We start from the raw sequence: 56640 nt of genomic DNA, 5'->3' as shown, positions 1-56640 counted from the left end.
ACCGCCTCGATATTATGGCCATCCGGATCGAGCACGAAGGCTGCATAGTAGTTTGGATGGTAATGGGCGCGAATGCCCGGCGCGCCATTGTCGCGCGCACCGGCAGCCAATGCAGCGGCATGAAAGTCCTCGACGGCTTTCCTGCTTTTCGCGACAAAAGCAATGTGAAAGCTGCCTTCCCGGGCCTCGCCATCGCCGATCCAGAACTGGGGTCGCCCGTCCTCGCCATAGCCGCAATGGGCATTGCTGCCGGTCATCTCTCGTGTGACCTCCATTTGCACCGAATAGCCGAGCGGAGCGAGAACCAGATCGTAGAAGGCGCGGGAACGTCGATAGTCACGAACAGGAAAACCAAAATGATCGATCATCGCATTCTTCCCAAGCAGTGGCTGTGGTGATCGAGGGCTGGCGCCGCGCTATCGCCTAGACCGCAAGGTGCCGATCGTAGCGCGTACCCAGGCTGGTGAGTATCTCATAACCGATCGTGCCGGCACGTCGGGCCACCTCGTCGACGGGCAGATGCGGCCCGATCAATTCAACCCAATCACCCCGTTTGACCGTGCCGGACGGCAAATCCGTCACGTCAATCGCCGTCATGTCCATCGAGATCCGCCCGGCGATGAGGCAGTACTTGCCCGCGACGAAGGCCACCGCCGTGTCGAAATCGTCGGAGGAAGACCCCGAGCGCAGATAGCCATCGGCATATCCGATCGCCACCATGGCGATGCGCGCAGGCCGGCGGCTCGTCCAGGTCGCACCATATCCGACATATTCGCCCGGCAGCACTTCGCGGACCTGCAGGACCTGGGCCGCAAGAGTGATCACCGGCCGCATCGGATTGGGCCGGCCGGGCTGGGGATTGGAGCCATAGAGCGCCACGCCGGGCCGCAGCAGATCATAGCCTATATCAGCCGGCAGGAAGGTACCGTAAGAATTGCAGAGCGAGGCGGGGACATCCGGATAGAGCGATCTGACGCCGGCAAAAGCCTCGAACTGCCTCGCATTGAGCGGATGTTCGGGCGTGTCGGCGCAGGCGAGATGGCTCATCAGCAGGGAAGGCCTGAAGAGCTCTCCCTCCGCGGCCAGGGTCTGGGCTTCGTCGACGCGGAGCCCGAGCCGGGACATGCCGGTATCCACGTGCAAGGCGGCGCCTCCCTGCCAGCCGGTGGCGGCAACGAAGGCGGACCATTCCCGCAATTCCTCGAGCGAGCCCAAAGCGGGCCTCAGAGCGTTCGCCGCAAACCTGTCGCCATGGCCCGGCGCAAGGCCGCTCAGGACATAGATCGCCGCATGCGGAGCGAGTTTTCGGACGCGAATGCCTTCGTCGATCTGGGCCACGAAGAAGGTACGGCAACCCGCCTGGGTGAGGGCGGGTACGACATTATCGATGCCCAGGCCATAGCCATCGGCCTTGACCACGGCCGCGCATTCGGCCTTTGGCCGCTGCTGTCCGCAGCGCCGCCAATTGTCGGCAAGGGCATCGGTGTCGATGGTCAGGCGGGCATAAACGGGAGGCAGGGAATCGCTCATGCGCGGACCATAGGGCTGACTTGAAGCCGGCGGAAGGCGGAGCGGCAAATATTGCGCTCCGCCCCCCGCGGTCTATTCGCCGGTCTGTATCGGCAGGTGATCGGTACGGGCAAGATTGCCGAAACGGGTGACGTCGGCGTCGAACTGAACCTTGACGGTGCCGGTCGGACCGTGGCGCTGCTTGCCGATGATCACTTCGGCGACACCGGCCAGACTTTCCATCTCGGCCTGCCACTTGAAGAACTCCTCGGTGCCTTCCTTGGGCATCTTGTTCTTCACGTAATATTCCTCGCGGAACACGAACATCACCACGTCGGCGTCCTGTTCGATCGAGCCGGATTCACGCAAGTCCGACAGCTGTGGGCGCTTGTCGTCACGCGATTCCACCTGGCGCGAAAGCTGGGACAGGCCGATGAGCGGCACGTTCAGTTCCTTGGCCAGCGCCTTGAGACCCGTTGTGATCTCGGTGATTTCCTGCACGCGGTTTTCACTGCCCTTCTTGCCCGAGCCGGTGAGCAGCTGAATATAGTCGACGATCAGGAGATCGAGGCCGCGCTGGCGCTTCAGGCGGCGCGAGCGTGCGACCAGCTGGGCGATGGAGATGCCACCGCTGTCGTCGATATAGAGCGGCGTCGTCTGCATGTCCTGGCTGGCGGTGACGAGACGGCTGAACTCATCCTCCGAAAGGTCTCCGCGCCGGATCTTGTAGGAAGGCACGTTGGCCTGCTCGGCCACGACGCGCGTGGCGAGCTGTTCCGCCGACATTTCCAGGGAGAAGAAGCCGACCGAGCCGCCATCGATGGTCTTGCGCGAACCGTCGGGCTGGATCTCGAACTTGTAGTTCTTGGCGACATTGTAGGCGATATTGGTGGCAAGCGACGTCTTGCCCATGCCGGGACGTCCGGCGAGCACGATGAGATCGGAGGGCTGTAGCCCGCCCATCATCCGGTCAAGATCGTCGAGGCCAGTGGACAAGCCTGACAACTGCCCGTCGCGCTGATAGGCGGCGGACGCCATGTCGATGGCATCCTTCAGCGCATCCGAGAAGGTCGCGAACCCGCCTTCGTTGCGCCCGGTCTCGGCGAGAGCGAACAGCCGGCGCTCCGCCTCCTCGATCTGGTCCCCGGGTGTCATGTCGACAGGAGCGTCATAAGCGACGTTGACCAGCTCCTCCCCGACCTGGATCAGGGAGCGTCGGAGCGCGAGATCGTAGATGATCTGGCCATAGTCGGCCGCGTTGATGACCGTGGTGGCCTCGGTGGCAAGGCGAATGAGATACTGCTGAGTGGTGAGCCCGCCAATGTCCTGGTCCGGCCCGAGAAAGGTCTTCAGCGTGATCGGCGTCGCCATCTTGCCCGCACGCACCAGGCTCGAGGCGATTTCGAAGATCCTGCGATGGAAGGGATCGAAGAAATGCTCGGGCAGCAGGAAGTCGGAAACCCGGTAGAACGCCTCGTTATTGACCAGAATGGCACCGAGCAGGGCCTGTTCGGCCTCGACATTGCTGGGAGCCTGCCGGTAGGTCACGGCTTGCCCGGTCTCGAGCTTGTGTACGGTGGCTTCGACAGGTGTGGACATCAGGCTCTTGGAATCGTGATTCGTCGGGCGGCAAGCTTAGCACGCCGGCCGCCCCCCTTGGCCTTCGATCGGTAATTCACAGTGATTCACAACCCGGACAAAATAAAAGCCGGGCGACAAGCGCCCGGCCCTTGATCGTGTCGAATGGCCGAGAATCAGACCTCGGGCTGCTCGCCGGTACCGGGAACGCCGGGGATCTCGATGTCCTCGGGGTTCTCGAAGGTGTCTTCGTCGTCTTGCGGGGCCAGCACGTCCTCGCCGCGGATCTGACGCTCGGCTTCTTCGGGCGAGCGGGCGATATTGGCGGTGATGGTGACTTCCACCTCCGGGTGCAGGTGGACGAGCACCTTATGAAGGCCGATCGTCTTGATCGGGGTGTTCAGCACGAACTGCGAGCGGGCCACGGTGAAGCCGCCGGCGGTCGAGGTCTCAGCGAGATCGCGGGCTGTGACCGAGCCGTAGAGCTGGCCGGTCTCGCCGGCCTGGCGGATCAGCGTGAAGGTCTGGCCGTCAAGCTTGGCGGCAACGGCCTCGGCTTCTTTCTTGAGCTCGAGGTTGCGGGCTTCGAGCTGCACCCGCTCCTTCTCGAAGCGCTCCTTATTGGCCTTGGTGGCGCGCAGGGCCTTGTTGTTGGGCAGCAGGAAGTTACGGGCATAGCCGTCCTTCACCTTCACCGTCTCGCCCATCTGGCCGAGCTTGGAAACGCGCTCCAGCAGAATGACTTCCATGTTTGTCTCCTTTGTTCGTCTATCGGGGGGTACTGGGGGTATTGGAGCGGTCGCTGAAGCGGCCGCGCAGATTGAAGAGAGTTTCGATCAGGCCGAGCACGATCATCAGCGGCAGCGCGAGCCAGGACAGGACCACGCACAGCAGATAGGCCAGAGCCAGGATCAGGGGACGCATGGCGCCGCCGCGGGTAAGGAAATGCAACACGGCAAAACCCTGGATCAGGAAGGCGCCGAGCAATGCCGCCAGCAACAACTGCCCGGCAAAGCCGACCGTGCCGGAAAGCAGGGAAATCGCACAGGTGACCGCCACCAAGCCCAGCGACCAGGTCGGCAGGAGGAGTTCAGCCGCGATGTCGGGCCAGGGCCGCGGCAGCCGGCCGGAGATCAGGGCGATACGTGCCGACAGCCAAAGGCCGCCAAGATTGGATACTGTTGTGAACAGGGCCGCGAGCGGCAGCAGGATCACGCTGAAAACCTGCAGCAACGCCTCCGGATCCACGCCGTCCTTGGCGGGAATGGGTTGATCCTTCGATCCGCCCATCATGATGCGAACGGCCTGCATCAAGTCGGTACGCAGATTGGCCAATGCCTGTTCAGGAGTCGAGCCGAGTGCCAGAATACCAAAGAACGTCCCCGCCATGCCCAGCACGGCAGCGACGATCGCCAGAGTACCGAGCGGGAGAGGGGCGCGATCACCCGCCCTGTCGCCGAAGCCGGCGACCGCGAGATAAGCCAGGCCCCAGGCAGGCAAGGCGCGGGAAACGCCGAACTGCAGGGCAAGTCGGAACCGGGAGGCATCGGGGGATTGGGCGTCAAGGCCCGAGGTGACCAGGGCCAGCACCGCCATGGCGGCGATAGCGGCGGCGAGGCCGGCGCGGTATCCCCAGCACAACGTAGCCAGGGTGATCGGCAGCGCGGACAAGACCGATAGCAGGACGCCGAAACCAGAGCCGCTCGCGGGAGCGAGCGTCAGGATGGCTGCAGCAAGGCCGGCACCGAGGCCGATCGGAATATCGCGTTGCATCGTCGAGCTGTCCCGCTGTCGCGGTTAGAGGCCTTGCCGTGAAGACCCCAGCCATGGCCGAACTATCCGGCTGACTGTGTTGGAGAGGGGCGGCGAGGCACGTGAACGCCTCGCCGCAGAAGCATCAGCCGATCACGTAGGGCAGCAGGCCCAGGAAACGGGCGCGCTTGATGGCCTGAGCCAGCTCACGCTGTTTCTTGGCCGAAACCGCGGTGATACGGGAAGGAACGATCTTGCCGCGCTCGGAAATGTAGCGCTGCAGGAGCTTGACGTCCTTGTAGTCGATCTTCGGCGCATTCGGGCCCGAGAAGGGGCAGGTCTTGCGGCGGCGGAAGAAGGGACGGCGTCCAGGTGCGGTAGCCATGATCACTCTTCTCCCTGCTGCTCGTCCGAGGAGCCTTCGAAGCGGTCACGGCGCGGACCGCGGTCATTGCCGCCGGAACGGGGACCGCCGCGGCCGCCACCGAAGCCGAAGCCACGGTCGTCGTCGCGACGCTCGTCGCGATCGGACTTGCGCAGCATGGCCGACGGACCTTCCTCGAGTTCGTCGACGGAAAGGGTGAGGAAGCGCAGAATGTCTTCGGAGATCGACATCTGACGCTCGACTTCCGCCACGGCCGCATGCGGCGCGGTGATGTTCAGCAGCGTGAAGTGAGCCTTGCGGTTCTTCTTGATGCGATACTGCAGGGACTTGACGCCCCAATATTCGGTCTTGCCGACGGTGCCGCCATGCGCTTCGATGACACCCTTGAACTGGGCGGTCAGCGCTTCGACCTGCTGGGAGGTCACGTCTTGGCGAGCCAGGAAGACATGCTCGTAATTCGGCATGAGATGGCCTGTCCTTTGGTTACAACGCGTCGTGGTTGTCACGTTCGCCTGGCGCGAAGCCCCTCGTGACCCGGCAGGCCGTCGAGGAATGTCTTAAGAGGGCGAAGACACGGGATGCAGGAACCCTGGGGTTCCACTGCGCGAGCGCAGCCATCCGTTCAGCCTCCGGCCGAAGCGAAGCCGGGTGCATACAGAGTTTGCCGCATCAGCGCAAGGACTAAGTTGTCTATACCAGGTGCAGGCCACCGTCGCATGCGATCACGGTGCCGGTGACATAGCTGTTCTCGACCAGGAACTGAACCGCATGGGCGATCTCGTCAGCGTGACCGACCCGGCCGACCGGCAGTATCTCCCGCTGTTCGCGGAAAAGATCGTCCTTGAAGCTCGCGGGAAAACGATCCCACCAGGGGGTATCGACCACGCCAGGGGAAACGGCGTTTACCCGGCTCGGCTTCAATTCACGCGCGAGGCTTCCGATCATGGCTTCGATTGCCCCATTGATGGCGCCGAGGCCGGCGGTCCCGGGTCGGGCGATCCGGGCAGAGATCGCGGTGATGAAGGTGATGCTGCCTCCCGCCCGCAGATGGGCTGCTCCTGCCTGCGCCGCCTGGATCTGCGGCCAGAACTTCTCCTCGAAACCGGCTCTCAGGCTTTGAAGGTCGAGCTCGGCCAGGAGACCGGCTCCCTGGCCGCCACTCAGAGCCAGGATCAGGTGGTCGATGGGTCCCATCCGGTCGAAAAACTGCTCGAGTGCGCTGCGCTCTCGAGCATCGAAGGCCGCAATCTCAATGGCATGGCCGGCCGTCGCCGCCCGCAACTTGGCGAGATCGCGCCCAGTGGCGACAACCTCGGCCCCGGCAAGGCTCAGACGAAGTGCGGTGGCGAGGCCGATGCCCGACGAGCCGCCGATGACGATGATCTTTTGCCTGCTGCGTTCCATGGTTGCTCTCCGGTGCTGCAAGGCCCAGTCCGCCTTGCCTTGTTTCGGGCACAAGCCTAGGAATTGCTTGATTATCATTCAAATCGTTTGGATTTATAATGACTATCATCGATAGTGATTTAAGGAGGCTGGATCTCAACCTTCTCCTGGCCTTCCATGCCCTCATGAAAGAGCGTAACGTCACGCGCGCCGCCGAGAGGCTGTGCATCGGCCAGCCGGCGCTCAGCGGCGCACTCAAGAGACTGCGGTCGGCTTTCAACGATGAATTATTCATTCGTACGCGACAGGGCATGACGCCCACGCCTCGCGCCGTCGAACTCGCCGGCGCGATCGATCCCTTGCTCTTCTCTTTACAGCAGGCCCTTCACCGTAAACCCAGTTTCGATCCCGGTACGGCCGAACGGGTCTTTCGCATCGGGCTCAGCGACGCCCTCGAAGTGGCCTTGATGCCCAAGCTGGTCGAGCAATTCGCGCATAAGGCGCCGGGTATCAGGCTGATATCCTCCTTTACGGATCGAACGCGCGCTTCGTCCATGCTGGACGCGGGCGAAATCGACCTCGCGATCGGCGTCTTCGACGAGGCATCCGCCTGGCATCGACGCCATGCCTTGTTCGACTGGACCTTCGTCTGCGTCTTTGATCCCCGTCACATCGCCTTGCCCGGGGGTCGTCTGACATTGCAGGACTATCTGGCCTATCCGCACCTGCTGACCTCCTTTAGCGGCGAATTGCATGGCTTCATCGACGAAAAACTCGAAGGGCTGGGGCGTAGACGCAACGTGCTGTTCGCCAGCCGTAACTTTGCGACCAATCCCCTGATCGTCCGACAGATGGCCGCTTTCGCCACTGTGCCGTCCTTTGTCGCCGATGCCTGGACCGAAACCTTGCAGCTTTCAACCGCCAGCCTGCCTTTCGAAAGCCTGACCACGCAAGTCAGCCTGCTATGGACGGCCATCAGCGATGCTGACGCCGGCCTTGCCTGGCTGATCGCACAATTCGAGCACCTCTACGGACGCGGCGCCGCGCGATCCTATTGAGGCGATCAGGTTTTCGCGGATGTCAGGATCGAGGCGATGACAGCGGTCGTAAGCGCCGCGAAGGTGATGGCCATGGTCAGCACATTGTCGAACTCGCCAATGAGGCGTTCGTAGAAAATCACGACGCCGATAAAAACCAGCAGCGCCGCCAGCGCGACCTTCAGATAGCGAAATTTGGCGATGAGCGCGTCGATGACGAAATAGAGCGCCCGCAGGCCGAGAATGGCGAAGATGTTCGAGGTGTAGACGATGAAGGGGTCCTGCGTCTGGGACAGCACCGCCGGAACGCTGTCCACGGCGAAGACGATGTCCGCCACATTGATCACGGCGAAGGCGGCGAACAGGGGCGTCGCGTGCAGGACGGGGTTGCCGTCACCATCGGGCAAACGAACGAAGAAGCTCTCACCGGCAATCTTCGTCGTCATGCGCATATGGCGCATGAACCAGGCAACCGCCCGGTTGCGCTCGAGGTCCATCTGTTCGTCCCCGCTGCGAAGCATGCGCAACCCGGTCACGATCAGAAAGAGACCGAACAGATAGAGTACCCAGGCAAATCGCGCCACGATCGCCGCGCCCAAACCGACGAAGACGGCCCTGAGGATGACGGCGACGACGATGCCCCAAAAGAGAACCCGGTGCTGATATTGGCGAGGCACGCCGAAAAAGGCGAAGATCACCGACATCACGAAGACATTGTCGATCGAGAGCGACTGCTCGAGCGCATAGGCGGTGAAGAACAGCGATCCTTTCTCCGCCCCGAAATACAGCCACGCGCCGCTGCCGAACATGGCGGCCAGGCCGGCGTAGGCCATGGTCACGGCAATCGACTGGCCAAGCGACAGAACCGGAATGCGGCGATTGAGATAGCCCAGATCGAAGACGAGAATGCCGGCAATGGATGATGCGAAGATCGCCCAGAACCAGGGCGGCGCTCCCAGCATGTCGGTGGACGCCAGAGAAAGTTCCGACCATTCCATGGATCGCGCGCTCGTTTCTGATTCCGGCTCGGCGATGTGGGTGGTTCATCCAGTGTCGGTGCCGGGGAGGGGATGTGTCAATCGCCGAGTCGCCCCCCGCAGGCACGTGACGGCGGCCGTGCCGGCTCGGAGGTTCTTGTGGGCACTCCCGGCGGAGGGTGAAAATATTCTAGCGCCGACGTTGTGTGGCGATATGATGACGCTCCTTCAGTAGAGAATCCGAGCAGCGTTGGCCTCATCACCTCCAATACCTTCCGGCAATCCGATAACCCCGCAGCAGAAGCGGCTGGCTTTCGGTGTGCATCTGTTTACGGCCAGCGGCGTGCTGTGGGGGTTCCTTGCCCTGATAGCAGCTGTCCAGCACGATTGGCGTACGATGTTCGCCTGGCTGGCGCTTGCCCTGTTCGTGGACGGCATCGACGGCACGATTGCCCGCAAGATCAACATCACCGAAGCCTCGCCCCGCTGGTCCGGCGTCGCTCTGGATCTGATCATCGACTACCTGACCTATGTCATCGTTCCGGCCTATGCCCTCTACAGTTCAGGCATGCTCGGCGGTGCGAACAATGTGCTCAATCTCCTCGCCATGGCGGTGATTCTTCTCACCAGCGCGATGTATTTCGCCGACAACGAGATGAAGACGGAGGACGCATGGTTCAAGGGCTTCCCGGCGGTGTGGAACCTGATCGTGTTCTATTTCTTCCTGCTCAGCCCGGCCGAGCCGACGATCCTTTCCATGACGATCATCTTCCTGGTGGTGCTGGCACTCGGCCTGACGACGTTCGCTTCCTTCGTGTTCGTGCATCCGCTGCGGGTGGCCAAGCTGCGCATGCCCACGCTGGTCCTGCTGGTGGTATGGTCGGTGCTGGCGATCAAGGCGATCTGGGAGAATGTCGACCCGGCCCCTTGGGTCACCTGGGGGCTTTGCATCATTGGTATCTATTTCCTGATCCTCGGATATTTCCGCACGGCGCCGGTTCATGACCGCATGGCCGGATGATGAGGCCCGGCCCCGTTCACGCCACGTTCGGCGGCGCTGGACATCATCGCGAGTGTCGGTAACATCGTCGGGCGGCCAGTGCCGAGCCGTGATGCATGCCGCATGAAGGCACCCCTCCGTTTCATGTTTTGATTTCAACGACAGGTATTTGCCATGCCCGCAGCCATTCGCGTTCACCGGACCGGCGGCCCGGAGGTTCTGACCTATGAGGAGATCGCTACGCCACTGCCCGCCCCAGGCGAGGTCCTGCTTCGCCAGCATGCCTGCGGCGTGAACTATATCGATACCTATTACCGGTCCGGCCTCTACAAGGCGCCGTCCCTGCCTTTTATCCTCGGCGCGGAGGGGGCGGGGGAAGTGGTCGCAATCGGCGAGGGTGTGAGCGAATTCAAGCCTGGCGACCGTGTCGCCTATGCCGGCGCTATCGGCAGCTATGCCTCGGAGCGCACCTATCCGGCCAATCGGTTGGTGCCCCTGCCGGAAGCGATTTCCTATGAGCAGGCAGCCGGCATGATGCTCAAGGGCATGACGGCGCAATATCTGGTCCGGCGCACTTTCAAGGTATCAGCCGGGCAGACGGTGCTGGTGCATGCGGCCGCGGGCGGCGTCGGACTGATCCTGTGCCAATGGGCCAAGGCGCTCGGCGCGATGGTGATCGGCACGGTGGGCTCGGAAGAAAAGGCGGCCCTGGCGCGCTCCAACGGCGCCGACCACACCATTCTCTATCGCAGCGAGGACTGGGTGAAGCGCGTGGCCGACATTACTGACGGCCGCAAATGCGATGTGGTTTATGACGGAGTCGGCAAGGACACTTTCCCCGGCTCGCTCGACTGTCTGAAGCCGCTCGGCATGTGGGTTTCCTTTGGCAACGCCTCCGGCCCGGTCGAGCCGGTTCCCATGCTGCTCCTGTCCCAGAAGGGCTCGCTCTTCGCCACCCGCCCGACACTGGGAACCTATGTCGCCGAACGCGCCGATCTACTGGCGACAGCTGGCGACCTGTTCGAGACTGTCGCTTCCGGCAAGGTGAACATCCCGGTCAACCAGCGCTACCGGCTCGAGGACGCCCGCAAGGCGCATGAGGAGCTGGAAGGACGGGGCACGACGGGATCCTCGATCCTGTTGCCCTCGTCGTAAAGCTGCGATTTTCCCCTGGATGGATTTTGCAGTGTCGACGCCTTCGTCGCCGCTCGCCGCACGCATGCCATGTTTTCCGGCTCCAGAGCCTTCGGTAAGAGTCACGAATAACCCTTTGAAAGACAAATCGAAGAATGCTGTTGGCACCGGGAGCGCCAGGGTGGCACCGGGGGGCGGAATGGGCTAAAGCGTTTGGCGATTTAATGGAATCACTGAGAATCGCCAAAGCGTTTTGCGATTTGAATGGACGACTTCAGATCGCAAGGACGCGTCGAAACAAGGAGCTGGAGCAAATTGGCGTTCACGCTTGAAGGCCCTTTGCTTTAGGACGCGTCGAGAACGAAGAGCGTGAGCAAGAAGCGTTTGCCAAAACGTGACTTGGTCATGAGGACGCCGCAGAATCGGTTTGAGGCCGTGCATTGACTGACGAAAACGACAAGAGACCGGATGACGGGGAACCGTCCGACATCCGCTCGACTTCCATCACCGACGAGATGAGGCGCAGCTATCTCGATTACGCCATGAGCGTGATCGTGAGCCGCGCTCTGCCGGACGTGCGTGACGGCCTGAAGCCAGTCCATCGGCGCATCGTGCATTCCATGTACGAGAACAACCACACGCCCGACCGCAAATACGTCAAGTCGGCAAACATCGTCGGCGCCGTCATGGGTCAGTATCATCCCCATGGCGACCAATCGATCTATGACGCCCTGGTCCGCATGGCCCAGCCCTTCTCCATGCGCCTGATGCTGGTAGACGGGCAGGGCAATTTCGGCTCGGTGGACGGCGATCCTCCGGCGGCGATGCGCTATACAGAGTCGCGCATGTCGAAGGCCGCCGTGGCGATGATCGACGACATCGACAAGGACACCGTCGACTTCCAGGAAAACTATGACGGCACCAAGGAAGAGCCGACGGTTCTGCCGGCACGTTTTCCCAACCTGCTCGTCAACGGCGCCGGCGGCATCGCCGTGGGCATGGCCACCAATATTCCGCCCCACAATCTGGGCGAGGTGATCGACGGCTGTCTGGCCTATATCGACAATCCGGCCATCACCATCGACGATTTGATGGAACTGATACCGGGGCCCGATTTCCCGACCGCAGCCACCATCGTCGGCCGTTCCGGCATCCGCTCGGCCTACAACACCGGGCGCGGTTCGATCATCATGCGTGCAAGCGCCACGATCGAGGAAATTCGCAAGGATCGCGACGCCATCATCGTCACTGCCATTCCCTACCAGGTCAACAAGGCAACGCTGCAGGAACGCATCGCCGAACTGGTGCGCGAGAAGCGGATCGAGGGCATTGCCGAAGTGCGGGACGAGTCGGACCGCCAGGGCATGCGCCTGGTCATCGAGCTCAAGCGAGATGCGGTCGGCGAAGTGGTGCTCAACCAGCTCTACCGCTTCACCTCGCTGCAGACCAGCTTCGGCGCGAATATGGTGGCACTGAACGGCGGCCGCCCCGAACTGCTCAACCTCAAGGACATGATCTCGGCCTTCGTCGACTTCCGCGAGGAGGTGATCAGCCGCCGCACCAAATATCTGCTGAGCAAGGCGCGCGACCGCGCCCATATCCTGTGCGGCCTTGCCACCGCCGTCGCCAATATCGACGAAGTGATCCGCATCATCCGCACCAGCCCCGACCCGAACACGGCCCGCGAGGCCCTGATGGGCCGCGACTGGCCGACGGGCGACATCGCGCCGCTGATCCTCTTGGTCGACGATCCCAAGCACCCGATGAACGAGGACGGCACCTACCGCCTCTCGGATGCCCAGGCCCGCGCCATCCTGGAACTGCGCCTGGCTCGCCTCACGGCTCTCGGCCGCGACGAAATCGGCGACGAGTTGCAGACGCTGGCCGACCAGATCCGCGATTATCTGGATATTCTCCGCTCCCGCGCCCGCATCATGGCGATCGTCCGCACGGAGCTCGAGGAAATGAAGGCGCTGCATGCCACGCCGCGCCTGACCGAAATTCTCGATTCGGATGCCGATTTCGAGGACGAGGACCTGATCCAGCGCGAGGACATGGTGGTGACCGTGTCCCATGCCGGCTATGTCAAGCGTGTGCCGCTCTCCACCTATCGGGCGCAGCACCGCGGCGGCAAGGGCCGCTCCGGCATGCAGACCAAGGAAGAGGATTTCGTCACCTATCTGTTCGTGGCGAATACCCATACGCCGGTGCTGTTCTTCTCCTCCAAGGGGCGTGTCTATAAGGAGAAGGTCTGGCGTTTGCCTCTGGCGGCGCCGCAGGCCCGCGGCAAGGCCTTCATCAACCTGCTGCCGATCGAGGCGGACGAGCGTATCACCTCGATCATGCCGCTGCCCGAGGACGAGAACCAGTGGGCGACGCTGCACATCATGTTCGCAACATCGTCCGGCACGGTACGGCGCAACGACCTCAGTGACTTCGTCCAGGTCAACCGCGCCGGCAAGATCGCGATGAAGCTGGAAGAGGGCGAGCAGATCCGGGACGTCTCGATCTGCACCGCGGCCGACGACGTGCTGCTCACCACAGCGCTGGGCCAGTGCATCCGCTTTCCCGTGCCTGACGTGCGTGTGTTCAAGGGGCGTGACTCCATGGGCGTGCGCGGCATCAAGCTGGAGGGCGAGGACACCGTCATCGCCATGGACATCATCGCCCATCGCGAGATTTCTCCCGAGGAGCGGGCTGCCTATTTCAAGATGCGGCGCGCCGTGGCCGGCGAAATCGAGAACGGCGACAATGGCGTCGAGGAGGCGGAGGAGACGGGCGAAGCCTCGGTGGAAATCTCCACTGAGCGTTATGCACAACTCTCGGCCGAGGAGCAGTTCATCCTCACCATTTCCGAAAATGGTTATGGCAAGCGCTCTTCGTCCTACGAGTATCGCATCACCGGCCGCGGCGGCAAAGGCATCGTGGCCATGGCCGTCAACCAGCGCAACGGCAAGCTGGTTTCCTCCTATGCCGTCGAGCACAGCGATCAGATCATGCTGGTGACCGATGGCGGCCAGCTCATCCGCTGTCCCGTGGATGGTATCCGCATCGTCGGCCGCGGTTCGCAGGGCGTGATCGTCTTCAACACCGCCGAAGGGGAAAAGGTCGTCTCCGTCGAGCGCGTCAGCGATGAAGGTGACGAGGACGAGGAAGGCGGCGAGGAATAATCCCAGCAAAAAAAGCGGCACCCGCGAAGGGTGCCGTTTGTAAGTTCCGGAAGGGCTTTGCGATCAGCCGAACCGGCGGTCTTGGAGGGAGGAAGCCTTCGCATCACCACTGGTTGCGGGCGATGCGAGGGATAATGGGGATCACTGCGGCAGCTTGGTCTTGACCAGCGTGGTCTTGCCGGTTTCCTGGTAGACCTGGATCAGCGTCACCGGCGGCATCGCCTGCTTGGCAGCGGCGTCGCCTGCGCAGGCGGCAATGATTGAATTCTTGCTGCAATCGGCAGCGAGGGATGCAACGTTCAGCCTGTCGCCGCGGCTGGCGGCAACCTGCTGGGGCTGCATGCGGGCCACGTCGAGAAGAGAGGCGGCGGCGAGGGCGAAGAGGCTTGCACCGATTGCCAGGGCTGGGCGAAGGGTTGTCATAGCCATGCATCCTATCAGTTCAGGTATGTCTCAACCTTGTTTGATCACTTATGACCTATTAACCATGATGCGACCGTGACTCGCCGTGCGCTTTCGCACACGCTGTCCTCGCGGGGCCCGCTTTGCGCGGGAACGGCGGTGGAAACGAGAATAGCGAGGGCCATGTGCATCAACCGTTCTGGGGTCAGAATTATCCGTTGAACTGCAAATTCCGGGGCATTTCGCTTGAACTGTGTCGTGCCTCAGTCAATGCGGAGTCGGCCAGAAAGTTCCCTGGACGGGCGATCATGGCGGTGATTTTCAAGTTCCGGCAAGCCGGCCTCGCCACCGTGATCGGCAGCAAGTGTACCAAAACGAAACATTTCGGCTGCCTGGATATTCGGCTTAAGCCTTTACAATGAGAGAGCCATGATCTCAGCCCACACCACGCCCAGGACGGCCTTCTACGCCGGCTCCTTCGACCCCCTGACCAACGGCCATGTCGATGTCATCCGGCATGCCGCGGCCGTGGCCGATCGGCTGGTGGTCGCCATTGGCGTTCATCCGGGCAAAGCACCCTTGTTCACTGCCGAAGAACGTATGGACATGATCCGCGAGGATTGCGGCCCGTTGCTCGGTTCCGACCGGCTGGACGTGGTTACCTTTGCCGATCTTGCCGTCGATGCGGCACGGCGTGTGGGAGCAACCTTGCTGATCCGCGGCCTCAGGGACGGCACCGATCTCGATTATGAAATGCAGATGGCCGGCATGAATGCCGCCCTGGCACCCGGCGTGCAGACCGTCTTCCTGCCGTCGTCGCCGATCGTGCGCCCTATCACCGCCACGCTTGTGCGCCAGATCGCAGCCATGGGCGGCGACGTTTCCGGATTCGTGCCGGCGGGCGTGCTGCGGCGCCTGAAGGCGCGGTTCGCCAAATCGAAGCCCTAGGGGCAAAGCGCGTTTAGACGGAAACGCTCGTCTGCTCTAACTCTTTGGTTCGACGCGTCCTTGCGATTCCTGGCGTGACCGCCAAATCACAAAACGCCTTGGAGCAAAATCCCGCAATCCATTCCGTCTTCGAGGGAGACAATCCTTGCTTCGTTTTCTTTCCGCTTTGGCCGTGATGATCGGTCTCTTCGCCGTCACCCCTGCCCAGGCTGCTCAGGCCGATGCCAACACGGTCTATCTCGACACCCAGTACGGGCGCGCCACCATCAAGCTGCGTCCCGATCTCGCGCCCAAGCATGTCGAGCAGATCAAGGCGCTGGTGAAGCGCGGCTTCTACAACGGCGTCGTCTTCCATCGCGTCATCGAAGGCTTCATGGCGCAGACCGGTGATCCCACCGGCACCGGCACCGGCGGCTCGGACCTGCCCGACCTCAAGGCGGAGTTCACCAACAAGGCCAAGTTCGTGCGCGGCGTGGTCGGCATGGCCCGCTCTTCCGACCCGAATTCGGCGAACTCGCAGTTCTTCATCATGTATGCTCCGCAGGCCAGCCTCGATGGCCAATACACCATCGTCGGCGAAGTGGTGTCGGGCATGGAAGCCATCGACAAGATCAAGAAGGGTGATGCCAGCGACAACGGCATGGTCAGCAACCCTGACAAGATCATCAAGATGCAGTTGGCCAAGTAAGAACTGTTATCCCGTGCGCATTGCAGCATGAAATGGCGCAATGCAGACGCGGGACCGCGCTCCAAAATAATGCGCATCTTACGGTTCCGGATCTGGGCAGCGGCACTTCGCGCCGCGGCGCGCCCGGGATGACAATGAGAATTCGCCAATTGCAAGAAGGCCGGCCAGAGACTATCTAGCCGTCATTCCACTCCGCTTTCCGATAGAAAGGAGCGTGCCGATGGCCGCTGATCCCGAAAACACGATCGTCATGGAAACCACGCAGGGCCGTGTCGTCATCGAACTGCGCCCGGACCTCGCCCCTCAGCATGTCGAGCGCATCAAGCTGCTCGCCCGCGAGAAGTTCTATGACGGCATCGTCTTCCATCGCGTGATCGATGGCTTCATGGCGCAGGCCGGCTGCCCCGATGGCCGCGGCACCGGCGGCTCCAAGCATCCGAACCTGCCGGCCGAGTTCAACGACGAGTCGCATGTGCGCGGCATCTGTTCGATGGCCCGCTCCTCGATGCCGAACTCCGCCAACTCGCAGTTCTTCATCGTGTTCGACAACGCCAAGTTCCTCGATCGTCAGTACACGGTCTGGGGCAAGGTCGTGGAAGGCATGGAGAATGTCGACAAGATCAAGCGCGGCGAGCCGGTGGTGAACCCCGACAAGATCGTCTCCATGCGCGTTCAGGCCGATATCGCCTAAGCACGTTCTGAGGCAAGAGATCGGGCATCACCGGAGAAATCCGGTGGTGCCCATCATGTTTTCGACGTCATTGCGAGTGCAGCGAAGCAATCCAGGCTCGGCGCTTCACGATCTCCGGATTGCGTCGCTTCGCTCGCAATGATGTCCCACTGGCAAAGCAAGACCAGATTGTCTGCCCGAACGTTGACCATGCGCGTTTCCGATTTCGATTTTCATTTGCCGCCCGAAAATATCGCGCTTCGCCCCGCCGAGCCGCGCGATCGGGCGCGCCTGCTCGAAGTCGATCCTGCCGGCAACACGCTCGCCGATCGCATCGTATCCGACCTGCCGACGCTGCTGCGTCCGGGCGACATGCTCGTCTTCAACGACACCAGGGTCATCCCCGCCAGGCTCGATGGCCTGCGTCGCCGCCCGGGCGGGGCAGGGGCCGCCATAGAGGCGATGCTGCACCAACGCCTCGGCCCGGCCCGGTGGAAGGCTTTCGCCCGGCCCGGCAAGCGCCTGGCCGTGGGGGACACCATCGAGTTCGGCGAAAATCTGAGTGCCGATGTCGAGGAGAAGGGTGAAGGCGGCGAGGTCACGCTGCGCTTTTCGCTCGAAGGCGCTGCACTCGACATTGCGATCGCCATGGTCGGCCACATCCCGCTACCGCCCTATATCGCGTCCAAGCGCGCGGACGATGCGCGGGACCGCGAGGACTACCAGACCATCTATGCCAAGGCCGACGGCGCCGTCGCCGCCCCAACTGCCGGCTTGCATTTCACCCCCGACCTGTTCGCCAGGCTGGACGCAGCGGGAATAGCCCGGCATTTCGTCACGCTGCATGTCGGCGCCGGCACGTTTCTGCCGGTGAAGGGCGAGGATCTTTCCGAACACAGGATGCATGCCGAGTTCGGGATCGTGACCGCCGAAACGGCGCAGGCGCTCAATGCGGGCAGGGCGCGGGGAGGGCGCATCATCGCCGTTGGCACCACCTCGCTGCGACTGCTCGAAAGCGCCGCAGCGCCGGACGGCACGCTGGAGCCCTTCGCCGACGAGACCTCGATCTTCATCACGCCGGGCTATCGATTCCGCACGGCCGATGCCCTGATGACCAATTTCCATCTGCCGCGCTCGACGCTGATGATGCTGGTCTCGGCCTTCGCTGGCTACGACACCATGAAGGCGGCCTATGCCCACGCCATCGCCGATGGCTACCGCTTCTATTCCTATGGCGATGCCAGTCTGCTATGGCGGGCGCCATGCTGAAAACTCCTGAAACGACGACCGCCGGCGAGGTCTCCTTCGCCATCCATGCCACCGAGGGTACGGCTCGCACCGGCGCCCTGCATCTGGGGCGCGGCAGCGTGCGTACGCCGGCTTTCATGCCGGTCGGTACCGCCGGCACGGTCAAGGCGATGTATGTGGACCAGGTCAAGGATCTCGGTGCCGACATCATTCTCGGCAATACCTATCACCTCATGCTGCGCCCCGGGGCGGAGCGGGTGGCCGCCCTTGGCGGCCTGCATGAATTCTCGCGTTGGCAAGGCCCCATCCTCACGGATTCAGGCGGTTTCCAGGTGATGTCCCTGGCGGGACTACGCAAACTCGACAAGAACGGCGTCACCTTCAGGAGCCATATCGACGGTTCCCATCATCGTCTCACGCCGGAGCGCTCGGTCGAAATCCAGACCCTGCTCGATTCCGACATCATCATGCAGCTCGACGAATGCGTGCGCCTGCCCTCGACCCGCAAGGATATCGAGCGGGCCATGCGGCTGTCGCTCGATTGGGCCGAGCGCTCGAAGCGCGCCTTCGGCACCCAGCCCGGCAAGGCGATCTTCGGCATCGTGCAGGGCGGCGACATTCCCGATCTGCGTATCGCCTCGGCCGAGGCTCTCTCGAGCATGAATTTCCCCGGCTATGCCATCGGAGGCCTTGCCGTCGGCGAACCGCAGGCCGTGATGCTGGACATGATCGAGACCGTCGAGCCGCATCTGCCGCGTGAAAAGCCGCGTTATTTGATGGGCGTCGGCACGCCGGACGACCTGATCGAAAGCGTGTCGCGCGGCATCGACATGTTCGATTGCGTGATGCCGACGCGGGCAGGACGTCATGGCCTGGCCTATTCGCGCTTCGGCAAGGTCAATCTCAAGAATGCCCGCCATGCCGAGGATCCACGTCCCCTCGACGAGGCCTCGTCCTGCCCTGCCGCACGCGACTACAGCCGCGCCTATCTGCATCATCTCACCAAGGCCAACGAGATCCTCGGCATGATGCTGCTGACCTGGATCAACCTGGCCTACTACCAGGATCTGATGGCCGGCATGCGCGCCGCCATCGCCGAGGGGCGCTTTGCTGATTTCAAGGCCAAGACCAAGGAAAACTGGGCGCGGGGCGACATCGCCAAGCTGTAGAACCCCTTCCCGGGTGCGCGGACGTCACAGCGACATGCGTGCATGTCGCGCCGTCCGCCTCTTTCTTCTCCCTGGCGAGTCGCTTTCAAGAGCGGACGAGACTTCCCCGCGGCCGGGAAGAAATCATTGCCGTCGACCTTTGATCCATATACCCTACCCCCCTATGCTATAGAGGTTGTCATGAGCCATACGATCCAAGAAAAGGCCAAGCTGCTGGCGCGGGTTCGTCGCATCAGGGGGCAGGTGGAGGCCATCGAGCGGGCGCTCGAGAATGAACTGGGCTGCGATCCCATCATGCACATGCTGGCCGGGGTGAGGGGCTCGGTGGCCGGCATGATGGCGGAAGTCATCGAGGACCATGTCCGTGACCACATCATGGCGCCCGGACTCGACGAAGCGGGCCGCCGCGAAGCCGCCGAACATCTGATCGATGTCGTCAGGAGTTACCTGAAATGACCATGCCGACCGCCAATGCTCCCTTCGAGCACAGCCATGTCTTTCTCGGCGCCGACCATGATTCCAATGAACGCCGGACCTGGGCCGTCATCATCCTCTGCGTGGCGACCATGGGCGTGGAAATCGTGGGCGGCGCCATCTACGGCTCGATTGCCCTGATGGCGGATGGCCTGCATATGTCGACCCATGCCGGCGCCCTGCTCCTGACGGCTCTGGCCTATCGCTACGCACGCCGGCACGCTTTCGATCGGCGCTTCACCTTCGGCACCGGCAAGGTCGGCGACCTCGCCGGCTACACGAGCGCCGTCATCCTGGCGATGATCGCGCTGCTGATCGCCTATGAAGCGGTGATGCGCCTGCTGGCCCCGGTTCCGATCGACTATGGCCAGGCGATCGTCATCGCCGTGCTGGGCCTGATCGTGAATATCGTCAGCGTGTGGCTGCTCAACGGGGGCAGCCATCACCACCATCATCATCACCCGCATGGCCATGCACACGATCATGGCGGCCATCACCATCACGATGAAAAGCGCCGTCTTTCGACGGCTGGCGGCGCGCTCGAACTGCGCATCTTCGAGGACGGTGTTCCGCCGCGTTTCCGCCTGCACGCTCCGCATGGCTTCATGCCGGCTGCCGATAGGATTGGCCTGGAGACCATCCGGGAGGACGGCACGCGACAGCACTTCACCTTCGCCAATCACGGCGCCTATTTGGAATCACGGGAGGAAATCCCCGAACCCCATGCCTTCGCCGTCAGGCTCGATCTCGGTGACGAAAAGCTGACCACCGCCTTCGCCGAACCCCATAGCCATGGCGGGCACCATGACAACAACATGCGTTCCGCGATTGCCCATGTCATGGCCGACGCAGCGGTTTCCGTATTGGTGATCGTGGGTCTCCTGCTCGGTTTGGTGGCCGGTTGGGGCTGGATGGACCCGGTCGCCGGCCTGGTCGGCGCCGCCGTAATCCTCAGTTGGTCCTATACGCTGATCCGCGACACCGGCGGCATCCTGGTCGACATGCTGCCCGACCGCCGGATGGCGGACGCCATGCGCCGGACGATCGAAGCGGAGGGCGACACGGTCGCGGACCTGCATCTGTGGCGGCTCGGCCCGGGTCATCTCGGGGCCATCCTGGCGATTGCCTCGGCCCATCCCCGTGAACCTGACTTCTATCGCGGCAAGCTGGCGATGTTTCCTTCGCTCTCGCATGTCACGATCGAGGTTCAGCCGAAAGCGCATGCGGCTGCCTGAGGTAACGCGCCGATCACGATCGCGCACATCGATTTTACCGACGATCTTACGCGATCGTGAGAAACATCGACCGCGGCACGGGCGTATAAGGGGGTAAGTCCACGCCCATCGACCAGGGAAGATCATGCTGATCCGCCACGCCCCCGACCTCACCGAGGCCCATGTCACGCCGAAGCAGGCCTATGTCGACCGCAGGCATTTTCTCGCCGGCATCGGAGCCGCTGCCGGTGCAGCCCTTCTGCCGGTCTCCGCCGAGGCGGCCAAGCTGTCGGGAGCCAAGAGCGTCTATTCCACCGACGAGAAGCAAACCAGTCTGGAAGACATCACCAGCTACAACAATTTCTATGAATTCGGCACCGACAAGGCCGATCCGGCCACCTATGCCGGCAAGCTGACCACGACGCCCTGGAGCGTCAAGGTCGATGGGCTCGTCAACAAGCCGGCGACCTATGCGCTGGAGGATTTCGTCAAGCCCTACCGCCTCGAAGAGCGCATCTACCGCCATCGCTGCGTCGAGGCTTGGTCGATGGTCATTCCCTGGCTCGGTTTCGCGCTGGCCGACGTGATCAAGAAGGCGGAACCGCAGGGAAGCGCCAAGTTCGTCGCCTTCGAGACGCTGGTGCGCCCCTCGGAGATGCCGGGCCAATCGGCTTTCTTTCCGGCCCTGAAATGGCCCTATGTCGAAGGGCTGCGCCTCGACGAAGCCCTCAATCCGCTCACCATACTCGCCGTAGGCCTCTATGGCGAAACACTGCCGAACCAGAACGGCGCGCCGCTGCGCCTGGTCGTGCCGTGGAAATATGGTTTCAAGGGCATCAAGTCGATCGTGCGCATCAGCCTGGTCGAAAAGCAGCCGCCCACCTCGTGGAACCTGGAGAATGCGAGCGAGTACGGTTTCTACTCCAACGTCAATCCTGAAGTCGATCATCCGCGCTGGAGCCAGGCGAGCGAGCGGCGCATCGGTGCCGGTCTGCTGGCCGGCCGGCAGCCGACCCTGATGTTCAACGGTTATGGCGATCAGGTGGCCTCGATGTATGCCGGCATGGATTTGAAGGCCTATTACTGATGCAGCTCACGCGCGCCAGCCTGCAAGCCGTACTCAAATGGCTCATCTATATCGTCGGCATGCTGCCGGCCGTCTGGCTGTTCTATCTCGCCTTCACCGGGCGCATCGGCGCCGATCCCGTGGCCCAGCTCGAATGGGGGCTGGGGCTGTGGGCCCTTCGCTTCCTGATCGCCTGCCTCTGCATCACGCCGCTGCGCCAGCTTCTGCGCATCAACCTCCTGCGCTACCGGCGCGCGCTCGGTCTGGTGGCCTTCTACTACGTCCTGCTGCATCTGAGCGTCTGGCTCTGGCTCGACCGCGGGCTCGATCTGCATGCCGCCGTTCAGGATATCCTGCGCCGGCCCTACATCACCATTGGCATGGCCGCCTTTGTCCTGCTCGTCCCCTTGGCGCTGACGTCCACCAACTGGTCGATCCGCAAGCTCGGCGGGAAGGCCTGGTCGAAACTGCACAAGCTCGTCTACCCCGCCATCGCACTCGGGGCCCTGCATTTCATCATGATCAAGAAGGTCTGGCTGATCGAGCCGCTGATTTACGCCGCGATCGTGCTTTTGCTGCTCGCCTGGCGCCTGGTATGGCCGCTGATCGGCAACCGTCGCCCGAGCGCAAGGCGGGTTGCCTCGACGTAACTAAGGCAACCCGCACATCGGATCCGGCTCACCACGGCCGAAAAAATCGGTTGCCTCGACGCGAATCTCCCCCTATTTTGCCCTTCCCGGTTCACACTCAGCATGAGGGAGAATTGCATGACCACAGTTCTGATTCTCGCTCACATGTCGAACGTTCGGCCGTATGAGATCCTGACGCGTTAGGTTGCGTCTTTTCCGCCGAAAACCCCTCCGGGTCATTTTCCTGAACATATTTTGCGCCGCACGTTCGTGCGCGCCTTGCATTTTGGAGACGGCGCGGGGCTGCGCCGGTTACCCCCATGACTCTTTCTCGCAAAGAGCCCGGCCGCAATCCCATGGCGGCTGTGCTTGGATTCACTTTTGATCACTGGCGCAGCCAGGGCGATCTCGTCAGCCTGATCGTGATCGCCGTCGGCGTCGCCACGGTCGCCGAAGTGGTCGTGCCGATTTATGCCGGCCAGATGGTCGACGCCGTCACTGCCGGCCTCGGCAGTGCGAACGAGGCTTGGTGGGCTCTTGGCGCCATGCTGGTCCTGGGTGCGGTCGCCGTGGGCTGCCGGCAGTTGTTCTTCTTTGCCATCACCATCCTGACCACGCGGATGATGAGCACGGTCGCCCGCGAAGCTTTCGCTCGGGTACAGCGTTTCTCCACCGACTGGCACGCCAACAATTTCGCCGGCTCGACAGTCAGGCGCATCACCCGCGGTATGTGGGCGCTCGACATGCTCAACGACACGCTGCTGGTGGCCATTCTTCCCTCCATCCTCGTCCTGCTCGGCTCGACGGTGGTGCTGGCCACGGTCTGGCCGACCCTCGGCCTGGTGGTCTTCATCGGCTCCATCGCCTTCGTGGCGATGACGGTGGTGCTGTCGGTGAACTATGTCGCCCCCGCCGCACGCCTCGCCAACAGCTGGGATACGCGCGTGGGCGGCGCGCTCGCCGATGCCGTCACCTGCAACGCGGTGGTCAAGGCCTTCGGCGGCGAAACGCGCGAGGATGCCCGCCTGACGGCGGTGCTGGCCAAGTGGCGTTCGCGCACCAATCGCACCTGGATGCGCGGCACCAATGCCGGCACGGCGCAGAATCTGTTCCTGCTGGGACTGAGAGCCGCTGTGCTGGGCGTGGTTCTGTGGTTGTGGATGCGTGGCCAGGCCAGCGTCGGCGACGTCGCACTGGTCCTGACCAGCTATGCGGTCGTGCATGGCTATCTGCGCGATATCGGCATGCATATCCATAACCTCCAGCGTTCGGTGAACGACATGGAGGAGTTGGTGGCGTTCCATGACCAGCCGATGGGAGTGAAGGACAGGCACGATGCCATGCCGGCCATGATCACGGATGGTCGCATCGCCTTCGAGCATGTCACCTTCCACTATGGTGGCCATGCCGATGCCCTCTATCGCGACTTCTCCGTCGAGATTGGGGCAGGGGAGAAGATCGGCCTGGTAGGCCGCTCAGGCTCGGGCAAGACCACCTTCGTGAAGCTGATCCAGCGTCTCTACGACGTGAATGCCGGCCGGATCACCATCGACGGGCAGGATATCGCCGACGTGACGCAGGCCAGCCTGCGCAGCCGGATCGCCATCGTGCAGCAGGAGCCCATCCTGTTCCACCGTTCGCTGGCCGAAAACATCGCCTATGCCAGGCCCCAGGCCAGCATGGCCGAAATCGAGCACGCGGCAAGGCTCGCCAATGCGCATGCCTTCATATCGGCCTTGCCCAAGGGCTATGGCACGATGGTAGGCGAACGCGGCGTGAAGCTGTCCGGCGGCGAGCGCCAGCGCGTGGCGCTTGCTCGGGCCTTCCTGGCGGATGCGCCGGTTCTGATCCTGGACGAGGCGACCTCCAGCCTCGATTCCGAATCCGAGCATCTGATCCAGGAGGCGATGGAAAGGCTGATGGCAGGCCGTACCACCATCGTCATCGCCCACCGGCTCTCCACGGTTCAGGCGATGGACCGCATCCTTGTCTTCGACAAGGGCAGGATCGTCGAGGAGGGGGATCACGCCAGCCTGATCCGCCACCCCGACGGGATCTATCGCGGCCTGTTCGAGCGCCAAGCCCTGGAACTCGCCAAGGGCTGGGCGGCGTAAGACGACATGACAAGATGAGGATGGGGCATCGACGATGCCCCATCCCCATGATTGATCTTATGACGCCGATCAGACAGCGTTTTCAGCCAGAACTCTAGCGATGATCTCGGCACGAGCGGAGCCGACTTTCAGCACAGCTGGCCGCGAACAGCTCACTCTGATCACTACTTCCTGCTTCTCGCCGAGCTATCCTGGAAAGAAGACGGCAACGTTTTTGCGCTCCTCTCTGGCCAGAGACGTCGTGAGCGCGCCACATGATCGAGCAATGGCGCCAGCTGGCTTCGGACAGACCATCAGGCCAGGGCGATCCGCACCCGCCGGTTCTGCTTCCCCTTCTTTTCGATCTGGGTCACCACGATGCGGCCGATCTCCTCGGTGTTGCGGACATGGGTGCCACCGCAGGGCTGCAGATCGAGGCCTTCGATCTCGACCAGCCTGATCACCCCCGAACCGCGTGGAGGCTTGACCGACATGGTCTTTACCAGGCCGGGATTGGCGTCGAGTTCCGCATCGGTAATCCAGCGTTCGCTGACCTCGGCGCCCTGGCCGATCATCGTATTGATCTTGTGGGCGATCTCTTCCTTGTCGAGGCCGGCATCCTGAATGTCGAAATCGAGCCGCCCCTCCCCATCGCCGATGGATCCGCCCGTGACGGGATAGGGCAGAGCGACCGAAAGCAGATGCAAGGCCGTGTGCACCTTCATACGAGCATAGCGCCGCGACCAGTCCAGTGCCAGTTCGACCGTGTCACCGACGGCCGGCAGCAGCCCTTCCGGCGGCACGACATGCGCGATTTCGGTCTTGGTCTCGTCGTTCCATATTGCGTTTGTAATGCCGATGGTGCGCCCGTCGGGCAGCGTCATGGTGCCGACATCACCCGGCTGGCCCCCGCCCATGGCGTAGAAGACGGTGCGGTCCAGGATGATGCCATGTTGCGACAGTCCGATCACCGTTGCGCTGGCGCCGGGGCTGTATGGATCGTCTCTGAACAGCAGGTCTGTCGCCATGTCGTCACCTATTCCAATGGAGCCTTGATGGTGGAACGCTTTTCGAGCCATTCCGGCACAGGCAGGTTCTTGGAACGCATGAAAGCAGGATTGAACAGCTTGGACTGGTAGCGCGAGCCGTGGTCGCACAGAATGGTCACGATAGTGTGGCCCGGCCCGAGTTCCTTGGCCATGCGGATGGCGCCGGCAATGTTGATGCCGGTCGACAATCCCACGCACAGCCCCTCTTCCTGGAGAAGATCATAGACCAACGGCACCGCTTCTTCATCAGGGATCTGAAAAGCGAGGTCGACGGGGGCGCCCTCGATGTTCTTGGTGACCCGGTTCTGACCGATCCCTTCCGACATCGACGAACCGGAAAACTTCAGCTCGCCCTCGGTAAACCAGGAATACATGGCAGCCCCCATGGGATCCGCGACGCCGATCTTGATGGCGGGATTGGCCGCCTTCAGGGCGATGCCTACGCCGGCAAGCGTGCCGCCCGAGCCGATCGAGCAGATGAAGCCGTCGAGCTTGCCGCCGGTCTGTTCCAGGATTTCCGGCGCCGTCGTCTCGATATGGGCCTGTCGGTTGGCGACATTGTCGAACTGATTGGCCCAAACCGCGCCGCCCGGTTCGGTTTTCGCCAGTTCGGCCGCCAGCCGACCGGAAACTTTCACGTAATTGTTGGGGTTGGCATAGGGAACTGCGGGCACTTCGACCAGTTCGGCCCCGGCCAGGCGCAGCATGTCTTTCTTTTCCTGGCTCTGGGTCTCGGGAATCACGATCACCGTGCGGAAACCCATGGCATCGGCGACCAGCGCCAAGCCAATACCCGTATTGCCGGCGGTGCCTTCGACGATGGTGCCGCCGGGCTTCAACTCGCCCCGCGCCACCGCATCCTTGATGATGAACAATGCCGCCCGATCCTTCACCGACTGGCCCGGATTCATGAATTCGGCCTTGCCGAGAATGGTGCAGCCCGTCAGCTCGGACGCGCGATTGAGCCGAATGAGGGGCGTATTGCCGATGGCGTCGACGAGACCGGTACGGAAAGCCATGTGTGATCGTCTGCTGATTGGAGGGGATGCGACCCTAACCCGACTTTCCGGATCGGCATAGGGGAGAGACATGTCGACGACGGGTTTTCCAGGCCGGGGTGCCATGATAGCTCTCGCCCCGGCAGGCTGGCCGTCTGGACCGGGACTGCCGCGCTCGACCGTCGCAAGGAAGCCAATCATGTCGAAGGTGACACGCGCCACCCAGATGCTCGCCAAGGCTGGCGTCGCCTTTTCCGTCCACAGCTATGACTATGATCCCGACGCCGACAGCATCGGCCTGCAGGCCGCCGAGGCCCTCGGTGAACCGCCCAGCCGGGTGTTGAAGACCCTGATGGCCCTGGTCGACGGCAAGCCGGTCTGCGTCATCGTGCCGTCGGATCACGAGGTTTCCATGAAGAAGCTGGCGGCCGCCTTCAATGGCAAGTCTGCGCAGATGATGAAGCCGGCCGATGCCGAGCGCAGCACGGGATACAAGATAGGCGGCATCAGCCCCTTCGGCCAGATGCGCAAAGTGCGCACGGCCATCGAGGAAGCCGCGCTCGGCGCAGACTATGTCTATGTCAATGGCGGCCAGCGCGGCCTGCAGATCCGGCTCGCTCCCGGCGATGCCAAAACCGTCCTCGACGCGACTGCCGCCGCCCTGATCTCGGCCTGAACCTTCTCAGGCTTTCGCCAGCCGCGAGCCTCGACAGCTGGTTGGAGCTCCCCGTGCGGAAGCTCCGGGCGACGATGGAGCGCTGCAAATCCGGCCGAACGCGAATGACTGGGAGCAGAGCAGGATCAAGCGCCAATAGGTGACGCGCCTCGCCGAGGCGTACAATAGAACCGAATGTCAGGTAAGAAGGAGAATGGCTCCGCGAGCAGGACTCGAACCTGCGACCCAGCGATTAACAGTCGCTTGCTCTACCGGCTGAGCTATCGCGGAACAGAGGGTGTCCCCCGGTGGAGCGGGTGTATAGCTCCAAGAATCTGACTTGCCAAGGCCTATCCTGCCCTCATTGCATCTTCTTTTCGGATTAATATCTAAGGGTAAGAGAACACAACCGGATCAAAGGTCCGCTTTTGACCGTCTGGAGGGCTTTTTGGCACCCAATGAACAGATCAATCGTCCGAAGGTGAAACTCGGTGGGCGACATTTTCATCTGCCGGCCTCGCGAGGCATGCGAGTGATTCTGGGCGGCTTGCTGGTGATCGGCGGTTTTCTGGGGTTCCTGCCGATCCTGGGCTTCTGGATGATTCCGCTCGGCCTGCTGATTCTATCAATCGATATCGCGCTGGTTCGCCGTCACCGTCGCAAGCTCGCGGTGTGGTGGGGGCGCCGGCGCCAGGCACGTCCTGCGGATGATCGCTGATCCCGCCGCCCTTCAGGCGTTGCCAGCCACAACGCGCATTTCCTCGACGGCAACCAGGTGATCGACGGTCCGCTGGAGTTCCTTCAGCGCCACCAGCCGATCCCGGCGGGGAATCTGATCGAGATCGTCATTGCCCTCGACGGCACAGGCGCGGCCAAGGAAATCGGCCAGTTTGATCTGGCCAAGGAAGAGCTCGAAGGCAAACACTTCCAGATAGAGGGCATAGGGTTGATCCGGAGCCGCATGACAGGGGCAGATCTTGATTTCCAGCTCGCTCGCCTCGAGCAAGTCCAGATCGTTCTGTGTCGGCATGGCGGGTTTGCCACGGTTGCGCCTCAACCATTCCCTCTGCCGGTCGACTTCATTGGGAGCACGATCCCGGCCGAGCGGAAAATAGCTGTCATTGGCGTCTGTCATGCACCGCGATCCCCAAACTCACCACGCCGCTCGAATCGAAAGGCGGCCGGCTGGAAGGCCGACGGTGGAAATCAATGGACCGGCTTGCGTTAACAGTCCCTCACCCCACGCCGTTCAAACAGCCTCTCTTCTCCATGACCCATAGCGGGTCACCAGGCGTGACGCCAAGCCCGAATGGCGGTATCATGCTGCACCAAGAAGAGCCTGGCTATCACGCACCGGTCACGGCCATGGTCTCCTGATAATAAAAAAGGGGAGGTATCCAATGGTGGACGACTTCAGCACGCTGCAGCAAAAAGCGCAGACGCTGCAGGTCGAGATCGAGAGCCTGTATGCATTGCTGGGCGCAATGGCGCGGGCGCTCGAAGAAACCGACCAAGATTTCAAGCAGCGCGTGGCCCGATCGGCGGGAGCTGCCATTCGAGCTCAGATGGTCGACGACGATGCGCAAGTGATGCGGAACCACTGCCTTCATTTCATCGCAAGCACGCTGAACGTGCCGCTATATTGCGTCATTCGATGACGATCGGGGTCTTTCAGCACTCCTCCGGTTCGGCATAGCGAAAGCTTCCGCGCCCTCCTCAAGACGATGGCTATAATGACGGTGACGACGGATCGCCGTTGCGGCGCCGCGCGGGCTGTATGGCCGGTTCGCTCGGGCCGAGATTCCGATTGCTTCAGCCGGGAAGGGGGCTCGACGTCTTTTCACCGCTCTTTCGGTCTGGCGCAGCCGAGGCCCTGCCGGTCGAATTACCCGAGGCATCGTATTCGGGCTAGGTCGTCTTGAGAGCGGCCCAAATCGCCATGTGGTGGCGCGACGGCCTGGGAATAGCGTGCCCGAGATTCCTTGAATTCTCGATCCATGCCCGAATTGCGTCCCGCGCCTTGGCGACCGCCCCCTCGGGAGTTTCGCCATCGCTCATGCAGCCGGGAAGATCGGGGACGATCGCCGCAAAACCGCCCCCATCCGCGACAGACCGTGGCTCGACCAGAATTGGGTATTCCAGATCGTCCATGTTCGCCCCCTAAGCGAGCACACCATACCGCCCGTGAGCGTCATTTGGATGTCAGTGAGCGTGGCGTGGCTGGCAACCGCCTCGCTGTCGTGAAGACCCGCCGCGAATAGAGCCTGTCATCGAGGGGTAAGCCTGATAGCCAAATTGCCGGACGTCCGGGCTGGCCTTAGGTTCCGGACGCTCACAAGCGGGCCCGGTTGATCGAGCAGGGAGGTCTGGAAGGCGATCCTGCAAATCCGCCCTTCCGGGCCTCCTGTTTCCTCGGCAGTTCACGGCGAGGGACCCGGACCCTGTCCGAATTGCTCGCATGACCAACCACCCCAGCCGTTCCTGACTTTCTCAATTGGCGGAAGGCAAAATCGAACAACGCACATATATGTGTCGCCGCTGTCGGCAGCGGCTTTGGTGCGTCAGGAAAGTGGAGGCCACGCCCGGAATCGAACCGGGGTGCAAGGATTTGCAGTCCTCTGCGTAACCACTCCGCCACGTGGCCATCCATTGTCGCGCTGTGCAGGACAAAGCGGAGGCAGGCGCTATAACAAGCAAGCCGGACGGGTTCAACCGGTTTTCTCAGCCGAGGCGATATTTCCGTGAATGCGGATTGCCGGCTGCAAAACTGAAGCCTCCGGCCCGGCTGCAAGGCCAGCCTTCTTGCCTTTTTCGAGGCCATGCCGCAAACAACGCTGTGACAAACAGAGATATCGAGTGATGACCGACTTCGTCCAAGCGCGCCGCACCATGGTGGATTGCCAGATTCGCACCAATGACGTGACCGAGGCGCGTGTCGTGGATGCCTTTCTTACCGTGCCCCGCGAGACCTTCGTGCCGGCCGCCAAGCAGCCCCTGGCCTATCTCGACGCCGATCTGGCGGTAGGCGGCGAGGCGGGCCAACGCTATCTCATTCAACCGATGTATCTGGCCAAGCTCGTCCAGGCCGCTGGTATCAAATCCACCGACACGGTGCTCGATATCGGCGCGGCCACCGGCTATTCGTCCGCGATTCTGGCCGAACTCGCTGAGAAGGTGGTGGCGCTGGAGAGCGATGAAGGGCTTGCGGCTTCGGCAAAGACCGCGTTGGCGTCCTACCCCAATGTGACGGTGGTGAACGGCCCGCTCGAGCAAGGCGCGGCCGGTTCGGGACCCTACGACGTGATCCTGATCGAAGGTGCCGTCGAAGAAATTCCCCAGGCTTTGTTCGCCTCCCTCAAGGAGGGCGGCCGCCTCGTCGCTGTCGTCGGTCGCGGCCGGCCCGGACGTGCCACCGTCTTCGTCAAGGTCGGACCAGATCATACCGGCCGCATCGCCTTCGACGCCTCGGTGCCGGCCCTGGCCGCGTTCGCCAAGGCTCCTGCCTTTTCATTCTGACCAGCAAAACAGCATGTTAGGAGAAAATTAACCATTAATTAACCGAACCCGGGGTTCACTGTCTCTTTTTTGCTTCAACCTCGGATTTATCACTCGGCAGCCGAAATCAGTTGTTGGTGAAAGCTGCCTGACAGGCTATTTTTTTGAAAAATATGGCGGTTTGTCCGCTTCTTTTAATTTGGGTCGGGTCGAGTCATGAAAACTGTAAGCGTATTTTCCTTATTGGCTGCAAGTGCTTCGCTTGTTTTCTTCATGGGCGGAGCGCAGGCTCAATCGTTGCAGTCGGCCCTTGCCCAAGCCTACGCAGCCAACCCAACCCTGAATGCCCAGCGAGCCGGCACCCGCGCCAATGACGAAACCGTTTCGCAGGCGCTCAGCGGCTACAGGCCCAACATTTCCGCTTCTGCCAGCATCAGCGCCGAACGGGATTTCACCAAGTCGCTGCAGGGGAGGCGGTCCAACGACACGCGATTTCCGCGCGGCGCCGACATCACGGTGACGCAGAATCTGTTCAACGGCTTTCAAACTGCGAATTCCGTGCGCGCCGCCGAGTCGGGCGTGCTCAGCCAGCGCGAGACGCTGCGCGACACCGAACAGTCGGTCCTGCTCAACGCCGTGACCGCCTATATGAACGTCCTGCGCGATGCCGCGCTGCTCAACCTGCAGAAAAACAACGTCGAGGTTCTCGAGGAGCAGCTCAAGCAGACCAAGGATCGCTTCAACGTCGGCGAGGTGACGCGCACCGACGTCGAGCAGGCCAATTCCAGCTTGGCGAGTGCACAGTCTCAACGGGTGGCCGCCGACGCCCAGCTCAAATCATCGGTCGCCGTCTATCGGCAGATCATCGGCTCGCAGCCCAAGAAGCTGCAGCCGGTCAAGCTGCCGCGTTTCCTGCCCAAGAACCAGAACGCTGCGATCCAGGCCGGACTTGCCAACCATCCCGGCATCACGGCCGCGCTCCACGCGGTCGACCAGGCCGCCATGCAGGTGAAGGTCGCCGAGGGGGCGCTCTATCCCACCCTGAACGCCCAGGGCTCTTTCTCGCATAATTACGAACCGTCAGGCGCGAAGATGGCCACCTCGGCCTCCATCGGTGCCTTCCTCTCCGTGCCGATCTATTCGGGCGGCGGCGACTATTCCAAGATCCGCCAGGCCAAGGAATTGCTCGGGCAGGCGCGCATCCAGGTCGACGTCAACCGCGAATTGGTACGCTCCAACGTCATCCAGGCCTGGGGCTCGCTGGACGGCGCCCGCGGCGAAATCCAGGCTTTCCAGGCAGCCGTCAATGCGCAGGGCGTGGCACTCGCCGGCGTGCGCGAGGAAGCCAAGGTCGGCCAGCGCACCACCTTCGACGTCTTGCAGCAGCAGCAATTGCTGCTGCAGGCGCGTGCCAGCCTGATCCAGGCGCAGCGCGACCAGATCGTGGCTGCCTATACCGTGCTGTCGACCATCGGCAAGCTCAACGCCACGGCACTCGGCCTGAAGGTTGCCCGCTACGATCCCACCACGCATTACAACCAGGTCCGCGACAAGTGGATCGGCACCGACATTCCGGACGGGCGCTAAAGCCACGCCTACCCACAGGAAGATGACGCCAACGCCCTCCGCATCCTTGCGATCGGAGGGCGTTCTTGCTTGAAGTGCCGGCGAGGCCTTTCGTGCTCGGGTGGAATCATCGAGAATCGCCAAGAGGGGCTGGCCAACGAACTGGCGTAACGCGCCATTCGAAGACATTGCACTTTGTTCCAGTGCGCCATGGGGGCACGGCGCGCTCGATGCGGAAGGAGTAGCCCGATGTCGTCACCTACGCGGGCAGATCCGCCTCGTACCCTCAAGGAGCCCTCGATGGACGAGATTCTCACCTCCATTCGCCGTATCATCTCGGACGATCCGCCGGCAAAGCCCGGACGCCGCTCCACAGCAGAGACCTCTTCGCTGGCGGACCTGCCGGGTCCGGCGGTCTCCCCTCGCGAAGAGCCGGTTTCGTCTCCCATGCCGGCCGGTCCAGAGCGGAGCACTACCGGTTTGCTCTCGGCGGAGTCTCATTCCGAGGCGGCGTCCGCCTTCGCCTCCCTCAATCACACGGTGTTTTCCAAGAACGCACGAACGATCGAAGACGTCGTGCAGGACATGCTGAAACCCATGCTGCAGACTTGGCTCGATGCCCATCTGCCATCGCTGGTCGAGCGCCTGGTCCGCCAGGAAATCGAACGCATCTCCGGGCGGTCGTGACGGGCTAAGGCCCTGTGTCACAAACCGTCAGGCATTTTGATTTCTTTCCTCATTCACGAAGCCCTAAATCCCTCCCGTCTAGAGTTTGTCTCGAATCGATGAGGGATAGGGCGTATGTGCGGCATTGTCGGTATTCTGGGTAAGGAGGCGGTTGCGTTACCCCTGGTGGACGCGCTGCGGCGCTTGGAGTATCGCGGCTATGATTCCGCCGGCATCGCCACGCTGGAAGAGGGCACCATCACGCGCCGCCGGGCCGAAGGCAAACTGCGCAATCTCGAAAGCAAGCTCGACCGCGCCCCGCTCGCAGGCCTGATCGGCATCGGCCACACGCGGTGGGCGACGCATGGCCGGCCGACCGAAGAAAACGCCCACCCGCATGCCACCGCGCGAGTCGCTGTGGTCCATAACGGCATCATCGAGAATTTTCGCGAATTGCGCGAGGAATTGAGCGCCGAAGGCGCGCGCTTCCAGAGCGAGACCGACACCGAGGTCGTGGCCCACTTGGTCACCCGCGAGCTCGAGCGCGGCCTGCCGCCGATCGAAGCGGTGCATGCCAGCCTCAGGCGCCTGCGCGGCGCCTTCTCGCTGGGCTTTCTCTTTACCGGCCAGGATGACCTCATCATCGGCGCGCGCCTGGGTTCGCCGCTGGCGATCGGTTACGGCGAGGGCGAAATGTTCCTCGGATCGGATGCCATCGCTCTGGCTCCGTTCACCAACACCATCGCCTATCTCGAGGATGGCGACAGCGTTGCCCTGACGCGCGGCTCGGCGACCATCTTCGATGCGGCCTTCAAGCGCGTTCACCGCCCGATTCAGAAATCGCAGGCGTCCGCCACCATCGTCGACAAGGGTAATCACCGGCATTTCATGGCCAAGGAGATCCATGAACAACCCGAAGTGGTTTCCCACACCCTGGCCTCTTTCGTCGACATGGTCGGCGAGACGATCCGACTGCCCGAGAATCTGCCTTTCGATTGGAAAGAACTAGGCCGTATCACCATATCGGCCTGCGGCACGGCCTCCTTCGCCGGCATGATCGCCAAATACTGGTTCGAGCGGTATGCGCGGCTTCCGGTCGAAGTCGATATCGCCTCCGAGTTCCGCTACCGCGAAGCGCCCCTCGACAAGGGAGGGCTGTCGATCTTCGTGTCTCAATCGGGTGAGACGGCCGATACGCTCGCCGCCTTGCGCTATTGCAAGGAACAGGGGCAGCACACACTCGCCATCGTCAATGTGCCGACCTCGACCATCGCTCGCGAGGCGTCGGTGATGGTGCGCACCCTGGCAGGCCCCGAGATCGGCGTCGCCTCCACAAAGGCCTTCACCTGCCAGCTTGCAGCCCTGGCGGGCCTCGCCATCGGCGCCGGCAAGGCGCGTGGTGTCCTGTCAGCCGAGGAAGAAGGCGAACTCGTGCACGCGCTGATCGAGGCGCCGCGCCTGATGTCCGAGGCACTGCGGCTGGAACACGAGATCGAGACCTTTTCCAGGGATCTCGCCAAGGCCAAGGACGTGCTCTATCTCGGCCGCGGCACCAGCTTCCCCCTTTCGCTGGAAGGTGCCTTGAAACTCAAGGAAATCAGCTACATACACGCGGAAGGTTATGCAGCAGGCGAACTCAAGCACGGCCCGATCGCCCTGATCGACGAGACCATGCCGGTGGTGGTGATCGCGCCTTTCGACGCGATCTTCGAAAAGACGGTTTCGAACATGCAGGAAGTCGCGGCGCGGGGAGGCCGCATCATCCTGATGACCGATGAAGCCGGAGCGGCAGCGGCTGCGATGACGACGCTGAAGACGATCATCCTGCCGTCGATGCCCACAATCCTGACGCCGCTGGTCTATTCCATTCCGATCCAGCTTCTCGCCTATCACACCGCTGTGATCATCGGCACCGACGTCGACCAGCCGCGCAATCTGGCCAAGAGCGTCACCGTCGAGTAGGAATACTGACGGGTATCGCCCGATTGGACCAATTGCACAAATTTGCATCGACAGGCGGTGACAAGGGCGTGCTAGAAGCGTGACATGGTACGAGATGCGCCTCCCCACACGGTAATGCCTGCTGGCCCGCCTCAGCGGATCAGCAGATTTGGCGGCCTGCACAGCTATTTCCTCACCGGCCTTGTGGTCACCGGGCCGGTGGCGATCACGATCTACCTGATCTGGACCTTCATTCAGTGGGTTGATGGCTGGGTCAAACCGTTCATTCCCGCGCGCTACCTGCCTGAGACCTATCTTCCATTTCAGATCCCGGGCTTCGGCCTGGTCGTGGCGATCATCGGCCTTACCCTGATCGGTTTCTTCACCGCCAATCTGGTCGGCCGCACTTTGGTGCGTCTGGGTGAGAAACTGCTCGACCGTACGCCGGTGGTGCGCGGCATCTACAAGGCTCTCAAGCAGGTGTTCTCGACGATCTTCTCGCAATCCGGCACCTCGTTCCGCAAAGTGGGATTGGTCGAGTTTCCCCAGGGGGCCTGGTCGATCGTCTTCATTTCGGCAGAGCCGAGCCCGGTGGTCGAGGCGAGGCTGCCCGGCGGCAACGGCGAAGCCTGGGTTTCGGTGTTCATGCCCTGCGCGCCCAACCCGACCACAGGATTTTTCTTCCTGCTGCCGAAGGCAAAGGTGATCGAACTGCCGATCAGCGTCGAGCAGGCCACCAAGCTGGTGATCTCGGCCGGCCTGATCCAGCCCGAGACGTTGACGGTCTCCGAGGAATTGCGGCCAAGCTGAGCTCGCGGATGGCGCCCTTGCTTCAGGCCTCGATCAGGGCGTTGTTCCAGGCCGTGTCGAGCATGGCCGCAAGGTGCTCCTGGGCACAGGCCGCGATATCGGCCTCGTCGCTGACACGCTGCCCGTTGCGCTGGAAATGGAGCGCGTCCCCTGCGGCCTTTGCCTTGAGGTGATCGAGCAGTTCGGCCCGGGTTCGCGTGCCGTCCATCACCGGCAGGACATGCTGGGCCACCACGCCGAGATCGAAATTCTCGTGGCGCCTGTTCACCGTGCGTGTTCGGCCGCTGGCGGCATCCATGCGTGCCAGGGTGGTTGCCTTCGGCCGGTCGGCGTCGGCAGCACCGATTGCGACCGCCTCGGTCGAAACAATTGTCAGCCCAGAAAGAACTCCTTGGAGGAGGGCACCGCGAAGCTCACTTCTCTCCTGCGGCGTGAGCGTCTTCTGGTCGGCCGCCTCGATATCGGCAACCAGCTGCCGATAGTTCGAGGTCGCAGGACGCCTCGCGGCGATCAGCTGGTAGCCCTTGCGCACGACCTCAGCCCGCGTACGGATCTGCCGGCCCGAGCGGTTTTCGAAGCAGTAGGGCATGTCAGGCTCGCTCGAGGGAACCTGCGTGATATCTGCGATGAGATGCAGATCCTCGATCCGCTCCGCATCGATGTTGCGCTTGGTCGCCGCTGCCCGGGCGGGCGGGATCAGCAGCGTCTGCCGGAAGGTGCGTCCGGTCAGCACGTCGATATAGTTCTCGGTCTCGAGCAGGGTATTGCCGCCCAGCATCCTCAGGGCCTTCGCCGCTTCGGCGCCGAAGTTCTCGGGCACCATCATGTGAACATCACTCTCGCCGAGATAGGCGAGCTGATGCTGTCCGGCCGCATACATGAAGTCGTGGAACGAGCAGGGCGCATTTTCGAGCTCCAGGAACTCATGTGCAAGATAATCGTCGGAGACCTTCTGCAACTGCCCAACCCCTTCCTTGACCGCAGCGCCATAGGGGCCCGGTGGTGTATGCTCGGCCAGGAAGCCCATGAACTCCCGCGCTTTGGCGATGCGCTCGCGCTGATTGGCGGCCTTGCCCACATGCGCCATCAGGGCATCGCGCAGGATCTGCTTGGGCCGCCAGCCGGGCAATACGTTGAAGCTGACATAGGCGATGCCCTGGAATTCGAGAAATTTCGAGCAGATTTCCAGGATGGCGTGGCGCACCGGTTCGGGCACCCAGGAATAGACGCCATGGCAGAGGATGAAATCGAAGCGATGGCCAGGATCCGCGAAGAATGTGATGTCCTGCTGGCGCAATTCGATGTTGGTCAGGCCGATCGCTTCGACGCGCCTGCGCCCATCGGCGATCTGGATGCCGGAAAGATCGATCCCGAGAAAGCGTCCCTCGGGATAGGCGGCGGCCAGCGGAATGAGGTTGCCGCCGCTGGCGCAGCCGATTTCGAGCACGCGCATCTTGTCGAGCGAGGGCATTTCGAGGCCGAACAGTCTGGCGGTGGCGGCGAGCCTCGCCGGATGGGTCTGGGGAAAGGCATGGGAAACATAGGGTATCTCGTCATAACTCGCCTGGGTCCTGGCCTGGGCTTCGGCGAAGTTGGCCGGACGGGCATCCGATGTCATGACAATATTCCCCGGTTAAGGCTGGCATGACCTGAGAATACACACCGGCTTCCCTTACGCTACCCCGATCGCAGCAGGCGCACAGCTTCATCGCGCTCGAACAAATAGAGCAGGGTTCGTAGAGCCGCACCGCGCGGCGAGACGAGTTCCGGATCGCGCGCCAGCACCAGCCTGGCATCGTCATTGGCGGGAGCGAGAAGATGGCGATGGCTGTCGAGGTCGGCCACCCGGAAACCCGGCATGCCGGACTGGCGCGTCCCGAGCACGTCGCCTTCGCCGCGCAGTTTCAGATCTTCCTCGGCGATGCGGAAGCCGTCCTCCGTCTCGCGCATGATCTCGAGCCGCTTGCGGGAAATCTCGCCGAGGGGGCCCTTGTAGAGCAGGAGGCAGGTCGATTTGTCCGAACCGCGCCCGATGCGCCCGCGCAGCTGATGCAACTGGGCGAGGCCGAAGCGTTCGGCATGCTCCACCACCATCACGGTGGCCTCCGGCACGTTGACGCCGACCTCGATCACGGTGGTCGACACCAGGACGCGCAAATCGCCGGCCACGAAGCGGGCCATCACCTCGTCCTTGGCCGCGCCTTTCATCTGGCCATGCAGCAGGCCGACCTTGTCCCCAAAGAGCGAAGCAAGGTGGGCGAAGCGATCTTCGGCGGCCGCGACATCCAACGTCTCGGATTCAGCGATGAGCGGACAGACCCAATAAGCCCGCGCGCCGGTCTGCAACAGACGCCCCAGCCCGCTCACCACCTCATCGAGCCTTTCGAGCGAGATCAGGCGGGTGTCGACCGGCTTGCGCCCCGCCGGCTTCTCGCGAAGCTGGGAGGAGTCCATGTCGCCGAAATAGGTCAGCACCAAGCTGCGGGGGATTGGCGTGGCCGTCATCACCAGGACGTCGATGCCGGCATTCTTGCGGCTCAGGGCTAGGCGCTGATGCACGCCGAAGCGATGCTGCTCATCGACGATGGCAAGACCGAGATCGCGAAACTCGACATCCTCCTGGAACAGGGCATGGGTGCCGACCACGATATCGATGCTGCCGTCCTTCAGTGCGGCCTGCATGCGTGCTCGCTCGCGCGCCTTGTCCCGCCCGGTGATCAGGCCGATGCGCAAACCGGCGGCCTCGGCGAGCGGCTGGATGGTGGCCAGATGCTGGCGGGCCAGGATTTCGGTCGGCGCCATCAATGCCGCCTGCCGGCCGCCTTCCACCATGGTCGCCATGGCGAGCAGGGCCACCACCGTCTTGCCCGAACCGACATCGCCCTGCAGCAGCCGCAGCATCCGGGTCGGGGCCGCCATGTCGGCCCGGATGTCGGCCAATGCCGTGACCTGGCTCGCCGTGAGCTTGAAGGGCAGGGCGGCCTCGATCCGGGCCGAAATCACACCCGTTCCGGTGACGGCGAGGCCGGGCAGAGCCTTGTTTTGGGCACGCACCATGGCGAGGGCGAGCTGCGAAGCCAGGAGCTCGTCGTAAGCGAGCCTCAATCGGGGCGCCGAGTCCGGCGCAATCACCTGCGGTGTCTCCGGCGCATGCAGGGCGGCCAGCGCCTCGCGGAACCCTGGCCAGCGCTGGGCCTTGAGCCACGCCGTATCCTGCCACTCGGCAAGTTCGGGGGTGCGCGCCAAAGCCTCCTGGGCAGCCTTCTGGATCTGGCGCGGATAGAGCCCCTCCGTCAGCGGGTAGACCGGCTCGACCAAGGGCAGCGATTTGAGCCCTTCCTCATCGACGATGCGGTCGGGATGCACCATCTGGCGCATGCCGTCGAACAGCTCGATCTTGCCGCTGAGCCAGCGCCTTTCGCCGACGGGCAGGGCATGTTCGATCCAACTCGTCTGCGCGGCAAAGAAGACGAGGGTGAGATCACCTGTGTCGTCATGGACATAGACGCGATAGGGACCTTTGCCACCGCTGGGGCGATGGCGCTCCACCACGATCTCGACCATCACCAATTCGCCGATCGGCGCATCGATTAGTTTAGGACGGCGGCGGCGGTCGAGGACGCTCGCCGGCAGGTGAAACAGGGCGTCGACCACCCGTGCGCCCATCGGCTCCGCCCCCCCGAGAAGGCGGGTGAGCAGCTTCACCAGCTTCGGCCCGATCCCTGGCAGGGACGAGACGGAAGCGAATAAGGGGGTCAGAATCGCCGGACGCATGAAAGCCTCGCCCGTTGTTTTGGCCGGACAGCACGCGGGAGGCAAGCTTTGGCGCCCCGAAAGAGTGGATGGCTGTGACGACCGCAGGGCTGTTTCTTCGCTCCCTCAACGCTTAAAGGGGCGTGTGCTACAAGACCCTTTTGGTGACGATCGCATGGGTGTGTTCGACATCCCTGGCGGCATAGATAAGGGTGGCGGCCTTGTCGCCGATCAGGCGCCGGAGCGCGACGACAGCCTCCTCGTTGCGCGCGAGCTCGCTTTCGTAGCGAGCCTGAAACTCCTGCCATTTGGCCGGATCGTGACCGAACCATTGCCGCAGCGCCGGGCTCGGCGCCACATCCTTGGCCCAGACGTCGATATGCGCCTCTTGCCTGGACAGGCCCCGAGGCCACAGGCGATCGACCAGAACGCGCAGGCCGTCAGTGGAACCGGGCGGATCATAGGCGCGTTTCAATCCGATCGTCATGGCGGGTCCCGTCACCTTCCATTCTCATCTTCGGGGATTTGACCGCACGGATGATATTTCGATCTTCCATGGTTTTCACGCGGCCCCTTACTCTCTATACAGCGTGCCAACAGGATCGAGAACATGTCCGGAACGATACGCACTTCTGAGGAACTTGACCCGCGTCGCAGACGGATCGTCTACCGGGCCTGGCATCGCGGTTTTCGCGAGATGGACCTCATCATGGGCAACTTCTGCGATGCCGTCATCGTGGAGCTGTCGGAACAAGAGGTCGCCGATTTCGAGACCCTCATCGATGCTCCCGATCACGAGCTCTACGCCTGGATCAGGAGTGCGGAGCCGGTGCCGGCCGAATTCGATACGCCCGTGTTCCGGCGGCTGCGCGATTACCATTTCACCATGAAGCCGATGTTTGCATGAAAGCCGCCGATCGACTCGCCGAAGTTCTGAATCGCCCCGGCGGACAACTCTTTTTCTCCAATTGCGCCGATGGCCAGGATGGCCTCGTCCTGGCCGACCTGGCACGCAAGCTGGTTGCTCAGGCCCGCGAGCGGCCGGCCGCCCTCCTGCATGTTGCCCGCGACGGCACACGCTCCGCTACCTTGGAAGCGGCCCTCCAGTTCTACGCGCCCGATATCGACGTGATCAGTTTTCCGGCATGGGACTGCCAGCCCTATGACAGGGTTTCCCCCAATGCCACCGTCGTCGCCCGGCGCATGACCGCGCTGTCGCGGCTGGCGACCACGAGGGGCGGGGACAGGCCCCGCATCGTGCTCACCACCGTCAATGCCGTGCTGCAGCGCGTGCCGTCCCGCGATCTCATCGCCGCTCAGTCGCTTTCGGCGGCTCCGGGCAATGCGGTCAACATGGACCGGCTGTCGGCGTGGCTGGAGCACAATGGCTATCTGCGCTCCTCGACGGTGCGGGAGACCGGCGAATATGCGGTGCGCGGCGGCATCCTCGATCTCTACCCGCCTGGCCTTGCCATTCCGGTGCGTCTCGACTTCTTCGGCGACACGCTGGAATCCATTCGCAGCTTCGACGTCGAGACACAGCGCTCCCAGACCCAGTTGCGCATGCTCGACCTCGTGCCGATGAGCGAAGTCCAGCTTACCACCGAGACGATCAAGCGCTTCCGCCAGGCCTATCTTGCTGAATTCGGCGCCCAGACACGCGGCGACCCGCTCTATGAGGCGATCTCCGAAGGCCGGCGCTATGTCGGCCTCGAACATTGGCTGCCGCTATTCCACGCCAAGCTCGACACGCTGTTCGACTATCTGCCCGAGGTCCCCGTCGCGCTCGATGCACTGGCCGAGGATGCGGCCGGCGAAAGACTGGCGCAGATCAAGGACTATTACGACGCCCGCCGCGACGTGCTGGGCAAGCCCGGCGAGAACGTGCCCTATAAGCCGCTGCCGCCGGATCGCCTCTACATCGCGCCCGAGGAATGGCGCCGCAGGCTCGACGAGGCGGCCCTGGCCCGTCTGACGCCTTTCGCGTCGCCTGCGGCGCCCGGCCGCGAAATCGTCGATTGCGGCGGCCGGCAGGGCCATAATTTCGCAGCCGAACGCGCTGCCGAGGACGCCAACGTCTTCGACGCCGTCGTCCGCCACATTCGTGCCCTGCAGGCCAATGGCCAACGAGTCATCGTGGCGGGCTGGACCGACGGCTCGCGCGAAAGGCTCGGCGCAGTGCTTGCCGATCACGGCCTTACCCAAGCCAAGCCGGTTCCCGACTTCGCCCGTGCCCTGGCCTTGCCGAAAAGCGAGATCGCCCTCGGCGTATTGCCGCTGGAGACGGGCTTCGAGACTGCCGACCTGGCCATCATCTCCGAGCAGGACGTTCTCGGCGACCGTCTGGTGCGCCGCACGTCCAAGCGCAAGCGTGCCCAGAATTTCCTGACCGAGATCGGCACGCTCTCGCCCGGCGACATCGTCGTGCATGTCGAGCACGGTATCGGGCGCTTCGTCGGCCTGCAGACGGTGACCGCCGTGGGCGCGCCGCATGACTGCCTCGAAATCCACTATGCGGGCGGCGACAAGCTGTTCCTGCCGGTGGAGAACCTGGAGCTGCTGTCCCGCTACGGCTCGGAAGACGCCGAAGCCCAGCTCGACAAGCTTGGCGGCCGCGGCTGGCAGGAACGCAAGGCGCGCATGAAGAAGCGCATCCGCGAAATGGCGGGTGAGCTGATCAAGATCGCCGCCGCACGCGCACTGCGCGAGGCGCCGAAGCTGATCCCCGCGCAGGGCATCTATGACGAGTTCGCCGCGCGCTTCCCCTATAGCGAGACCGAGGACCAGCAATTCGCCATCGACTCGGTGCTCGAGGATCTCGCTTCCGGCCGTCCGATGGATCGCCTTGTCTGCGGCGACGTCGGCTTCGGCAAGACGGAAGTGGCCCTGCGCGCCGCCTTTGCCTGCGCGATGACGGGCAGGCAGGTTGCCGTCGTGGTGCCCACCACGCTGCTCGCGCGCCAGCACGCCAAGACCTTCGCCGACCGCTTCAAGGGACTTCCCGTCAAGGTCGCGCAGCTCTCCCGCTTCGTGCCGGCGGACGAGGCCCGCAAGACCAAGGCAGGCCTGGTCTCCGGCGATGTCGATATCGTGGTCGGCACCCATGCCCTGCTGGCCAAGACCATCGCCTTCCGCGATCTCGGCCTGCTCATCATCGACGAGGAACAGCATTTCGGCGTGGCCCACAAGGAGCGCCTCAAGCAGCTGCGCTCCGAGGTGCATGTGCTCACCCTCTCGGCGACGCCGATCCCGCGCACCTTGCAGCTCGCCCTCACGGGCGTGCGCGAATTGTCGATCATCGCCACGCCGCCCGTCGACCGCCTGGCGGTGCGCACCTTCGTCACGCCGTTCGATCCGGTGGTGCTGCGCGAGGCGCTGATGCGCGAGCGCTATCGAGGCGGCCAGAGTTTCTTCGTGGTGCCGCGCATCGAGGACATCGCGGACGCCAAGGCCTTCCTCGACGAATATGCGCCGGAGGCCAAGGTCGCCATCGGCCACGGCCAGATGGCTGCCGGCCAGCTGGAAGACGTGATGACGGCCTTCTATGAAGGCAAATACGACATCCTGCTTTCGACGACGATCGTCGAATCCGGCCTCGACATTCCTACCGCCAACACGTTGATCGTCTGGCGGGCCGATATGTTCGGCCTCGCTCAGCTCTACCAGCTGCGCGGGCGTGTCGGACGTTCGAAGACAAGGGCCTATGCCCTGTTCACCCTGCCGGCCAACCGCACGATCACGCCGGGCGCCGAGCGCCGGCTCAAGGTGCTGCAGTCGCTGGACACGCTGGGCGCGGGCTTCCAGCTCGCCTCGCACGATCTCGACATTCGCGGCGCCGGCAACCTGCTCGGCGACGAACAGTCCGGCCATATCAAGGAAGTCGGCTACGAGCTCTACCAGCAGATGCTGGAAGAGGCGGTCGCCGCTCTCAAGGAGGGCGGCGTCGAAACCGAGGTCGAGGAACAATGGTCGCCGCAGATCACCATCGGCACGCCGGTGATGATCCCCGAGGATTATGTGCCGGACCTGACGCTTCGCCTCAGCCTCTATCGCCGCCTGTCGTCGCTGGATACCGATGCCGAGATCGATGCTTTCGGTGCCGAGCTGACCGATCGTTTCGGCGAGCGGCCCGCCGAAGTCGACCAGCTTCTCAAGCTGATGTCGATCAAGGCCCTGTGCCGGCGCGCCAATGTCGAGAAGGTCGATGCCGGGCCGAAGGGCGTGGTGGTCTCCTTCCGAGACAATGCCTTCGCCAATCCGGACGGACTGGTTCGCTACATTGCCGAGCAGGGCTCTTTCGCCAAGGTCCGCCCCGACATGCGCATCGTGTTCCAGCGCGATTTCGACAAGCCCGACGATCGGCTCAAGGGCACGGCCGTCATTCTCAAGAATCTCGCTCGCATCGCCGAGACGAAGAAAGCCGCCTGATCGGACACAACGATGGCAACATCCTCCCTCTCTTCCGTCGAAACCCCGTTCGTCCAGGTCGATCTGGATATTGCCGAACGCAACATCGTGCGGCTCCAGGCCTATTGCGACGAACACGGCCTCAAGCTGCGGCCGCATATCAAGACGCATAAACTGCCGCGCCTGGCCCGCTTCCAGGTCGAGCAGGGCGCGGTCGGCATCACCTGCCAGAAACTGTCGGAGGCGGATGCCATGACCGACGGCACCGGGCTCGAGGATGTGCTGATCACCTATAATCTGGTGGGGGAGGCCAAGCGCGAGCGCCTGAGGGCTCTTTCCAAACGCATCCGTCTCAGCGTCGTGGCCGACAGCGCCGCCGTGGTCGACGAACTGGCGGCTGCCATGAAGGGGACGGGGCGCAAATTGACCGTGCTGGTCGAGTGCGACACCGGAGCCCGGCGCTGCGGGGTTCCCACGCCCGAGGCGGCGGCGGAACTGGCAAACCGCATCGCCGCGTCATCCGAGCTCACTTTCGGCGGCCTGATGACCTATCCGCCGGTCGGTGGAACGGAAGCTGTCCAGGTTTTCATGCAAAGAGCGAAATCTCTGATCGAAGCTTTTGGAATCCCTGTCGAAACGATCACGAGCGGTGGATCGCCCGACATGTGGCGGGCGCATGAGGCGCCCATCGTTACCGAATACCGGCCCGGCACCTATGTCTATAATGACCGTTCCCTCGTCACCCGCGGCGTCTGTGGCTTTGATGACTGCGCCCTCAACGTGGTCGCCACGGTGGTGTCGGTGCCGGATCCGCACAGGGCCATCATCGATGCCGGCTCGAAGGTGCTGACCTCCGACCTGCTCGGCCTGACGGGGCATGGGCATGTCCTCGGCCGCCCGGATATCGCGATCGACCAGCTCTCCGAAGAGCATGGCAGGCTGGTCACCGAACAGCCGATCAACCTGTCAGTGGGCGACCGGGTACGCATCGTGCCCAATCACGCCTGTGTCGTCGCCAATATGCTGGATTTCGTAGTCCTCTGCCGCGGCGAGACCCTCATCGGCCCCGAACCTGTCGCAGCGCGCGGCCGGGTTTGGTGAACGGCATGTTTTAAGCACGAAATGGAGGTCGATCTCCCGGGTTCCATCGAGAGATGGAGCGGGATCGACCACCTTTGAAACGTCGAACGACGCGGTCGATCCGGAGATCGACCCTCCACGTCTTCGATCCACCATCAGGCCGCGCCTGCGAGCGGCTGGCTGGATTTTGAGGTGCCGAGGCCCTGTCCGCGCTCATGGAATTGAGCGGTTTCCTGCCCTTCCATGGGCTTGCCATAGCGCGCGCCCGTGACTTCGACGAGGCTGACGCCCCCCTCCGTGTATCCTGAAGCGGGATAGGAGGTCGATACCCACCCGTCCGCTGCGAGGGGATAGGAAGCCTCCCTTTCGCTGACGTCGAAACCCACACCCGACACCTGCTGGCCGCGCAGGGCGAGATAGCCGCTTTCCTCGATCCCAGCCTCCGCAAGCGGCGGGGCAGCGTCATCCTGGGACGAAACCAGGGCTTCGAGCCCGAACCCGCCATCTTCCAGCGCCCGCATCGGCACGATGCCGATCTCGCCGAGCACGGCGAAATGAGGAGTGGGGCAGGGAGCATCCCCCGGAATGACGGCGGCATGCGGGCCCCTGGCGAGGCCGGCGACCTTCTCGAGCTTGCGGCTGTCGAACAGGCCATCGACGAGGCCCGCACGCAATACCGTATCGGGCAGCAGGGCATGGGTAACGCCATGCATCGTCATCTGAACGGCAAACACCGTCGCATCGAAAGCCTGGTGCAAAATGAGCTGGCAGCCCGTGCTGAGCCATGACACCAGGCCGCCGGCAAGCCCAGCCAGGCCCGAGGGGGCCATTGGGCACAGCAGGCGCGAAGTCCGCGACAAGCCGAGTTCGGCCACCAGAACGGAGGAGGCCGCCTGCCATTGGCGATGATTGCGGGCGACGGCGAAATCCCCGTCCGGTCCCCGGTCGATCGTCATGATCGCCAGGCTTTCCTCGGGACGTTCCCGCCGCGACAGACGGGTGATCACGCCCGTGCGCGGATAGCCGATGCAGTCCTCGAAAGAAACGGTACCTCCCGGCAGATCCGCACCGAAGGCTCCGATGAAGCGAATATCGGCAATGGATTCATCGACGAGATGACGCAGCGGCCGAAGGGATTGAACATCGCCCATCCGACGCGCCGCCAGGATCGCCTTGGCGTTCAAACGCTCGGCGACGCCGACGATTTCGGCCGGCGAGAAATCGATCGGAACGATCACCGCCACCAGACCTGCCCGTATGCAACCGAGCAGCGCGATCAACGTATCCGTCACGTTGAGCCCCTGCACGCAGACCAGAGCCTCGCTCGGCAGCCCCATCTCGAAAAAGCGGCCGGCAACCGCGGAAACGGCGGCATCGACCTGGTTCCAGGTCAGCCGGCGGGGTGCGCCGTCGGCCCAGAGCGGGCGGTCCGGTGCATCGACCAGGGCCAGCGTATCGCCGCCGCGCTGGGCACTGATGCGCAGCAACTGGTCGAGGGTAGAGGGAGCGGGGGCAATCCTGGGCGTGATGTCTGACGTCATGGGGCCTCAGGCGTATTCACGGGGCACGAATCAGATCCAGACGAGTCTAACGCTGGATGACGGCAAAGCCATAGCCGGTTTGTCGGTCCGGGTCGTCCCGCCCGCGATCACCATCCACACCTTGAGCGGATACCATCCGCATGCCCATGCAGGCGGGAGATCTTGGACATCAAAGCATTTGGCCTGCCTCGCCGGGCGATCCATAATCGCGGACATGATTCCCGGTCAGAAATTCCTCACGCTCCTGCGCGACATCGCCGCCGACAAGCGCCTCGCCTTCATGCTGTTGCTCGGCTTCAGTTCGGGCCTGCCCTTCCTGCTGGTGTTCTCGACGCAATCGGCCAGGCTCCGCGAGGTCGGGATAACGCGCACCGACATCGGCCTGATGTTCTATGCGACGCTGTTCTACAGCATCAAATTCCTCTGGGCTCCCTTGCTCGAGCGCTTCGACCCGCCGGTGCTGGGACGGATGATGGGCCGATGGCGCGGTTGGTTGCTGATTACCCAGCTGGGCGTCATCCTGGGCCTGTTCGGCCTTGCCGGCAGCAATCCGGCAAGTTCGCTGGGAATGACGATATTTTGGACGACCGTCACGGCCTTCTTCGCTGCCAGTCAGGACGTGGTGATCGACGGCTGGCGTATCAATGTCATCCCGCGAGACCGACAAGGCATCATGCTGGCGGTTTCTCAGCTCGGCTATCGCGTTGGCATCTTGTGCGCAGGCGCCGGCGCCCTTTATCTGGCCGAATATTTCGACTGGCACGCGGCTTACGGCACGATGGCAGGATTGATGCTCATCGGCATCCTGGCCGCCTTGTTCGCGCCTGACCCGCCGCCCGTAGAGAAGGAAGCCGCGTCGCACTCCGCCGGCTCGGCGAGTAAGTCTGACAAGGCTGCTGCAACGCGTCCCCCATCCGGGCGGCCCGATTGGCTGATCGCCTATAAGGAAGCGCTGAGCGACCTGTTCCTGCGTCGAGGCTGGATCCTCGTACCGATCATGCTGCTCATCGCACTTTATCGTCTGCCGGACTTCCTGGCTGGCGTGATGTCCAATCCCCTCTATATAGATCTCGGCTTCTCCAAAGCCGAGATCGCGAATATTTCGAAGATCTATGGCTTCGCCATCGGCCTTACGGCGCCGTTCGTCGGCGGCTTATGCATCTGGCGCTTCGGCTTGATGCCCTCACTGCTCTTCGGCGGCATAGCTGCAGCCACGTCGCATTTGAGCATGGCCCTTTTGGCAGCCAAGGGGGCGGATTCGACCTATCTTGCCCTGGCGGTGAGCGTCGAGAGCTTTGCGGGTGGCTTTGCGGGAACGGCCCTGATGGCCTACATGTCCTCGCTGACATCGCCCGCCTTTGCCGCCAGCCAATACGCCCTGCTGAGTTCTCTCTATGCCCTGCCTGGCAAGTTGCTGGCGGGCATGTCGGGCAAGATGGTCGATCTGTTTGGCTATCCGGTGTTTTTCTCGGCAACGTCCACCATCGGCTTGCCGGTTGCGATCCTCTGCCTGATCGTCTGGCGCTCGGCCGACAAGGAGGACCCCGCCCAATCCAAGGAGGAACAGGACCAGGCCTCGCTGGCGGGCGAGGGAGGGCGGCGTTGAGGTATCGGGAAAACGAATCGCCGCCGGGAAAGGGCGCGATGTTTCGCTCCAGGCAATTTTCGCAACGACGAGGCCGGATATAGCGGGGCTGGTCACGTTTTCTTCAATTTGTCATGCACAAGCTGCGCCACCGTCGCCATAGGTCGTTTTCGAGGCTGGAAACCAGTGCCCGCTTCGTTTATGGACCTTTCCCGAAATCGTCATCTTGGCGCCTTCGCCGGCGATGAGAGACATTCAGCCCCATCGGTGCGTTGCCAAGCCGCGCTTGCCCGGCGCGTTGCGGCGGCGGACTTAGGATCCAAGGATTTTGCATGATGTCGTTCCGCCTCCTTGCGACTGCAGCTGTTGCGGCGCTCAGCCTTGCGGTGACGCCCGCTTTGGCACAGGAAACGCCCGCCAAGCCGGCCGCACCCGCCACGAAGCCGAAGGCACCTGCAGCCAAGCCGGCGCAAAAGCCCGCAGCGGCCGCGCCCGCGGCAGCCGCGGCCGCCGCTGAACCGGTTCCGGGCCTGGAAGGCGCAACCACCCCCGCGATCTCCAGCTCCCAGCCGGACTGGGTGAAGCTGTGCCAGACCGATCAGGCCAAGAAGGAGATCTGCCTGACCCGCCGTGACCTGCGGTCCGACACCGGGCAGACGATGATGACGGCCATCCTCATGCAGAACGTCACCGACAAGAAGCAGATCCTGCGCCTCGTCCTGCCGGTCGGCGCCCTGATCCAGCCCGGCGTCGGTCTCTATCTCGACAATGCCGCCTTCACCAGCGGCAAATATGCCGTCTGCTCTCCCGAGGGCTGCCTGGTCGAACTGCCGATCGACGAAGCGCAGCTCAAGGCCCTCCGCAGTTCCAAGACCCTGGCGATCGCCTTCAAGACCCCCAACCAGGGCGTCCAGCTGCCCCTGGGCACGGAAGGCTTCGCCAAGGCACTCGACAACAAGCCGCTCGATCCCCAGTCGATCGTCGACGAGCAGAAGAAGCTGCAGCAGCAGCTGCAGGACGCCGCCGAGAAGGCGCGCCAGCAGCTCAATGCCAATCCGGCGCCTGCTCAATAAGACCGCCCAGGAACAGGAATCCAGATTATGCGAAACTCTCTGATCGCTGGCGCTGCGGCAGCCTTGATCCTGTCGGCCGGTACCGCGCTGGCCCAGCAACAGCCCCAGCCAGCTGGCCAGCAGCCCGAATTGCCCAAATTCGACCAGCCGGAATGGACCAAGATCTGCGCAAAGACCCCTGACGGCAAGGACACCTGCCAGACCGTGCGTGATCTTCTGGCGCCAACGGCCGCCTGGATGATGACGGCACAGGTCGGCCAGGAAAAGGGCGGCAAGCCCAAGCTCACCGTGATCATTCCGGCCGGCGTGGTGCTGCCGCTCGGAGCCCGCGTTCTCGTCGACGACCAGACCATCGACACGGCGAAATATCGCATCTGCACGGGACCGAGCTGCATCGCCGACATGCCCTTGACCGACGCCAATGTGGCGAGCCTCAAGAAGGGCAAGAAGCTGAAGGTGCAGGCGATCACCTTCCAGGGCCAGCCCATTGCGTTGGAGATCGGCCTGGATGGCCTCGGCAAGGCGCTCGACGCCGAAGGCATCGACCAGGCCGGCTATGCCGCCAAGCAGAAGGCCTATGGCGAGAAACTGCAGGCGATTTTCCAGCCCTTGATCGATGCCCAGCGCAAGCAGCAGCAACAGCAGGGCGGTGCCGCCCCCGCGGCACCGGCAGCGCCCGCAGCGCCTGCGCAATGAAATGAAAAGGCCGACCTTCGGGTCGGCCTTTTCATATTGGAACGTGCTGCCTCTCGCCAATTCGCAGAAGGCACCGATACGCTTGCCGGACCCGAGGGTCCATCAGTGACGCGTCCCGGGTTTCAGCCGGTAGCCGCCATCGTCATCACGGTCGAAGAGTTCCTCGATCTGCGTGTTCCGAACCGGCCTGCCGCTATCATCGATCACCAGATTTTGCTCGGAGACATAGGCGACATATTCAGTCTCCTCATTCTCCGCAAACAGATGATAGAAGGGCTGGTCTTTCGAAGGACGCACATCTTCCGGGATGGACTGCCACCATTCTTCCGTATTGGCGAATTCCGGATCGACATCGAAGATGACGCCCCGGAATGGATAGATGCGGTGGCGCACCACTTGACCGATAAAGAACTTTGCTTCCCGCGCTTTATTCATACGCCGTTCAATCGTCATCTGTGCTCGGAAAGCTTGCATAGTGACGCTTGCAAACCGAGCGATACCGAAGCTCGCCGCAACCGGACGAACCTGCTATCCTGTGATCAGGATAGCAGTATTATCGTCAAAGTCGCTCCATATTTCATTAATTTCTCGCAGGGGGAGGGCGGATGATGCTGCACACCGTCATCCCCAGCGCCGATGTGCCCACATCCATTGTTCGGGATGCTCGCGGATCCACTGCTCGAACAGGGCGTGAATTCTGCGCGTGGCCTCGGCAATGTCGGCGTCACGATCGGCTGTACGCGGCACGGCGATGATCTCGGTCTCGATATAGAAATGCACGCCGCCTGTGCGCACGCAACGCGCAGCGACCAGTTCGGCATCGTTGCTGCGGGCCAGCAGGGCCGGAAAAGGCGTTGTGGGGGCAGGGCGGCCAAAAAACGGGACCACGACGCCTCGGCGGTCGCGTAGATCCGCCAGCAATGCAACCGAACCGCCTTCGCGTACGATACGCATAAGCTTGCGCGCAATGTCGCCGCCCTTGGCGAACAGGCCGCGCGGATAGCGGTCGCGTCGGGCCAGCATGACATAGTCGTCGACCTTGGGATTCTTCATGCGCTGATAGACGCCGGCAGCCTTGATGCCGCGAGCCAGGGTCGGATAAATCACCAATTCCCAATTGCCGGTATGCATCGAGACGAAGACGCTGCCCCTGCCCGAGGCCTTCACCGCATCCAGTTGTGGTCCCGTGCGGTCATCGATGCGGCCGGCACGGATGATGCGTTCACTGATCAGTGCTTCTGCGAAAGTCCGGCCGAGTTGCATCCACATGGCGCGGGCGATCGCCTCGATCTCGGCGCGCGATTTTTCGGGATAGGCGGCTGCGAGATGACGCAGAGCGCGCTCGTGACGGCGTAGATGGGGCGCGATCAGCCGCCAGATCGCTCCCATGAGCCAGGAACCGAAGTCGATGGGCAATATGTGTAACAGGCCGGCGAGGCCGCGCAATGCACTGTATTCTAAGGCATATTTGATCCGCCGCATGCGGCGTCGCCACCCCTTTTCGTCCGTGCCGCCCGCCACGATGCCTTCCGGTGTCCATGCGATTTGTTCGTACCGTCGACCATTGATACCAGAAGCGGCTGGAATTCAATGCTCGGCTGCGCGCGCAAGCCCCTGCCGCATCATGACCCGTCGCAGGGGACCGACCCGCTCGAGGGCATAGAGCCCCAGGCCTCGCAGGCCCTGCAGCGGAAAATGACCGGACAACAAGGAACGATTCAGGAGATCGACTGCCGAGTGACGGGTTCCGATATCGAGCCGCCTCGCTTTGGCATAGGCTTCGAGCACGCTGGCATCCCCGGGATCGCCGGCTGCCTCCAAGGCTCTGGCCAGTGCCGCGATGTCGCGCAGCGTGAGGTTGAAGCCTTGCGCTCCGATCGGCGGCAGCACATGCGCGGCCTCGCCGATCAGCGCGACCCGACCGGCCGCCTGTGTCGCCGCCACGATCGCACTCATCGGCCAGAAGGAGCGTCGGCCGTCGACCTCGACATGGCCGAGCAATGCGTGGCTCTGGATTTCGATGGCCCGGGCCAGGGCGGCATCGTCCAACACACGCAACTCCTCGGCCTTTTGGGGAGAAACCACCCATACGAGACTGGCCCGCTGCCCCGGCAGCGGCACCAGGGTAAACGGGCCGGATTCGGTGTGGAACTCGGTGGAGATGTCGCGATGCGTGCGGCCGACCTTCAGATTGAGGGCCAGTGCCACCTGCGGATAGTCATGGCTTCGCGTCTCGATCCCGGCGGCTTGCCGCACGAGGGAGGCGCGTCCGTCGGCAGCAATTGTGAGATCGGCCGTAAGGTCGGGCTGTCCGTCGAGCTTGAGAACGAGCCCGTTTGGCCCCTGATCGGCGGCCAGCACCCGCACGGGCAGATGTTCGACACCGGCATCCTGCACGTGGGCCTGCAGGATCTGGGTCAGAGCGCCATTGGGGATGTTCCAGCCAAAGGCTTCCAGGCCGATCTCCTCGGCCTTGAAAGCGATGGGGCGGGCGCGCAGGAGCCTCTGGGTCGCATCGACGATGGACATCACCCGCAGCGGCGCGGCCTCGGGATGGTCGGCAATCCGAATGCCCGCCTTTGCCAGGGCCTGGACGCTACCATCGAGCAAAGCCGTGGTGCGGGTATCGCCGGCATTGCCGGGCGGGCCCACTAGGGTGATCCTGTGCCCTTTTGCGGCCAGGATCAGGGCACAGGCCAAGCCTGCGAGCCCAGCCCCTACCACGACGATCGGACGATGATTTGATTCACGATTGGCTGGCATGATGGTCAATGGAATTAACGCCCCTTGAAGCGGGCGTCACCTGATTTCGGCATGCCGCATGCCACGTGCAATTGCACCGGATCGCGTGAATTTGGTATTATCGGGCAGAACGGACATCGACGATGAAGAGTTTTGTCATCGGGCTATTCCTGGCGGCCGTCGTGCTGGTGCCACCGTTGCATGCGGAGCCGTTCACCACCGCCGCACCGATCGCCCTGGTGATCGAAACAGGTTCGGGCACGGTTCTGCTGGACAAGAATGCCGACAAGCCGGTCGAGCCTGCCGCCATGGCCAAGATCATGACCGTTGCCGTCGTCGCCGAAGCTCTACGGAAGGGCCAGGTTTCGCGGGATACCGAATACCTGATTTCGGAGGATATCTGGCGCAAGGGCGGCGCTCCCTCTGGCAGCGCCACCATGTTCGCCGCCGTGAGAAGCCGGGTGCGGGTCGATGATCTCTTGCGCGGGGTGATGGTCCAGGCCGCCAATGATGCCTGCCTTGCGCTGTCGGAAGGCCTCACGGGCCAGCTCGAGGGGCTGGTGCCACGGATGAACACGCTGGCCGCCGAAATCGGATTGCAGCATACGCAGTTCCGTAACGTCACCGGGTTCGCCGATCCGGCCCAATTGACCACGGCGCGGGACCTCGCCCGGCTGCTGGGCTGGCTCCGCCGGAACGAGCCGGACATCTATGCCATCTACCGGGAGCGCGACTTTACCTGGAACAAGATCCGGCAGACCAATCGCAATCCGTTGCTCACCCAGGGGCTTGGGGTGGATGGCGGCGTCACGGGTGCATCCGACACGGCGGGCTATGGCGTGGTCGTTTCCGCGGTTCACGGCGACCAGCATTTCATCATGGTGCTGCACGGCCTTCAATCGAATGCCGAACGGGCGAGCGAAGCCAAGCGTGTCCTCGAATGGGCCGAAAATTCGTTCCGCCCGCGCCTCGTCTTCACCAAGGGCGAGATCGTGGGAGAAGCCTCCGTCTTTGGGGGAACGGCCAATACCGTGCCGGTGGTGACGGATCGTGATGTTTCCATGCTGGTGGACAGCAGCGGCACGGAAAGACTCAGCGCCAAATTGCTCTATGACGGGCCTCTCGAAGCGCCGGTACGGAAAAATTCCGCCGTCGGCCGGCTCCAGATCCTGCGCGAGGGACAGGTTTCGCTCGAAATTCCCTTGTATGCCGCCGCCGATGTGCTGGTCGGCAGTCTTCCCCAACGCGCATTCGGTGCTATCTACGAGCTTGGCATCGGATTGATACAGGGTGGGCACGACAAGCGATGAAGGGCCGGTTCATAACGTTCGAAGGCGGCGAGGGGGTGGGCAAGTCCACCCAGATCCGCCGGCTGGCGGCATCCTTGAACGCCCTCGGCGTCCAAACCGTGCTGACGCGCGAACCCGGCGGCTCGCCGCATGCGGAGGAATTGCGCGAGGTGCTGCTTTCCGGCGGCGCCAAGCATTTCGGTCCCTTCGCAGAAACCATCCTGTTCTATGCGGCGCGCGACGATCATCTCAACACGACGATCAGGCCGGCTTTGGCCAAGGGATCGTGGGTCCTGTGCGATCGCTTCATGGATTCGACCCGCGCCTATCAGGGCGTGCTGGGCGAGGTCGAGCCCGCCCTGATCCGCTCGATCGAACGCGTGGTGGTCGGCTCTACCGTGCCCGATCTCACACTCATTCTCGACATGCCGGCCCGTGACGGGCTCGCCAGGGTCCGCTCCCGCGGTACGGCTATCGATCGCTTCGAAGGCGAGAGCCTGATTTTCCACGAGAAGCTGCGCGAGGCTTTTCTGGCGATCGCCGAATTCGAACCCTGCCGCTGCGCCGTCATCGACGCCTCCGCCTCGCAGGATGAGGTTGCCTCGGCGATTCTCGGCGTCGTGCGAAAGAGGCTCGATCTCGATGCGACACGGGTGCCGGCATGAGCGAACGCCTCGAAAGCGACATGCTGGCCGACAGCCCGCATCCGCGCGAAACCATGACGCTGATCGGCCAGGACAGAGCAGAGCAAGCCTTGCTCGCCGCCTACCGTTCGGGCCGCATCCATCATGCCTGGCTGCTGGGTGGCCCCGAAGGCATCGGCAAGGCGACGCTGGCCTATCGCATGGCCAAATTCGTGCTGACCCATCCCGATCCTCAGCATCTCGATGGGGCAACGAGCCTCGCGGTCGCAGCCGACGCCACCGCCGCGCGCCAGATCGTGTCGCAATCCCATGTCGATCTTGCGGTGCTGCGTCGCCTCCCCAACGACAAGACCAAGGGATTCTACGCCAATATTCGCGTCGACGATGTCCGCAATGTCGTGCGCTTCCTCGGCTCGACAGCCGGGGCAGGGGGGTGGCGCATCGCCATCATCGATTCTGCCGAGGATTTGGCACGCGAGGGTGCCAACGCGCTGCTCAAAGTATTGGAGGAGCCGCCGCCGCGTGTGCTTTTCCTGATGATCTCGCATCAACCCGCCCGCCTTCTGCCGACCATTCGCTCACGCTGCCGGCTGCTCACGCTCGATCCTCTCGGTGAAGCGGACGTGCTCAGAGCCGCCGCGCAGGCGCGTCCGGACCTTTCCGAGGAAACGCTGGCGGCGGGCGCCGCCCTGGCACAGGGCAGCGTCAGGCGTGCCTTGACCCTGGCGGACGGGGAGGGGGTGTCCTTGCACCGTTCCCTCACCGAGCTGCTGGCCAAACTGCCGCGGATCGACGTGGCCGCGGCCCATGCTCTCGCCGATCGCTGCGCCAACAAGGCGGGTGACGAGAACTTCGCCCTCCTGCTCGACTTCCTTGACGAATGGCTGCACCAGCGCCTGCTGGCTGCGCGCGGCGAACCCGTGGCCCGCCTTGCACGCTGGGCTGAGGTATGGGAGAAGGCCCGTCATGCTGCGCGTGACGTCGAGGCCTATAATCTCGACCGCAAACCTTTCGTGCTCGCGACCCTCGGCTTGCTGGCAGAAGCTTCCGCAGCCTAAAGCGTGTTGCGATAGGACATAATCGCGTCGGCTCGCGAAACACTCCTGGCGTTTTCGGCGAAAAGTCTCCCAACTTTCCCTGAAAATGCTCTACATCAGAAATCCCTGATGCGCGGCCTGACTGGCGGTGTCGCGCATCGTTGTCAGGAAAAGCGTCATCGATGGCCGAGAAAGACACCTATTACATCACCACGGCGATCTCCTATCCCAATGGCAAGCCCCATATCGGACATGCCTATGAGCTGATCGCGACCGACGCCATCGCCCGTTTCAAACGGCTCGACGGGAATGATGTGTTCTTCCTGACGGGCACCGACGAGCATGGCCAGAAGATGCTGCAGACGGCGGCCAAGCAGGGTACCACGGCCCAGGCCCTGGCGGACCAGAACTCGGAGTATTTCCGTGAGATGGCCCGGGTGCTGAATGCCTCGAACGATGATTTCATCCGCACCAGCGAAGAGCGGCATCATCGCGCCTGCCAGGAGATCTGGCGACGGATGGAAGCGGCCGGCGACATTTATCTGTCGAAATATTCGGGCTGGTACTCGGTGCGCGACGAGGCCTTCTTCGACGAGAAGGACCTGGCGCTCAATTCCGATGGCTCGCGCACGGTGATCGAGACCGGAGCCAAGGTGGAATGGGTGGAGGAGGAGAGTTATTTCTTCCGCCTCTCCGCCTATCAGGACCGCCTGCTGAAGCATTATGAGAGCCATCCCGGCTTCATCGGCCCGGACGAACGCCGCAACGAGATCCTGAGTTTCGTGCGCTCGGGCCTGCGCGATCTTTCGATCAGCCGCACCACTTTCGACTGGGGCGTACCGGTTCCCGGCAATCCCAAGCACGTCATGTATGTGTGGGTCGACGCCCTCACCAATTATCTGACGGCGACAGGCTTTCCGGAGGCCGATACCGACCGTTCGAAATTCTGGCCGGCCAGCGTGCACATCATCGGCAAGGACATCGTGCGCTTTCACACGGTCTACTGGCCTGCTTTCCTGATGTCTGCCGGCCTGCCCCTGCCGCATCGCGTCTTCGGCCATGGCTTCCTGTTCAACCGCGGCGAGAA

Annotated in this window: 53 protein-coding genes and 2 tRNA genes (2 of these 55 running past the window's edge); 32 read left to right on the top strand and 23 right to left on the bottom strand. The window is 63.0% G+C overall.

Annotated features, from left to right (window positions below; all coding sequences use genetic code 11):
* The 8 genes from J8I29_RS16780 to J8I29_RS16745 all read right to left on the bottom strand — a co-directional run.
* On the bottom strand, nucleotides 1-368 hold the 5' portion of the coding sequence (locus tag J8I29_RS16780) for a VOC family protein (protein ID WP_209432523.1). The gene continues 19 nt to the left of window position 1, outside the view; only the first 368 of its 387 coding nucleotides appear in the window; the start codon lies at nucleotides 366-368; its stop codon lies beyond the left edge, outside the window.
* Between the two features lie 55 nt (nucleotides 369-423).
* Complete coding sequence (gene alr / locus J8I29_RS16775) at nucleotides 424-1530, bottom strand: alanine racemase (RefSeq protein ID WP_209432522.1); 1107 nt, start codon at nucleotides 1528-1530, stop codon at nucleotides 424-426.
* Nucleotides 1531-1602: 72 nt separating this feature from the next.
* Nucleotides 1603-3108, bottom strand: a complete 1506-nt coding sequence (locus J8I29_RS16770) for a replicative DNA helicase (protein WP_105863111.1) — start codon at nucleotides 3106-3108, stop codon at nucleotides 1603-1605.
* Between the two features lie 155 nt (nucleotides 3109-3263).
* On the bottom strand, nucleotides 3264-3836 hold the full coding sequence (gene rplI, locus J8I29_RS16765; RefSeq protein ID WP_105863112.1) for a 50S ribosomal protein L9: 573 nt from the start codon (nucleotides 3834-3836) through the stop codon (nucleotides 3264-3266).
* A gap of 19 nt (nucleotides 3837-3855) precedes the next feature.
* Nucleotides 3856-4860: a hypothetical protein gene (locus tag J8I29_RS16760; RefSeq protein ID WP_209432521.1), complete on the bottom strand. Its 1005-nt coding sequence runs from the start codon at nucleotides 4858-4860 to the stop codon at nucleotides 3856-3858.
* A 124-nt stretch (nucleotides 4861-4984) separates the two neighbouring features.
* Nucleotides 4985-5224 carry a 30S ribosomal protein S18 gene (gene rpsR / locus J8I29_RS16755; RefSeq protein WP_068295067.1) on the bottom strand — a complete coding sequence of 80 codons (240 nt, stop codon included), beginning with the start codon at nucleotides 5222-5224 and terminating at the stop codon, nucleotides 4985-4987.
* Nucleotides 5225-5226: 2 nt separating this feature from the next.
* Complete coding sequence (gene rpsF / locus J8I29_RS16750) at nucleotides 5227-5688, bottom strand: 30S ribosomal protein S6 (protein ID WP_105863114.1); 462 nt, start codon at nucleotides 5686-5688, stop codon at nucleotides 5227-5229.
* Between the two features lie 226 nt (nucleotides 5689-5914).
* Nucleotides 5915-6628, bottom strand: a complete 714-nt coding sequence (locus J8I29_RS16745; protein ID WP_209432520.1) for an SDR family oxidoreductase — start codon at nucleotides 6626-6628, stop codon at nucleotides 5915-5917.
* A gap of 98 nt (nucleotides 6629-6726) precedes the next feature.
* Between J8I29_RS16745 and J8I29_RS16740 the strand changes: the two genes are divergently transcribed.
* Nucleotides 6727-7665, top strand: coding sequence for a LysR family transcriptional regulator (locus tag J8I29_RS16740; RefSeq protein WP_209432519.1), 939 nt, complete (start codon nucleotides 6727-6729; stop codon nucleotides 7663-7665).
* 5 nt (nucleotides 7666-7670) lie between these two features.
* On the opposite strand, the gene J8I29_RS16735 is transcribed toward J8I29_RS16740, so the two are convergent.
* On the bottom strand, nucleotides 7671-8642 hold the full coding sequence (locus J8I29_RS16735) for a TerC/Alx family metal homeostasis membrane protein (protein ID WP_209432518.1): 972 nt from the start codon (nucleotides 8640-8642) through the stop codon (nucleotides 7671-7673).
* 229 nt (nucleotides 8643-8871) lie between these two features.
* Here J8I29_RS16735 and J8I29_RS16730 point away from each other — a divergent pair, with 229 nt between their 5' ends.
* The 3 genes from J8I29_RS16730 to gyrA all read left to right on the top strand — a co-directional run bounded on the left by J8I29_RS16730 (nucleotide 8872) and on the right by gyrA (nucleotide 13925).
* Nucleotides 8872-9642: a CDP-alcohol phosphatidyltransferase family protein gene (locus tag J8I29_RS16730; protein WP_245197076.1), complete on the top strand. Its 771-nt coding sequence runs from the start codon at nucleotides 8872-8874 to the stop codon at nucleotides 9640-9642.
* A 153-nt stretch (nucleotides 9643-9795) separates the two neighbouring features.
* The gene (locus J8I29_RS16725; protein ID WP_209432517.1) at nucleotides 9796-10776 is read left to right on the top strand and encodes a quinone oxidoreductase; all 981 of its coding nucleotides are present in this window, start codon (nucleotides 9796-9798) and stop codon (nucleotides 10774-10776) included.
* A gap of 419 nt (nucleotides 10777-11195) precedes the next feature.
* Nucleotides 11196-13925 carry a DNA gyrase subunit A gene (gyrA, locus tag J8I29_RS16720; protein WP_209432516.1) on the top strand — a complete coding sequence of 910 codons (2730 nt, stop codon included), beginning with the start codon at nucleotides 11196-11198 and terminating at the stop codon, nucleotides 13923-13925.
* A gap of 141 nt (nucleotides 13926-14066) precedes the next feature.
* Here the strand turns inward: gyrA and J8I29_RS16715 are convergent, their stop codons facing one another.
* Entirely contained in the window at nucleotides 14067-14348 is a 282-nt protein-coding gene (locus J8I29_RS16715; RefSeq protein ID WP_105863120.1) for a hypothetical protein, read from the bottom strand.
* Between the two features lie 408 nt (nucleotides 14349-14756).
* On the opposite strand from J8I29_RS16715, the gene coaD reads away from it, so the two are divergent.
* From coaD to J8I29_RS16665, 10 genes are all read left to right on the top strand, one after another.
* On the top strand, nucleotides 14757-15275 hold the full coding sequence (gene coaD / locus J8I29_RS16710; protein ID WP_209432515.1) for a pantetheine-phosphate adenylyltransferase: 519 nt from the start codon (nucleotides 14757-14759) through the stop codon (nucleotides 15273-15275).
* Nucleotides 15276-15450: 175 nt separating this feature from the next.
* On the top strand, nucleotides 15451-15963 hold the full coding sequence (locus J8I29_RS16705) for a peptidylprolyl isomerase (protein ID WP_181161215.1): 513 nt from the start codon (nucleotides 15451-15453) through the stop codon (nucleotides 15961-15963).
* 220 nt (nucleotides 15964-16183) lie between these two features.
* Entirely contained in the window at nucleotides 16184-16654 is a 471-nt protein-coding gene (locus tag J8I29_RS16700) for a peptidylprolyl isomerase (RefSeq protein ID WP_068295034.1), read from the top strand.
* A gap of 189 nt (nucleotides 16655-16843) precedes the next feature.
* On the top strand, nucleotides 16844-17902 hold the full coding sequence (gene queA / locus J8I29_RS16695) for a tRNA preQ1(34) S-adenosylmethionine ribosyltransferase-isomerase QueA (protein WP_209432514.1): 1059 nt from the start codon (nucleotides 16844-16846) through the stop codon (nucleotides 17900-17902).
* Nucleotides 17896-19050 carry a tRNA guanosine(34) transglycosylase Tgt gene (gene tgt / locus J8I29_RS16690; protein WP_209432513.1) on the top strand — a complete coding sequence of 385 codons (1155 nt, stop codon included), beginning with the start codon at nucleotides 17896-17898 and terminating at the stop codon, nucleotides 19048-19050. Before queA ends, tgt begins: the two co-directional genes overlap by 7 nt.
* A gap of 180 nt (nucleotides 19051-19230) precedes the next feature.
* Complete coding sequence (locus J8I29_RS16685) at nucleotides 19231-19506, top strand: metal/formaldehyde-sensitive transcriptional repressor (protein ID WP_105863124.1); 276 nt, start codon at nucleotides 19231-19233, stop codon at nucleotides 19504-19506.
* Entirely contained in the window at nucleotides 19503-20759 is a 1257-nt protein-coding gene (gene dmeF, locus J8I29_RS16680) for a CDF family Co(II)/Ni(II) efflux transporter DmeF (protein ID WP_209432512.1), read from the top strand. Before J8I29_RS16685 ends, dmeF begins: the two co-directional genes overlap by 4 nt.
* A gap of 124 nt (nucleotides 20760-20883) precedes the next feature.
* The gene (msrP, locus tag J8I29_RS16675; RefSeq protein WP_209432511.1) at nucleotides 20884-21825 is read left to right on the top strand and encodes a protein-methionine-sulfoxide reductase catalytic subunit MsrP; all 942 of its coding nucleotides are present in this window, start codon (nucleotides 20884-20886) and stop codon (nucleotides 21823-21825) included.
* Nucleotides 21825-22454 (top strand): protein-methionine-sulfoxide reductase heme-binding subunit MsrQ, encoded by a 630-nt coding sequence (gene msrQ, locus J8I29_RS16670; protein ID WP_209432510.1) that lies wholly within the window; start codon nucleotides 21825-21827, stop codon nucleotides 22452-22454. The genes msrP and msrQ overlap by 1 nt, the downstream gene beginning before the upstream one ends.
* Nucleotides 22455-22753: 299 nt before the next feature.
* On the top strand, nucleotides 22754-24547 hold the full coding sequence (locus J8I29_RS16665) for an ABC transporter ATP-binding protein (protein WP_209432509.1): 1794 nt from the start codon (nucleotides 22754-22756) through the stop codon (nucleotides 24545-24547).
* A 293-nt stretch (nucleotides 24548-24840) separates the two neighbouring features.
* Here the strand turns inward: J8I29_RS16665 and J8I29_RS16660 are convergent, their stop codons facing one another.
* Nucleotides 24841-25554, bottom strand: coding sequence for an alanyl-tRNA editing protein (locus J8I29_RS16660; protein ID WP_209432508.1), 714 nt, complete (start codon nucleotides 25552-25554; stop codon nucleotides 24841-24843).
* A gap of 8 nt (nucleotides 25555-25562) precedes the next feature.
* Nucleotides 25563-26594 carry a cysteine synthase A gene (locus tag J8I29_RS16655; RefSeq protein ID WP_209432507.1) on the bottom strand — a complete coding sequence of 344 codons (1032 nt, stop codon included), beginning with the start codon at nucleotides 26592-26594 and terminating at the stop codon, nucleotides 25563-25565.
* A 178-nt stretch (nucleotides 26595-26772) separates the two neighbouring features.
* Here J8I29_RS16655 and ybaK point away from each other — a divergent pair, with 178 nt between their 5' ends.
* The gene (gene ybaK, locus J8I29_RS16650) at nucleotides 26773-27249 is read left to right on the top strand and encodes a Cys-tRNA(Pro) deacylase (protein WP_209432506.1); all 477 of its coding nucleotides are present in this window, start codon (nucleotides 26773-26775) and stop codon (nucleotides 27247-27249) included.
* 194 nt (nucleotides 27250-27443) lie between these two features.
* Here ybaK and J8I29_RS16645 read toward each other — a convergent pair.
* Nucleotides 27444-27519, bottom strand: a tRNA-Asn gene (locus tag J8I29_RS16645).
* 157 nt (nucleotides 27520-27676) lie between these two features.
* Between J8I29_RS16645 and J8I29_RS16640 the strand changes: the two genes are divergently transcribed.
* On the top strand, nucleotides 27677-27946 hold the full coding sequence (locus J8I29_RS16640; protein WP_105863164.1) for a hypothetical protein: 270 nt from the start codon (nucleotides 27677-27679) through the stop codon (nucleotides 27944-27946).
* A gap of 12 nt (nucleotides 27947-27958) precedes the next feature.
* On the opposite strand, the gene J8I29_RS16635 is transcribed toward J8I29_RS16640, so the two are convergent.
* On the bottom strand, nucleotides 27959-28363 hold the full coding sequence (locus tag J8I29_RS16635; protein ID WP_209432505.1) for a hypothetical protein: 405 nt from the start codon (nucleotides 28361-28363) through the stop codon (nucleotides 27959-27961).
* Between the two features lie 265 nt (nucleotides 28364-28628).
* Between J8I29_RS16635 and J8I29_RS16630 the strand changes: the two genes are divergently transcribed.
* A complete protein-coding gene (locus J8I29_RS16630) occupies nucleotides 28629-28886 on the top strand; it encodes a hypothetical protein (protein WP_209432504.1) in 258 nt (85 codons plus the stop codon).
* A 250-nt stretch (nucleotides 28887-29136) separates the two neighbouring features.
* Here the strand turns inward: J8I29_RS16630 and J8I29_RS16625 are convergent, their stop codons facing one another.
* Both J8I29_RS16625 and J8I29_RS16620 read right to left on the bottom strand, forming a co-directional pair.
* Nucleotides 29137-29379 (bottom strand): type II toxin-antitoxin system HicB family antitoxin, encoded by a 243-nt coding sequence (locus tag J8I29_RS16625; RefSeq protein ID WP_209432503.1) that lies wholly within the window; start codon nucleotides 29377-29379, stop codon nucleotides 29137-29139.
* 419 nt (nucleotides 29380-29798) lie between these two features.
* A tRNA-Cys gene (locus tag J8I29_RS16620) sits at nucleotides 29799-29872 on the bottom strand.
* A gap of 215 nt (nucleotides 29873-30087) precedes the next feature.
* Here J8I29_RS16620 and J8I29_RS16615 point away from each other — a divergent pair.
* From J8I29_RS16615 to J8I29_RS16595, 5 genes are all read left to right on the top strand, one after another.
* Nucleotides 30088-30744 (top strand): protein-L-isoaspartate O-methyltransferase, encoded by a 657-nt coding sequence (locus J8I29_RS16615; RefSeq protein ID WP_105863168.1) that lies wholly within the window; start codon nucleotides 30088-30090, stop codon nucleotides 30742-30744.
* Between the two features lie 276 nt (nucleotides 30745-31020).
* A complete protein-coding gene (locus J8I29_RS16610; protein ID WP_245197075.1) occupies nucleotides 31021-32310 on the top strand; it encodes a TolC family outer membrane protein in 1290 nt (429 codons plus the stop codon).
* 279 nt (nucleotides 32311-32589) lie between these two features.
* On the top strand, nucleotides 32590-32976 hold the full coding sequence (locus J8I29_RS16605; protein WP_105863170.1) for a DUF2497 domain-containing protein: 387 nt from the start codon (nucleotides 32590-32592) through the stop codon (nucleotides 32974-32976).
* A gap of 114 nt (nucleotides 32977-33090) precedes the next feature.
* Nucleotides 33091-34917, top strand: a complete 1827-nt coding sequence (gene glmS / locus J8I29_RS16600; RefSeq protein ID WP_105863171.1) for a glutamine--fructose-6-phosphate transaminase (isomerizing) — start codon at nucleotides 33091-33093, stop codon at nucleotides 34915-34917.
* 84 nt (nucleotides 34918-35001) lie between these two features.
* On the top strand, nucleotides 35002-35706 hold the full coding sequence (locus J8I29_RS16595; protein ID WP_105863172.1) for a DUF502 domain-containing protein: 705 nt from the start codon (nucleotides 35002-35004) through the stop codon (nucleotides 35704-35706).
* Nucleotides 35707-35728: 22 nt separating this feature from the next.
* Here J8I29_RS16595 and J8I29_RS16590 read toward each other — a convergent pair whose 3' ends face one another.
* From J8I29_RS16590 to J8I29_RS16580, 3 genes are all read right to left on the bottom strand, one after another.
* Entirely contained in the window at nucleotides 35729-37324 is a 1596-nt protein-coding gene (locus J8I29_RS16590) for a class I SAM-dependent methyltransferase (protein ID WP_209432501.1), read from the bottom strand.
* A 59-nt stretch (nucleotides 37325-37383) separates the two neighbouring features.
* Nucleotides 37384-39480, bottom strand: coding sequence for an ATP-dependent DNA helicase RecG (gene recG / locus J8I29_RS16585; RefSeq protein ID WP_209432500.1), 2097 nt, complete (start codon nucleotides 39478-39480; stop codon nucleotides 37384-37386).
* Nucleotides 39481-39607: 127 nt separating this feature from the next.
* Nucleotides 39608-39946 carry a DUF488 family protein gene (locus J8I29_RS16580; RefSeq protein ID WP_209432607.1) on the bottom strand — a complete coding sequence of 113 codons (339 nt, stop codon included), beginning with the start codon at nucleotides 39944-39946 and terminating at the stop codon, nucleotides 39608-39610.
* A 123-nt stretch (nucleotides 39947-40069) separates the two neighbouring features.
* Between J8I29_RS16580 and J8I29_RS16575 the strand changes: the two genes are divergently transcribed.
* Genes J8I29_RS16575 through J8I29_RS16565 form a run of 3 tightly spaced genes read left to right on the top strand, consistent with a single transcriptional unit; the run spans nucleotide 40070 to nucleotide 44967 of the window.
* Nucleotides 40070-40366 carry a succinate dehydrogenase assembly factor 2 gene (locus tag J8I29_RS16575; protein ID WP_209432499.1) on the top strand — a complete coding sequence of 99 codons (297 nt, stop codon included), beginning with the start codon at nucleotides 40070-40072 and terminating at the stop codon, nucleotides 40364-40366.
* Nucleotides 40363-43887, top strand: coding sequence for a transcription-repair coupling factor (mfd, locus tag J8I29_RS16570; protein ID WP_209432498.1), 3525 nt, complete (start codon nucleotides 40363-40365; stop codon nucleotides 43885-43887). Before J8I29_RS16575 ends, mfd begins: the two co-directional genes overlap by 4 nt.
* Before the next feature lie 12 nt (nucleotides 43888-43899).
* Nucleotides 43900-44967: a D-TA family PLP-dependent enzyme gene (locus J8I29_RS16565; RefSeq protein WP_209432497.1), complete on the top strand. Its 1068-nt coding sequence runs from the start codon at nucleotides 43900-43902 to the stop codon at nucleotides 44965-44967.
* Nucleotides 44968-45101: 134 nt separating this feature from the next.
* Here the strand turns inward: J8I29_RS16565 and J8I29_RS16560 are convergent, their stop codons facing one another.
* Complete coding sequence (locus J8I29_RS16560) at nucleotides 45102-46487, bottom strand: class I adenylate-forming enzyme family protein (protein WP_209432496.1); 1386 nt, start codon at nucleotides 46485-46487, stop codon at nucleotides 45102-45104.
* A 214-nt stretch (nucleotides 46488-46701) separates the two neighbouring features.
* On the opposite strand from J8I29_RS16560, the gene J8I29_RS16555 reads away from it, so the two are divergent.
* From J8I29_RS16555 to J8I29_RS16545, 3 genes are all read left to right on the top strand, one after another.
* The gene (locus J8I29_RS16555; protein WP_245197074.1) at nucleotides 46702-48093 is read left to right on the top strand and encodes an MFS transporter; all 1392 of its coding nucleotides are present in this window, start codon (nucleotides 46702-46704) and stop codon (nucleotides 48091-48093) included.
* Nucleotides 48094-48407: 314 nt separating this feature from the next.
* Complete coding sequence (locus tag J8I29_RS16550) at nucleotides 48408-49145, top strand: invasion associated locus B family protein (protein ID WP_209432495.1); 738 nt, start codon at nucleotides 48408-48410, stop codon at nucleotides 49143-49145.
* A 27-nt stretch (nucleotides 49146-49172) separates the two neighbouring features.
* Complete coding sequence (locus tag J8I29_RS16545) at nucleotides 49173-49841, top strand: invasion associated locus B family protein (protein ID WP_209432494.1); 669 nt, start codon at nucleotides 49173-49175, stop codon at nucleotides 49839-49841.
* A 102-nt stretch (nucleotides 49842-49943) separates the two neighbouring features.
* Here the strand turns inward: J8I29_RS16545 and hspQ are convergent, their stop codons facing one another.
* From hspQ to J8I29_RS16530, 3 genes are all read right to left on the bottom strand, one after another.
* Nucleotides 49944-50294, bottom strand: a complete 351-nt coding sequence (gene hspQ / locus J8I29_RS16540; protein ID WP_245197071.1) for a heat shock protein HspQ — start codon at nucleotides 50292-50294, stop codon at nucleotides 49944-49946.
* A 168-nt stretch (nucleotides 50295-50462) separates the two neighbouring features.
* Nucleotides 50463-51362 carry a lipid A biosynthesis acyltransferase gene (locus J8I29_RS16535; RefSeq protein ID WP_209432493.1) on the bottom strand — a complete coding sequence of 300 codons (900 nt, stop codon included), beginning with the start codon at nucleotides 51360-51362 and terminating at the stop codon, nucleotides 50463-50465.
* 66 nt (nucleotides 51363-51428) lie between these two features.
* Nucleotides 51429-52604, bottom strand: a complete 1176-nt coding sequence (locus tag J8I29_RS16530) for a UbiH/UbiF family hydroxylase (protein ID WP_209432605.1) — start codon at nucleotides 52602-52604, stop codon at nucleotides 51429-51431.
* Between the two features lie 122 nt (nucleotides 52605-52726).
* Here J8I29_RS16530 and J8I29_RS16525 point away from each other — a divergent pair, with 122 nt between their 5' ends.
* The 4 genes from J8I29_RS16525 to metG all read left to right on the top strand — a co-directional run.
* Complete coding sequence (locus J8I29_RS16525) at nucleotides 52727-53893, top strand: D-alanyl-D-alanine carboxypeptidase family protein (protein ID WP_209432492.1); 1167 nt, start codon at nucleotides 52727-52729, stop codon at nucleotides 53891-53893.
* On the top strand, nucleotides 53890-54537 hold the full coding sequence (tmk, locus tag J8I29_RS16520) for a dTMP kinase (RefSeq protein ID WP_209432491.1): 648 nt from the start codon (nucleotides 53890-53892) through the stop codon (nucleotides 54535-54537). The genes J8I29_RS16525 and tmk overlap by 4 nt, the downstream gene beginning before the upstream one ends.
* Nucleotides 54534-55574: a DNA polymerase III subunit delta' gene (locus J8I29_RS16515; RefSeq protein ID WP_209432490.1), complete on the top strand. Its 1041-nt coding sequence runs from the start codon at nucleotides 54534-54536 to the stop codon at nucleotides 55572-55574. Before tmk ends, J8I29_RS16515 begins: the two co-directional genes overlap by 4 nt.
* A gap of 161 nt (nucleotides 55575-55735) precedes the next feature.
* On the top strand, nucleotides 55736-56640 hold the 5' portion of the coding sequence (gene metG / locus J8I29_RS16510) for a methionine--tRNA ligase (RefSeq protein ID WP_209432489.1). 661 nt of this gene lie beyond the right edge of the window; 905 of the gene's 1566 nt are visible here — the first part of the coding sequence; the start codon lies at nucleotides 55736-55738; its stop codon lies off the right edge, out of view.

Origin of the sequence: Labrys sp. LIt4 (assembly GCF_017813775.1) — a bacterium.
Lineage (GTDB): Bacteria > Pseudomonadota > Alphaproteobacteria > Rhizobiales > Labraceae > Labrys > Labrys okinawensis_A.
Note: the sequence above shows the minus strand (reverse complement) of the source record. Positions and strands in the feature narration are given on the sequence as shown.

Bases quoted from the DNA above. Each gene is read 5' to 3' on its own strand.
- J8I29_RS16665 (WP_209432509.1), top strand. From the start codon at position 22,754: ATGACTCTTTCTCGCAAAGAGCCCGGCCGCAATCCCATGGCGGCTGTG.
- rplI (WP_105863112.1), bottom strand. From the start codon at position 3,836: ATGGAAGTCATTCTGCTGGAGCGCGTTTCCAAGCTCGGCCAGATGGGC.
- J8I29_RS16770 (WP_105863111.1), bottom strand. From the start codon at position 3,108: ATGTCCACACCTGTCGAAGCCACCGTACACAAGCTCGAGACCGGGCAA.
- queA (WP_209432514.1), top strand. From the start codon at position 16,844: ATGCGCGTTTCCGATTTCGATTTTCATTTGCCGCCCGAAAATATCGCG.
- J8I29_RS16635 (WP_209432505.1), bottom strand. From the start codon at position 28,363: ATGACAGACGCCAATGACAGCTATTTTCCGCTCGGCCGGGATCGTGCT.
- J8I29_RS16705 (WP_181161215.1), top strand. From the start codon at position 15,451: ATGATCGGTCTCTTCGCCGTCACCCCTGCCCAGGCTGCTCAGGCCGAT.
- ybaK (WP_209432506.1), top strand. From the start codon at position 26,773: ATGTCGAAGGTGACACGCGCCACCCAGATGCTCGCCAAGGCTGGCGTC.
- dmeF (WP_209432512.1), top strand. From the start codon at position 19,503: ATGACCATGCCGACCGCCAATGCTCCCTTCGAGCACAGCCATGTCTTT.
- J8I29_RS16525 (WP_209432492.1), top strand. From the start codon at position 52,727: ATGAAGAGTTTTGTCATCGGGCTATTCCTGGCGGCCGTCGTGCTGGTG.
- J8I29_RS16580 (WP_209432607.1), bottom strand. From the start codon at position 39,946: ATGACGATCGGATTGAAACGCGCCTATGATCCGCCCGGTTCCACTGAC.
- J8I29_RS16715 (WP_105863120.1), bottom strand. From the start codon at position 14,348: ATGACAACCCTTCGCCCAGCCCTGGCAATCGGTGCAAGCCTCTTCGCC.
- J8I29_RS16685 (WP_105863124.1), top strand. From the start codon at position 19,231: ATGAGCCATACGATCCAAGAAAAGGCCAAGCTGCTGGCGCGGGTTCGT.
- hspQ (WP_245197071.1), bottom strand. From the start codon at position 50,294: ATGACGATTGAACGGCGTATGAATAAAGCGCGGGAAGCAAAGTTCTTT.
- coaD (WP_209432515.1), top strand. From the start codon at position 14,757: ATGATCTCAGCCCACACCACGCCCAGGACGGCCTTCTACGCCGGCTCC.
- J8I29_RS16595 (WP_105863172.1), top strand. From the start codon at position 35,002: ATGGTACGAGATGCGCCTCCCCACACGGTAATGCCTGCTGGCCCGCCT.
- J8I29_RS16550 (WP_209432495.1), top strand. From the start codon at position 48,408: ATGTCGTTCCGCCTCCTTGCGACTGCAGCTGTTGCGGCGCTCAGCCTT.
- tgt (WP_209432513.1), top strand. From the start codon at position 17,896: ATGCTGAAAACTCCTGAAACGACGACCGCCGGCGAGGTCTCCTTCGCC.
- rpsR (WP_068295067.1), bottom strand. From the start codon at position 5,224: ATGGCTACCGCACCTGGACGCCGTCCCTTCTTCCGCCGCCGCAAGACC.
- J8I29_RS16760 (WP_209432521.1), bottom strand. From the start codon at position 4,860: ATGCAACGCGATATTCCGATCGGCCTCGGTGCCGGCCTTGCTGCAGCC.
- rpsF (WP_105863114.1), bottom strand. From the start codon at position 5,688: ATGCCGAATTACGAGCATGTCTTCCTGGCTCGCCAAGACGTGACCTCC.
- tmk (WP_209432491.1), top strand. From the start codon at position 53,890: ATGAAGGGCCGGTTCATAACGTTCGAAGGCGGCGAGGGGGTGGGCAAG.
- J8I29_RS16745 (WP_209432520.1), bottom strand. From the start codon at position 6,628: ATGGAACGCAGCAGGCAAAAGATCATCGTCATCGGCGGCTCGTCGGGC.
- J8I29_RS16725 (WP_209432517.1), top strand. From the start codon at position 9,796: ATGCCCGCAGCCATTCGCGTTCACCGGACCGGCGGCCCGGAGGTTCTG.
- J8I29_RS16735 (WP_209432518.1), bottom strand. From the start codon at position 8,642: ATGGAATGGTCGGAACTTTCTCTGGCGTCCACCGACATGCTGGGAGCG.
- J8I29_RS16740 (WP_209432519.1), top strand. From the start codon at position 6,727: ATGACTATCATCGATAGTGATTTAAGGAGGCTGGATCTCAACCTTCTC.
- J8I29_RS16615 (WP_105863168.1), top strand. From the start codon at position 30,088: ATGACCGACTTCGTCCAAGCGCGCCGCACCATGGTGGATTGCCAGATT.
- alr (WP_209432522.1), bottom strand. From the start codon at position 1,530: ATGAGCGATTCCCTGCCTCCCGTTTATGCCCGCCTGACCATCGACACC.
- J8I29_RS16655 (WP_209432507.1), bottom strand. From the start codon at position 26,594: ATGGCTTTCCGTACCGGTCTCGTCGACGCCATCGGCAATACGCCCCTC.
- J8I29_RS16565 (WP_209432497.1), top strand. From the start codon at position 43,900: ATGGCAACATCCTCCCTCTCTTCCGTCGAAACCCCGTTCGTCCAGGTC.
- J8I29_RS16515 (WP_209432490.1), top strand. From the start codon at position 54,534: ATGAGCGAACGCCTCGAAAGCGACATGCTGGCCGACAGCCCGCATCCG.
- J8I29_RS16545 (WP_209432494.1), top strand. From the start codon at position 49,173: ATGCGAAACTCTCTGATCGCTGGCGCTGCGGCAGCCTTGATCCTGTCG.
- msrQ (WP_209432510.1), top strand. From the start codon at position 21,825: ATGCAGCTCACGCGCGCCAGCCTGCAAGCCGTACTCAAATGGCTCATC.
- J8I29_RS16660 (WP_209432508.1), bottom strand. From the start codon at position 25,554: ATGGCGACAGACCTGCTGTTCAGAGACGATCCATACAGCCCCGGCGCC.
- J8I29_RS16530 (WP_209432605.1), bottom strand. From the start codon at position 52,604: ATGCCAGCCAATCGTGAATCAAATCATCGTCCGATCGTCGTGGTAGGG.
- J8I29_RS16605 (WP_105863170.1), top strand. From the start codon at position 32,590: ATGGACGAGATTCTCACCTCCATTCGCCGTATCATCTCGGACGATCCG.
- J8I29_RS16575 (WP_209432499.1), top strand. From the start codon at position 40,070: ATGTCCGGAACGATACGCACTTCTGAGGAACTTGACCCGCGTCGCAGA.
- J8I29_RS16630 (WP_209432504.1), top strand. From the start codon at position 28,629: ATGGTGGACGACTTCAGCACGCTGCAGCAAAAAGCGCAGACGCTGCAG.
- msrP (WP_209432511.1), top strand. From the start codon at position 20,884: ATGCTGATCCGCCACGCCCCCGACCTCACCGAGGCCCATGTCACGCCG.
- J8I29_RS16560 (WP_209432496.1), bottom strand. From the start codon at position 46,487: ATGACGTCAGACATCACGCCCAGGATTGCCCCCGCTCCCTCTACCCTC.
- J8I29_RS16625 (WP_209432503.1), bottom strand. From the start codon at position 29,379: ATGGACGATCTGGAATACCCAATTCTGGTCGAGCCACGGTCTGTCGCG.
- J8I29_RS16555 (WP_245197074.1), top strand. From the start codon at position 46,702: ATGATTCCCGGTCAGAAATTCCTCACGCTCCTGCGCGACATCGCCGCC.
- J8I29_RS16700 (WP_068295034.1), top strand. From the start codon at position 16,184: ATGGCCGCTGATCCCGAAAACACGATCGTCATGGAAACCACGCAGGGC.
- J8I29_RS16590 (WP_209432501.1), bottom strand. From the start codon at position 37,324: ATGACATCGGATGCCCGTCCGGCCAACTTCGCCGAAGCCCAGGCCAGG.
- recG (WP_209432500.1), bottom strand. From the start codon at position 39,480: ATGCGTCCGGCGATTCTGACCCCCTTATTCGCTTCCGTCTCGTCCCTG.
- mfd (WP_209432498.1), top strand. From the start codon at position 40,363: ATGAAAGCCGCCGATCGACTCGCCGAAGTTCTGAATCGCCCCGGCGGA.
- glmS (WP_105863171.1), top strand. From the start codon at position 33,091: ATGTGCGGCATTGTCGGTATTCTGGGTAAGGAGGCGGTTGCGTTACCC.